Origin of the sequence: Halobacillus sp. B29, assembly GCF_052246755.1 — a bacterium.
Classification (GTDB): domain Bacteria; phylum Bacillota; class Bacilli; order Bacillales; family Halobacillaceae; genus Halobacillus; species Halobacillus halophilus.
The window spans coordinates 57672-115342 of record NZ_JBQQCM010000005.1; the positions used below are offsets into that span (position 1 = coordinate 57672).

A 57671-nucleotide genomic window follows, 5' to 3' on the forward strand; every position below is an offset into this window, starting at 1 on the left:
AAATATTGAATTCTTGGCTGGTTTATATAATTAGTACGTGCTGCTTGCTTTAAGGCTTGAATTTTTCTATGCAGCTGTTCATTTCTTCTGGAAAGTTCATTGATTTTGTCACGATTCACCTGTTCTTGTCTTTTTAACCCGTTTATATAATCATCTAATGTATGTTTCCTACCTGATGCGGGCATCGCCTCGGGTTCTTCTTCTTTTGAAGAAAAGGGTTTAATAGGATTGTTATTGAATTCTGAATTAAAATCTATGCTGCGTTTCTCCACAATTCCACCCCCTTTAGGTTAGTATTCTCACTCTCTACTATATCCATAAACTAGTACCATTTATACGAACCACATCTAAAAAACACTAACAATTTACAATTGCTACACTTCACTAACTTAGACCAGCTTTCCTTAAATATAGGTCCGGTTATATCTCATTATTGATAGTTACTAAAGCTCCCGTTTGTTGAAGACTCGAATTCAAGATAGTTGGGTTATGAGAAAGGACCTCCGGGGGACGATTTCGCTTTCCGTGGGCATGTGGTAAGCTTCCTCAGGCTTTGCCTTCCGGGATCTTACCGATCATGTTCATCCCACAGGAGTCTTCATCGTCCCCCTCCGGACCTTGCCGAATTAGATGATCGATACCACTTAAGACATTCTCTACTTGATGAGAAAAAGCATGTATTAGGAAGCTATTTTCATGCTATAACAATGTGAAATAGCCTGTCATAAAAGTATTTAGGACCGATTAAGAAGGAGAGCATTCGCTCTTATAAAAGCGTCCGTTATTCTCACTCGGCTGGGTTGGTGGGGAAATGGCGAGACTCCCATGGGAGAAGGGACTAGGTGAGATCCCGCAGGGAGTGAAACAAGCGAGGAAGCTCATGGTAAAAGGAGGATCGACTAAAATCGCCACGTCCTGTGGCAACGTCGATCGACCCTACGTCGTGTAGGACCATAGGAAAGTGTTTAAATGTGGAATCACCCCGATAGACACGAACAGCATAAGCCGAGCATCAAAAGGACGGTGTTCTTGCCGTCCGTTGATGAACGGCTTATGTCTCGAGTGTCTGGGTGATGGAACAAGACGAGTTATTTCCCCACCAGCCCTTCTCCACATACCGTAACGGACCCGAATTATCTCGAAACTGAGTCTTCCAATATACGGCCCTATAGCTTAATAAGTATTTTATGAAAAATCAGCCATAACGTTTATTGGAAAGAAATAAAAAACCAACAGTCTCCCTCACATTCAAGGGGCTGTTGGTCGATTCTTATCTATATAATCAGTAGCAGACTTATAATATTGGGGAAAGCAGCCTCGCAATAGCCTCCTTGAAGCGAATCCATTTGGAGCGCGATTGATATAACTCACTCGTAAGCTCGGTAGATTCGGTTAAATCTTCATGAAAACGATCGCTTAAAGCCTTGGCAATATTCGGATGGTAAACAAAAGCATTCGCTTCAAAATTCAAACGGAAACTTCGAACATCAATATTAGCGGTACCGACAGAAGCAATATTGCCATCCACTACAATAGTTTTAGCATGTAAAAAGCCTTTTTGATAGATATAGATTTTTGCGCCTGCATTCAGCATGTCTCCTATATTAGAAAAAGTAGCCCAATAAACAAAAGGATGATCTGGCTTATTTGGGATCATAATTCGAACATCCACACCTGAAAGCACCGCTATTCTAAGGGCATCGAGCAGACTGTCATCTGGTATGAAATAAGGGGTCTGGACGTACACATACTCTTTTGCGGACAAAATCATTTTAATGTATCCGTGTTTAATCTGTTCCCATTCCGAGTCAGGTCCGCTGGAAACGATCTGAACTCCCGTGCTTCCCTTTGGTTCCGCCTGATAATATCGATCTTCGTAAACAATGTCTTTTCTTGAAGCCTGGTTCCAGTCAAGAATAAATCTGGTCTGCATGTTACTGACCGCATTCCCTTCGACCCTCAAATGGGTGTCTCTCCAGTAACCGAACCTTTTGTTAAAACCTAAATATTCATCCCCGATATTAAATCCACCAATATAACCTATTTTTCCGTCTATTATGGCTAATTTACGATGATTACGGTAATTTATTTTCAGGTTCACTTTTGGAATAAAAGAAGGAAAAAAAGATTCTACTTCAACCCCGGCATCCCTTAGTCTTTTTACAAACTTCCTTTTAAGTAATCTAGAGCCCATGTCATCATACAGAAGCTTCACTTCTACATTCTCTTGAGCTTTTCGTATCAGTACGTCGGCCAGGCGGGTACCCAGTTTATCATCCCTCACAATATAATAAAGCAAGTGAATATGGTCTTGAGCACTTTCAATATCCTGAATCAAAGCATGGAACTTTTTTTGTCCATCAGTAAATACTTCTACTTCATTATTATCTGAATAAAGAGCATCATTATTTTTTAAATGTAAGTAAATAAGATCTTCATATGGAACAATATCCGGATGGTTGATTTCTAAACGGTCTTCTTTTATAGCTTGCAGCTGATCCTGTACAGCGGCTAACAACCCCAAACGGCTCTTCTTATCCCATGTGAATATTTCTTTATTGCTTAAGCGTCTTCCGAAAATTAAATAAAATATAAATCCTGCTATAGGTAAAAACAAAAGCACCATCAACCAGGCCCATGTGGCACTTGCATCTCTGCGCTCTAAAAAGATGATGGCTAAAGCCAAGAGGACGTTTAAACCTAATATAGTACTTAAAATATATGGGATAATATTCACCTGGTTCACCACCTTTTTTCGTCAAAAACCATTGCTCATCAACTATATCATATTTGGATTTATTCACTATACAAAAAAGAGATATGCTGATCACACTCTAAGCATACCTCTTTTTCTTGTATATCCACATTAATTTTTCATTAAAATGCCCGCTTGCCATAGAGCCTCTTCAGCTTCATCTAGTGCTTCCCTGCTGTCTGCTGAGATCGTGTGGGTATGAATGCCATCGGTCAATTCCAGCAGAAATGAGGCATTTGTAGATTGGACCTCGTCAATAAATTTCTTAACATCCCGCCGATTTGAAATTCTAAGCTGGGCAGTTAAATCTCCGTAGATGGGATGCTCTACTACGACTTCGTATACATGCACTCCATGATCTACAAGAATATTGAGCTCCTCTTCCGTTTGTTCTGCGTTATGCTGACATACAATGGTCCTTTGATAAGCAAAGCTTTCCTTGTTATCCGTCATATACATGTAGCCCTGACTAGTGGCTACTATAGGTTCATTCCTTGCTTTAAGTAATGAAACGTCTCCTACAATCACTTGCCTTGTAACGTTCATCACTTCCGCAAGAGAACTACCAGTAATTGGCTCTCTTGCTTGCTTCAATAAGGATAAAATATGCTCTCTTCTCTCACTTGCTTTCATTTTCTTAGAGGATGGACTCATATAGACGGCTCCTTCATGCAATCTTCGTTTTCTTATTGTAGCATAAGTTAAACTTTCACTGGTAGAGCTTCAAAATTATGAAAATTTAAAGCCGCTCAACTTCCATTGCTCAATGGAAAAGCTGCTTTCTCCAAGTGAAGTGAAGAGAATATCTTCTTCCTCAGGCTGAGGAAATATCCTTGAAGTGAAAACTTCCTCTCCATTATTCACAAAGATTTCAAGTGAAGACTGATCAATAAATAAATGTAGATTTCTTAGTCCTTGTGGAAGCTCTACTCTGCGGAATTCCGTCTTTTCCCTATTTTCTAGATGCGGTCTGGATAAGGTAAGGATTCCATCTTTATAACTAATAGCAGCATACTGAAATAATTCAACAGCAAATTGATCTTCAATCTGTTCAAATTCGAGATTCAGTTCTGTTGCTCTTCCTCCAATACCTCGCACGGCTTTTTGATCATTTTCAATCGTAATGGAAGCATGGATAAGAGCCGGTCCTCTCATCTCCTTCAGCTCATTAACTGGTTTCTGGATAATTTGCTCCCCATTCCAGATCAGTTCCCTCGGCAGTGTTAAACAATGAACCCACTGCTTCTCTACGGTAGGGTGTGCCTGTTCATACTGGTCAGGGACACCCATCCAGCCAATAAGAATTCGGCGGCCCTGCTCATCCAAAGTTGTCTGGGGAGCATAGAATTCAAAACCACGGTCCAGCTCACGGAAAGAACCATGTTCAAGCTTAGGCTTTTCATAATTAAGTTTCCCAGCGAAGTATCCACTTTGATACGTGTTGGCGTAGTTCATTCCTTCCTCTTCTAAGCCTTGAGGAGAAACCATTAATATATCCTGATCTCCGAGCTCAAAAATGTCGGGGCATTCCCACATAAAACCGAATTCACCAAGGTTGTTTTCCAAACTTCCTGTAACAGGGCCGAGGTGTTTCCAGTCGTATAAATTTTCTGATTGAAATAAGACAGCTTTTCCTTGGAGGTCTTTACTTTGAGCTCCAATTACCATGTACCAGTGCTCGCCATTTTTCCACACTTTAGGATCTCTAAAATGAGCTGTATACCCTTGTGGAAGTTCAGCAATTACTCCCTGCTTTTCAAAGTTTACACCATCTTCTGACACGGCAAGACATTGATAAGCCTCACGATTTCCTTCTTCATCCTTTACATTCCCTGTATAGAATAAATAGAGCCGATCATTGTGGGAAATTGCACTGCCTGAATAGACACCATTTTTGTCATACCAGTCAGAAGGAGTTAAAGCTATATCTTCATGTACCCAGTTAACAAAGTCTTTCGAAGTGTAATGCCCCCAAAATTTCGCTCCATGGCCTGTATCAAAAGGCATCCACTGATAAAATAAATGATACGTCCCCTTCCATTGAACAAACCCGTTTGGATCATTCAGAAGCCCAACCGGCGGCATGTGATGAAAGAGCAGACGGTATGGATCAGACTCTACTTCTTCTTTATACTTATCTATTTCTTCTGCTGCTGCCTGGCGCAGTTCCTGATCTCTTTCAGCCATCAAAAAATCCTCCTAATTCAAATAATCCTCAACTTCTTTTTTTGTAGGTAAAGCGGTCATTGCCCCTTTTGTTGAAGCAGCCAAAGCTCCTGATACGCTTGCAAAACGAGTGATGGCTTCCAATTCTTTTAACGACAGCTGTTCAACCGTGCCATGCTCACTCAGTTGGTACAGCAATCCAGAAACAAAAGCATCTCCAGCTCCTGTCGTATCTACTGCTTCTACTTTCATAGCAGGGACCTGAGTATGACCTTCCGCTGTATAAACGTGACTTCCCAGTGCTCCAAGTGTTACGTAAAGGACAGGAATATCATACTTTTGTAATTTTTCCACACCCATTTCAATATCAGATTCCCCAGTTAAAAACTCCAGTTCTTCTTCTGATATTTTAACGAGGTCTGCTTCACCCATCATGGACAGAATGGTTTCTCTTGCTTTTTCTTCAGAACTCCATAACCCCAGTCGTAGATTGGGATCGTAAGAAACCATCAACCCTTTTTCTCTCGCCTTCTTCACCGCTGTTTTAGTGGCTGTTTTGGAAGGTTCATCTATCATAGAGATCGAACCAAAATGAAGCACATTGTGGTTCTCAAATATTGCTGCATCTACTTCCGACTCTTCCAGGAAACGATCAGCGCTCGGATTGATATAAAAATCAAAGCTGCGTTCTCCTGCCTGGTCCAGTGTAACAAAAACGACGCCCGTACGCGTATCTTGTGTTAAATACATATATTCTGTGCTGACCCCATAATCATTCAGGGTCTTTTTCAGGAACTTCCCCAGTACATCATCTCCTACTTTACCTAGAAATGAAGATCTAGCTCCTAAACGGGCTAGTCCAACGGCTACGTTTGCTGGAGCTCCTCCGGGGCTCTTTTGAAAGTTAATATTTTCATTATCCAGTGGTATGAAGTCGATTAAAGCTTCTCCAAGAGTAATAACACCTTTATTCATTAAAAGCACGCCCTTTCTGTATATAAAAAAGACCAGGTTGTTCCATTCACTCCCCTGATCCAATCTTTTAATTATTATACCTTTAATTCTCCCTTTCTTTCCATTCTCTCATTAATAAATTAAAGTATATTCATAAAAAAACCTAAAGCAAAGGGCTTTAGGTTTTAGTCGATGTTCTTATTTTGTTTGAAGAGTTGCTATTTTTGTTTCTCCTGCACTTGCCGTGTCAGAATAAGAAGGATCAAAGCTCTCCACAGCATCATCAAAGTTCGTAATGATTACTGGAGTAATGGAACTTTTAGCTTTTTCCTCTACAAGTTTAGGGTCGAATGTGATGAGGTGATCTCCAGCATTCACTTTGTCACCAGTTTTCACATGACCTTCGAAGCCTTCACCTTCCATACTGACGGTTTCCAGTCCAATATGAACTAATACTTCCACACCTGATTTCGTTTTAATTCCAACGGCGTGGTTCGTAGGGAAAATTTGTACGATCTCCCCACTGATTGGACTGACCACTTTTCCATCTGTAGGTTGAATGGCAACGCCATCACCCATCATGCGCTGGCTAAATACAGGATCATCCACTTCATCTAAAGAAACAACTTTTCCGTTCAAAGGAGCAACTAATTGTTCTTCTACACTTTTTTTACCAAATAAATTTTTTAACATTATCTTCACCCTTCCTTTACCGAATAAAAATACTTTCTCATTATACAATTGGTAGTCTACTATTGAAAGTGAAGCTAATTGTATTTTTCCCTAGATTACTATCAATAAACTCATCATTGAACTTTCATCAAAAAAAGCTTTGTAAAACTTTAATATAATACGCGACTTATTAAGCTAAAGGGCCGGATTGTGGAAGACTCAGTTTCGAGATATTTTCATGAGAAGAAAGGTCCGGAGGGGGATGATTCGCTTTCCGCGGGCATGTGATGAGCCTCCTCGAGCTAAAGCTCTCCGGGGTCTCACCGATCATGTTCATCCCGCAGAAGTCTTCATCCTCCCCTCCGGACCTGGCCAAATCAGAAGCTCGAAATCACTTTAACTCGTAAGGAATTAGACCAGGTGGTTCTGTACCTATTTTCAGGGTATAACGATGCACAATAGCCTGTTATAAAAGCGTTTAATGCAGATTAAGGAGAAGAGCTTTCATCTTCTGAAAGGGTCCGTTTGCAACATTATAGTGGGGTTGGTGGGGAAATGATGAGACTCCCATGAGAGAAGGGACTAGGTGAGATCCCGCAGAGAGTGAAACGAACGAGGAAGCTCATGGTATAAGGAGGATCGACTAAGGTCGCCGCGTCCTGTGGCAACGTCGATCGACCCTACGTCGTGTAGGGCCATAGGAAAGTGTCCAAATGTGGAATCACCCCGATAGACACGAACGGCTTATGTCTCGAGTGTCTGGGTGATGGAACAAGACGAGTTATTTCCCCACCTGCCCTTGTCCATCTAACGTAAAGGACCCATTTATCTCGAAATCAAGTCTTAAAGAAACGGGAGCTTAGCTGGAAGATTAACTAGGGATTTAACAAAAAAAGAAACGGAGTATTACGTCCGCTTCTTTTTTCCTGCTCCTGCATTCAGGGCTTGTTCTAAATCCTCCCAAATGTCGTCTACTGATTCAAGACCTACAGATAATCGAATGAGATTATCCCCAATCCCCATCTTCTTCCTTTCCTCTTCGGGAACCACAGCGTGTGTCATCGATGCAGGGTGTTGAATAAGGGTTTCTGCATCTCCGAGGCTTACCGCGATCTTAATCAATTTTAACTGATCCATGACGTGGTGTGCTTCCTCTTTTCCGCCTTCAATATCAAAAGCAAGCACCCCTCCTCCATCCGACATTTGCCCCTTCAGATTAGGACTTTCAATATCTGGATAATAAACTTCATTCACTAAAGGATGATGCCTTAAATATTTAGCTATCTTTCCCGCGCTTGAACTATGCCGATCTAAACGAATATGAAGGGTTTTTAAGCCTCTGATCAAAAGCCAGGCATCAAATGGAGAAAGTACCCCTCCTATATCCTTCTGTTCATTCATTGCTAATTCATCCATAAAGTCTTTTTTTCCTACAACAAGCCCGGCGATCACGTCTCCGTGACCACCCAGGTATTTTGTAGCGCTATGAATAACGATATCGCAGCCTAACTCCAGCGGCCGCTGCAGGTAAGGTGTGCAAAAAGTATTATCCACTACTACAGGAATATTATATTCTTCAGCTACTTTAGCAACCATCCGTAAATCAATGACTTTCATCGTTGGATTAATAGGAGTCTCTATAAATATGCAGGCAGTAGAGTCAGTAATTCTATCCCTGACCTCCTCTTCTGTCTCCATTAAGCTGAAATCATGCTGAATATTATATTTTTCTTTGAGTGTCGTCAGTAAACCATATGTGCATCCATATAGACCATTGGAACATAAGATATGGTCATTGGCTTTCGTTAAGGCAATAATAACGGCAGAAACAGCCGCCATACCAGACGCAAAAGCCAATCCCCTTTCTCCTCCCTCTAGCACTGCCATCCTCTCTTCCAAAGCTTTTACAGTAGGATTTCCCAGTCTCGTGTAGATATAACCCTCTTCTTCTCCTGAAAAGCGGCGCTCCCCCTCTGAAGCGGTCTGAAATGAAAAAGTGGATGTTTGAAATATAGGCATGGATAAGCTTCTTAAGAACTCATCGGAATGCTTGCCTCCATGAATCATAGAGGTCTCCATACGTTTCTCTTTTCTATTCACTTTTAATCCCCCTATTTCTTCAACTAATACCCCTTAATATTGTAAGCGTTTTCAATTAATTTTAACAAAAAGGAAGGTGTTTCGCCCTCCTCCTTAATTACTATATTTCTATTTACCCAAAAGGGTGTTCATTTTATAACTTTGTCCGTTTCATTGTCAGAAAAGTGTTCCTGATACAATCGATCTGCCCAGGCGATAGCCTGGCCGTATATTTCAAATATTTCACTAAAGTCAATTCCTAATTCCTCCAGTGAACGATCAAGAATCTCGAATTCAGCCTTTTCCATGGCTATCGCTATATCCAGTATCCTTCTGTATAAATTCCGATATCCGTTCAATGCATCTTTTATTTCTACATCAAGTGGCAGCGATTGAATAGCTTCTGAAGTGGTCTGCTTCGTTCCTACATCCACTAGTGACATAAATCCCGTTAAGAAACATCCATCTGATAGAGTGCCACAACGCAGCTTAATGGCGACCTGCTCACACATCTTAGCTCTAAGTAAGCTCGTTTTAACCAAAAATTGAGAAGCAGTGGAAGCCGCCCTTTCCGTTTGCTCAACAGAAAGCACATACATCCACTTTTTTAATGAGTCGGCCCCTAGAAGCATTACTGCCTGTTTAATGGACTGGATGGGAAAGTGGGAGTATTGATGATTAGAAGAATTGATCAGCCGTAATAATTTATAAGTTAGAGCAAGATCCTGCTCTAAGATATCAACCACTTTTTCTACATCTACTTCTCTGCCTGAGACAGATAGTTCCTCAATGATTTGAAAATATGTCGCTGTAAAAAAAGGAATATCTACTCCTGAAACGACAACCGGCTTGCTATAATAATACCCTTGAAAGAGCTTGAAACCCTCCAGGACACAAACCTGATGTTCTTCTCTCGTCTCTACTTTTTCAGCTAGCAGGGTAAGATCATATGCTTTAGCTAAATGGATGATGTCTGCACGAAGTTTTGCAGGTACCGCTCGTATATCTACCTTAATAATATCTATGTAATGAAGCAGATGCGGATTTGAAAGCTGTTCCAGGGAAATAACATCGTCCAGAGCAATCGTGTATCCTTTTTCTTTTAAATCACGACATTCTCCGATAAGGTCCTCAGAAAAGCAAACATCTTCCAGAATCTCTACAATTAACTGACCAGGGTTAAAATGCTTTGGTATCTGGTCTAAAAGTAATTTTTCCGTAAAATTAATAAAACAAGGTTTATTTTGGGAAAGTCGATCCAGCCCTATCGTTAGGAAGCTGTTCACTAACACTTCTGTCGTTGCTCGACTGGCATCGATCGCAGTGAACTGATTCACGTGACTGTCACGGTATAAAAGTTCATAAGCATACACTTCTTCGCTCAAATTCAAGATTGGCTGCCGCGCCACGAAAACTTCCATCTGCTTTCTTCCCTTCTTCAACACTTGAGAACACTAGGTTAAGTATACTACACCACTTCATCCATTGTCATAGCGGTATGGGAAAAAATACATGAAATACGACAAGAAGGAAACACTGAAATCAAAGACTTCTTCAGGAGGGAAAACATGGATAAACAACAATGGACAAAGCCACAGCCACTGTGGCTGGAAGATACATCACTGCCTTCGTTTGATGAATTAAAAGAAGATACGTCTGCAGATGTCGCTGTTATTGGGGGAGGCATCACTGGAATTACAACCGCTTATCTATTAGCTAAACAAGGGAAGCAAGTTATATTACTCGATTCTGATCACTTGTTAAATGGTACAACAGGTCACACCACAGCTAAAGTAACTGCTCAGCATGGGTTGATTTATTATGAATTAATGAAGCATTTCGGTACTGAGGAAGCCTCTCTCTACTATCAAGCTCAGATGAGCGCGTTTTCCTTAATTGAAGAATTGATTCAAAAATATGACATCTCCTGTGATTGGAAAACGGAAGACGCGCTGTTATATGCCACTACCAATAAAGGAGCGCTTAAGCTTGATCAGGAATATGAAGCTTATAGAAAAATTGGTATTGAAGGATCCCTTAATGAGTCGCTTCCTTTTGATGTTGAAGCCAAAAAAGCACTTGTTATGCATAATCAAGCGCGCTTTCATCCTCTAAAATACTTATCCGCTTTAATAGAAGAGTTTACCAAGCTTGGCGGAGAAATCTACGAAAACACAAAAGCCACTGATCTTAAAGAAGGAGCCAAGCTTGAAATTCATACGGGGTCAGGGGCAACCGTTACCTGTGATAGAGCCGTATCCTGCAGTCACTTCCCATTCTATGACGGGAAAGGATTTTATTTCAGCCGGATGTACGCAGAACGTTCTTACCTCATGGCTATCGAGCCTGAACGTGAAATACCTGATGGCATGTACCTTTCTGTTGATGAACCAAAACGAACCATTCGTACAGCTGAATACAATGGCAAACCAATTTTGCTTGTCGGAGGAGAAAGCCATAAAACAGGAATGGGAGTAAATACATCCTTTCACTATAACGCAATTGAAGAATTTGCTGCTCAGACCTTTGGAATTAAGAAGAAATTATTCCAATGGTCCGCCCAGGATTTGACGACGCTTGATAAGGTTCCTTATATTGGTCCAATCACCCGGCGGAACGATCGTGTGTTTATAGCTACTGGGTTTAGAAAATGGGGCATGACGAATGGAACCCTTGCCGCCCAGCTTATTTCTCAATCTGTTGCAGGAGAGGATTCGCTTTTTCACTCTCTGTTCAAACCATCCCGGTTTAAAACAGATCCTAGTATGAAGCAATTTCTCTCCCAGAATTTTGATGTCGCTGTTCATTTGGTAGAAGGCAAACTTGAGCTTGTTGCAGACCGTCCTCAAAATTTGAAAAAAGGGGAAGGATTAGTCGTTCAATGGAAAGGCGAACGAGCGGGAGCTTTTAAAGATGAAGAAGATCAAATTCACCTTTTGGATACCACCTGCACACATATGGGATGCGAAGTGGAATGGAATGATGCAGAACGCACTTGGGACTGCCCGTGCCACGGTTCAAGGTTCTCGTTTGATGGTACAGTTGTGGAAGGCCCGGCTGACCAGCCGCTTATGAAAATCGCTTTTCCTTACCCTGAACAGCAGCAAATCACATCTGATGAGATAAATGCAGAAGAAGAACAACCGGACCAGCTATAACGTCAAAGCGCTGCCTGAGAAGAGGCAGCGCTTTTATATTTTTTCAGCATAAAGGGTGATATACTATACGAGTTGGAAAAGTTTATCAACTTCGCCTGTAATACTCACAGAGAGGATCAATTCTGTATGATCAGCGAACAAAAGTTAGGAATTATTTATACAGCAGGAGCTTATATTCTATGGGGGTTCCTCCCCATCTACTGGAAACTGATTCAACAGATTCCAGCCTTTGAGATTCTCGCCCACAGGATTGTATGGTCTTTCATTTTCATGGTATTTCTAGTCATCGTCATAAATAAACGGAAGCCCTTTATGAAAGAGCTTCGTGCCATCGTAAATAATAGAATCCGATTGATTGGTATAACGCTCGCTTCCATAACCATCAGCATAAACTGGGTCACCTACATATGGGCAGTAAATACCGATCATGTCGTTGAAGCCAGTCTCGGTTATTATATTAATCCACTCGTCAGCATTCTTCTCGGAATGGTTGTATTAAAAGAGACCTTTTCAAGAGCTCAATGGCTTGCTTTCTTTCTTGCGGGATGCGGTGTATTGTTTATGACCATTAACTTCGGTTCAGTACCTTGGATTGCACTGCTGCTTGCCTTTAGCTTCGGTTCTTATGGGTTACTAAAAAAGTTGGTACCCCTTAATGCCATGTATGGATTAACCATTGAAACGCTTATCGTCTCACCTGTTGCGCTTATCTATCTCTTAAACCAGCAAAGTGGTCAATGGATGCAGACAGACTGGCTTTCTCTTACTACAGTGCTTGTATTCGGAGCTGGAATTGTCACCGCAATCCCTCTATTGCTATTCTCAGCAGGAGCAAAACGGATTCCGCTTTCCATGGTTGGTTTTCTGCAGTATTTTGCCCCGACCATCATGCTGATCATTGGGGTTTTCTTATACAATGAACCATTTACACACATCCACGCCATCTCATTTACTCTTATATGGGCCGGTCTTGCTGTTTATACCGTGACTCGCGTGAAGCGTCTAAGAAAATATGAAGCAAAAGCGAGTTAATTAAAGGCTTTGTTAAATTTTATAGTTAATTTTTCATAAGAGACTTATTACACAATAGAGCCGGTTACTGTAAGACTCGTTTTCGAGATATTTTCTGGGGAAAGGGGCTCCAGGGAACAGCTCGCTTTCCGCGGGCATGTGGTGAGCTTCCTCGGGCTTAACAGCCCTGCGGGGTCTCACCGATCATGTTCATCCCGCAGGAGTCTTCGCCGTTCTCTTCCGCCCCTTTGCGTTTATGGAGAGCTCGAAAATCTTTCCATAATTGCCTTCCCATGAACGAGATCCACACTGGTTTTCACGTGTGTTTACGTGTAGGAACCCTGTTATAGAAGCATTTGAGGCAGATACAGCTTGGCTCCTGTCTTCTATAGCAAGGTCCGTTCACTAGATATCATTGGGGTGGCGGAGGAAACGACGAGACTCCCAGGTTAAAAGCGTAAGCACCTTGGTCAGCGTCGTATGGACTGGACTGAGCTGGCGGAGATAAAGAAAACACGAAGAGCGGAGCGATTCGATGTTGCCTTATCGTACAGAAGTGAGAGAAGTCTCACTAGACGCTAGGTGCTGGAGCTGGATAGCACTCCACGCCGTTTAGGCATTGGTTTATGATACACCTATCCTGAGTGTAAGAACGGGAGAAGGAGCTAGGTGAGATCCCGCAGGGAGTGAAACGAGCGAGGAAGCTCCTGGTAAAAGGAGGATCGACTAAGGTCGCCACGTCCTTTGGCAACGTCGATCGACCCTACGTCGTGTAGGGCCTCAAATGTGGAATCACCCCGAAAGACACGACCAGCATAAGCCGACCATCAAAAGGATTGTGGTTTTTCAATCCGTTGATGAGCGGCTTATGTCTCGAGTGTCTGGGTGATGGAACAAGACGAGTTGTTTCCGTAGCCGCCCCATCCTTTTTTCGGAATGGACCCGAGTTATCTCGAAACTGAGTCTTCCAGTATCGGGAGCTTTTCTTTAAAATCAACACGGAATTTTAACAGATCCAATCATAAAAAAGACGGTACCTCAAATTTGCAGGTGCCGTCTTTTTTATGATTATTCACATGGCTTACCAGCTGAAATAAGCAGCTGCATCTTTCCCGGATAAGTAAGCACTCTCCAAGCGGGTACGCTTGGCTTCATCATTTTCTCTAAGAAATGCATCTCCCGCAGCTACTAATGTGCCTTCACCAGATAGATCTAAAAAGGAAGATTGAACAACATTTTTCGCCTGAGCGTAACGCCAGCGCTTCAACTGTTCGGACTCGAGGTCTTTCCAATTTAAGTAAGAAGCCGCCTTCTCTTTAATTAAAGAAAGTACATAGTCTTCCCCGTAGTATTTCCTGGACCAGTCTGATTTCATATAGATACTGACTGTGGTTTCCTTTGAAATCCCTTTTTTCTCGTGGTCCACCATTCGTTCCATTCCTTCTGGAAGATCAGTATCCACATGACCGTCTTCAGGAAGATTTGTAGGATGATTAAACTTATAAATTCCTACATAAGTTGGTTCAAACACAACTTTCTTCAACTGATTATAAACAGATGAATCCACACGTACTTCACTGTCTTTTAACAGCTCTATTATTTGAGGGACAGGCATAGTCAGCAATACTTTTTCTGACTGCCACTCGTTCCCATTCTCATCGTATAAGCGAAACCCACTTGTATTCTGGACGATTCGGGTCACCGTGGTATGTAGTGACGTTGGAATGCCTTTAGCCAGGTGTTTAGCCAGGCTGTTCATACCGTCTACAGCTGTATAACGAGGGTACTCATCACCAAACCATCGCTTAATTCGTCCTTGATCAAGCCATCCTTCAACCTCTTCTTCAAATTCCTTCGTTCTTACCGTGAAAAATTGAGCTCCATGGTCGGCTTTACCGCCGGCTACTCGTCTTGTTGCGAGACGTCCCCCGACACTCTTGCTTTTATCGACTAACAGGAGATCTTTTCTTCCTTGCTTTAAAAATCGATTGGCAGCTGTGATCCCGGAGAAGCCCGCGCCCACAATCGTAATCTCATAATTATTCATTCTTCCACCTCCATGTCTATTATAATTAATTTTCCACAAATATAGATATAGAACACATCCGAAAATATATTTGGAGATGTTCTTATTCTAACAGAAAATGTTTAAGCTACTTTAACCTTTTTACTTTTGCTGACCCCACCCAGCTGTTTACAAACTATTGGTATAATTAAAGTTTTGCATTCACTAAAATCCCAAATAGAAACCCTTGGGTTCCTCTAGAGACTGAATACTAGATTTTATCCCCATTCCACTGCCTTCAAACAGCTAATGAATCTCTATAGCTGCAACCTTAATAAACCCAACCTGCTTCAGCTCTTCTAAAATGGTATCATTTCTTTCTACCACCATAAATTCCTGCACTTCACCGAATAAGTGTAGATCGGATGAAAAAAATAAATAAAACTATATTTCCAACAATTTTAACACTTTGTGCAGCCATCGCTTTTTCATCCAACTCTTTGCGCACTTCTTCTTTACGCTTCATCCTCTCTTTCTTGACACGGAGACTTTTGAGAAGAAATACGTTAGAATAAAGTCGGGATACAGAAGAGTTTGCAGGCAAATCTAACACCTGTACCGCTGTTCCTTCAATACGACATCCGGACAGCCTATATTTTAGTTATAGTTATGATTAGGTATTAACAATCAGGTTTCGATTATAGACCAGCTATCGTTGACCACTGGTCATTGGTCCTATGAGAAATTCTTTTTAATCGAAGAATTATACGTAGATTTCACTGACTTGTCTAAATCGCCTAAGGTGCAAGTCATCATTTCAAGACGCAACTACTCAAATTCCTATACAGTTAACCCCCATAAACAGCCAAGGAGCAGTGAAAATGGATCAGAAATCAATTCACATCATTGAACACTCAATAAAATTATTTGCAAAAAAAGGATTTAGCTCCACTTCCGTTCAGGAAATTGCTAATGAATGCGGCATTTCAAAAGGTGCTTTTTATTTACACTTCAAATCAAAAGATGCTCTTTTACTGGAAATATTTAATTATTACTTCCAAAATATACAGAAAAAGACGGACGCTATCCAGTCCCTTGATTTAGAACCAAGAGCTAAGTTTATGAAACAAATGACCGTCACATTTCAGGAAATTGCCGAACATAGAGAGTTTATTATTATGCAGATCAGAGAGCAGGCAATCCCTTTTAATGACAACATAGAAGCTTTCCTCACTCAAATGCGCTTCAATTCATACTTGTTTTACAAAAGGCATCTTCTTTCCATTTACGGTAAAGAAATCGATTCAGCTATCTGGGAAGTAAGCCTTCTGCTTCAAGGTATATTTAAAGCATTTTTAGATTTAATTATTATTGAGAATGTCCAAATGGACGTAGAAGAGCTATCTCACGCCATGCTAAGGCGAATGGATTTTATTGTGGACGGGTTTAAACATAGCGGGGATCAGCCGGTCATTACTGAAGAACTTATGAGCAGTCTTATTCCTAAAGAATTTTTTCATCATGAACTAGATGAAATTATCGATACCCTGGTTCAATTAAGAGAGTCATCAGATGGAGACATTGAAGTAACCATTTCCGTTCTACTGGATGAAATACAGAAAATGGAGCCACGACCGGCTATCCTAAAAGGGATGTTAGCTAATTTAGAAGGACTGCAATCCTACCAGGGAATTGCAGGACAAATCCGAACGTTTTTTCAACTATAGCTTCTTCCCGTATAAGAAGACGCCTTCCGAATAGAAGGCGTCTTTATTTAATCATTTTCAAATGCTTCGGCTTCTATCACTTCATCCAGAACAGGATAAACAGACTCTACACCATCTTCCGCAACGGAGCAAGCTACACCGAGCGGAGTTTTCCAAAAGGATTCCGGAATATAAGGATTTTTAAGTCCTGCCGGTTGAAATAGAGCGCGGTAAATTCGCGACAGATGTTGACTGGTTTCTTGAGGTTCCCTTTCTCTTTCACCACGAGCTAATAGAAAAACATAGCGCATGGACTGAAACAAATTGTCGCCAGGCATAAATGTATATTCTTTGAAAAATTTCAACTGTTTCAGAGATTCCTCTTTTAAACCCGACTTAACAGCAAGATCATCCAAGTGTTCATGCAGATGGTTATAAACCTGCTGAAAGATCCGTCGCTTCTCATCCTGCATCACTTTGTCCGTGTAAATCTCCTGCAACTTTTCATAAGCCTTATCTTTTGTCCAGCTCACGGCTGCATCACCTCATATTATTAATTATTCCTCTCTTCTTTCCTTCTCAAATCCAAATTGCACAGCTTCGAGTTCAACAGATTGATGTAAGAGCGGAATATCATCAGTGTCTTCCTTTAAATGGTCAGCGATTTTAGGAACCAGCTTATTCCATACCATTGGATTTGCGGCCATAGCTTGAAACAGAGCCATTTCATTACTCGTCCAGCTTCGTAAGCTTTGAATGTAATTCAGAGTTAACTGGAACCCGGGAAGCAGCTGGCCATCTCTCTTTTCCTGAAAGATTCTCATAACTTCTTCCCAGCTTTCACCTTCTTCATAAAGCTCAATAGACTCTGCTAAAAGAAAAGCCTGCATAAATGCATCGTTAATGCCAAGGCCTGTACTAGGATCTTTACTGTGGCCGGCATCCCCAAGGAGCGCCCACCCCTTACCGTAGGCCTGTCTAAAGAAATTCGGCATGCCGGAGGTGCCTATAATTTTCCCTTGTAAAGAAGCTCCTGCTAAGCGTCTTTCCATTCCATAAAGCTGTTTGTACATGGATTCAAAGTGTGCCTGCGGATCCTTCATCATTGTTTTAAATTCATCTGGATGCACTTCCAGACCAAGACAATCTCTTCCCTGCTCCATTGGAAACAGAAAGCCAATTCTTCCTTCGTGTAGAAATATCTCTGTGGCAGGTTCGGCAAGTGGCTCTACCCCTTCATAATACCCGTAAAGAACAGGCCGCAGCGCTCCTTGATTATGATACTTCTCTGCAGCTGCCCATTTTGCGATATTGGAATACTTACCATCCGCACCTACAACTAAATCTCCATAATAAGATGAACTTCCATGTTTATGATCCACAGAGACTCCGACCACCTTATCACCTTCCCATAGAAGATTGCGAACAGTGGTGGATGGTTGAAAGGAAACACCCTCATATCTTTCCGCTTCTTCTAGAAGAATGTGATCTAAATGATCGCGTTTAGGAATAATCGTGTAAGAGGATCTGGGTCCTTCAACAAAACTTTGCCCAATGTATGTACGCATCCGGTTAATTTGTCGTAAACCTTTCGATTCCACCTTATCCAGTACACCGAGCTTCTTTAAATAATCTACATGCGACATGTGATGAGTGGAAAGCGTATCGCTGGGAAATGAGTTTTTATCCAGTAGTAACACGGTTTTCCCAAGCTTGCCTAGTTGGATGGCCAGGCTTGAACCGGCCACTCTTGCCCCTACAATGATAACATCAAATCGATCGTTCATTATTTCAACTCACCTTTAATTAGTCATTTATTTCATCGTAACGGATACTCACTCAAAAACTCTAGTTTCAGTTTTTGAGAAGATCCTATTCTCTAGTAAAAGTAGACGGTGAGAGGGAAAAATGAAATAAGACAGCACTTATTTCATTAATCTGTACACATCCTATTAAGGCAGCTCATTCCCGGCTGCAATATAGAGTTCATACCATTCTTGTCTGGTTAACTCTATATTAGAGGCCTTTGCTATGTCTCTCATACGCTCTGTGTTCATCGTGCCTACTACTGGCTGAATATTAGCCGGATGGCGAAGAATCCAGGCAATAGCGATGGATGAATCTGTGACTCCATACTTTTCTGCCAGCTCTTTTAGCTTCGCATTGACTTGCGGGAATTCCTTATTTCCAACGAATGGCCCTTCAATCATCCCATGCTGAAACGGTGACCAGGCCTGAATAGATATATCATGTAAACGACAGTACTCTATGATACTTCCATCACGCATAACAGCTGGATCGTTTTGCATATTCACATTGAACCCAGCATCAATCATAGGTGTATGTACCACACTTAACTGCATCTGATTCACAATTAAATCTTCCTTCAAATACTTTTTCAATAGTTCGATCTGCATCGGATTTTGATTACTCACACCAAAATAGCGAACTTTCCCACTTTCTTTTAACACAGCGAAGGCTTCAGCCACTTCCTCTGGCTCAAACAAAGCATCTGGGCGGTGCAGTAATAAACTGTCTACATAATCTGTTTTCAGCCGTTTCAGACTGCCTTCCACAGATTCAAGAATGTGATCTTTAGAAAAATCAAAATATCCATCACGAATGCCGCATTTTGTCTGCAGCTTCATTTTTTCACGAACATCATCATTCATGTCGATCGCTTTTGCAAAAACAGACTCAGATTCTCCTGCTCCGTAAATATCTGCGTGGTCGAATAAATCGACTCCTGTATCCATCGCATTTTCAATCACATATCGGGCATCTTTCTTTTCAAGTTTATTAATCCTCATACAACCTAAAGAAATTTCCCCAACTTCTAATTCGCTATTACCAAGCTTAAGCTTTTTCAAACTCCCACCTCTTCCTCATTGAATGGTTTCATCCTAACATTATATTGAAAATAAAGTAATTGAAAACGCTTGTATATAAGATCCGGAAAACCCCATAATCCAATAAAAACCCCGCTCTAAAAATTTAGAGCGGGGTTTCATCTTCATCGTTTAGCTTTTTTCTTCAATAGGTTCATCAAATAAGTCCGTAAATTTAGCCACATTTTCGTAGCTGAATTCAAACGCCATTCTTACCTCGCCAAAGCCAGGCTGAAAGAAGTAGCCTTGCACTTCATAACTGCTTTTATTCTCTCTGACTTTAGTAAGATGAAAATAGCGCTGGATATATTGAGCCATTTCTTCCAGTTTTTTGTTTCGCACCTTTATCCACTGTTCTTTCAGTTCATCTGTGGGAAAGTCCGATTCCTTTAACATTTGATCACTCCTCTACGGAAATCAAAGCTCTGAAACTGTATATAATCATTATCATATAAGAGCTTACAGATATTTTCAACTGCTATTCAAGAATAAAATTTTGATATACCACGCATTCCTTTCTTATATTTAACACAAATAAGAATGATGGGCAAACTGGATAAGTAGGGAACAGCTAATTAATCCATAGGAAGACTGGGCATAAATTTTATCACCAGTGCTTATATCGGGAGCTGCTTGTTGGTTATACGGAAGTTCCCTGTACTTTAGAAAGAAAAGGACGTTCGTTGTGCCAGCGTACTTCTACGTCCAATCCAAAAAAGGATGAAAGCTGCAGACTCGTAATCATTTTAGTTGTGTCTCCTGCGTTGAAGACTTCTCCTTCTTTAAGCAGTAAAGTTTTGTGGAAAATCGGAAGAATTTCTTCTACATGATGAGTCACATAAATCATAGTGGGAGCACCTGGTTTTTTTGCAATCTCTTCGATGGATTCTAGTAACTTTTCGCGTGCAATAAAATCCAGGCCGTTAGTGGGTTCATCTAGAATTAAGAGAGAAGGATCCGCCATTAATGCTCGTGCAATTAAAACCCGCTGTTTTTCCCCGCTTGAAAGAGTTTCATAGTTTCGATTAGCATAGTCCATACATCCAAGGTCTTCAAGCAATGATATAGCTTTCTGTCTCATAGCGTCCGTAGGGGTTTCGTAAAGTCCAATGGAAGCAAACGCTCCGCTCAGCACCACTTCAAAAGCGTTATCTTCCTGATGAATCTTCTGCTGAATCGCTGAAGATACAAACCCAATCTGTTTACGCAGTCGTTCTGCAAGATAAGTCTTCCCAAATTGCATACCTAATACATTAACCTCTCCCTTTGTTGCAAAGGTGTACGCATTTAGTAAATTAAGGATAAACGTTTTCCCAGAACCGTTCAGCCCCAACAGGACCCAGTGCTGTCCTTCTTCAATATGCCAATTAATATTTTTTAGAATCCATCTGTCTCCGCGTCTTAAAGATACGTTGTCCATCTCCAGCACCATAGATGTGACTCCCTTCTATCCGACTACAATTTATAAGAATTTATGTACGCATAATACCCTGGCAGGACTTAAAATTCTTTCCTTTCTAACATCGTTACTTCCTTTTACATAGAGTGACGATTTTCCCAATGGGAATTATGTAATCATAATTATTTCAAAATTCTTTAAAATTAACAAGTCGCCCCAATACACCCGAATCTCCGATAAGACTCGCCCTCTTCACACATCCTTAACTGATCTAATAAATTAAGTTCACAATTTATAATAAAAAGCTTATTAAGCAATAGGGCCGGATTATTGAAGACTCGAATTCGAGATAATTCGGGTCCGTTGCTCATTTAGAGAGGGTGTTGGCTGCGGAAACAACTCGCTTTCCTGCGGGGGAACTGGCAAGCCTCCTCAGTCGTTATCACTCCCTGTGGGGTCTCGCCTAGCTCCTTCTCCCGCGGGAGTCTCGTCGTTTCCTCCGCCATCCTATGATTGAGGAGTGAACGGACCCTTCTATAAGAGAGGTAATCGCTCTGGATCAGCCTTAACCTCTTATATATCAGGGATTGCATACTTAAATAAGTTAGATACTCTTTCGCTCTCCAGTTAATTTTAGTAGGCATTTTTGGTGCATTTTCGAGCTTCTGATTCGGCAAGGTCCGGAGGGGGGTGATGTAGACTCCTGTGGGATGAACATGATCGGTAAGATCCCGGAAGGCGAAGCCTGAGGAAGCTTACCACATGCCCACGGAAAGCGAAATCGTCCCCCGGAGGACCTTCCGCTCCTCCAATATCTCGAAACTGAGTCTTCAACAAACGGGAGCTTTTCTTTAATAATATTGTACGATAATATAAAAGTGCTACTTATAAAAAAAGACCCCCATTTTGGGAGTCTTCTTAATTAATAACTTCTTTCTTCTTCAACTTCGTGGTTCTGATCTAAAATATAGAGTCTGCTTGGTTTGTTATCTTGAGCCATTTCTTCAGCTTTTGCTACTGCCGTATCACGCTCATCATACAAATCCGTAGGGGCAACATCTTCTATTTTGATCAACCAGCCTGTTACGTCTTTATTAGGTGCTACTGTGTATTCCTTCATGTCTATTCACTCCTTTTGCTATACTTGCTAAACCATTCCCACCCCACTGACATTTCAAACGTATTTGGTTTTTGCACAAATAGTTTGACAATTAAGCATAAAACAATTTATAATTCCATACAAGTTAATAAATAGCTGAATATTAAAAACTCTTATCGAGAGTGGCAGAGGGACTAGGCCCTGTGACGCCCGGCAACCTTCAAGGAGATACTTGAAAAGGTGCTAATTCCTACAGATCTATGGATCTGGAAGATAAGTGGAGGAACTGATTGCTACGCCCTCTTCTTACTTAAGAAGAGGGCTTTTTAATTTTAGAATTAATGAATGATAAATTTAGGGAGGATTATTAATGACATTACCTTTTCACAAATTTGGACCTGAAACTTTATTACTGCATGGAGGTCAGCAGCCCGACCCGACTACTGGATCACGTGCTGTTCCGATTTATCAGACCACTTCTTACGTTTTTAATGACACTGACCATGCCCAGAACTTATTTTCATTAGCAGAGCCTGGCAACATTTACACGCGTATTATGAATCCAACTGTCGATGTATTAGAGCAGCGCATTGCTTTACTTGAAGATGGTGCCGCGGCTGTAGCCACCGCTTCAGGCATGTCTGCCATAACGATGGCCATTTTGAATATTGCCAGCGCTGGAGATGAAATTGTAGCCTCTTCCCATTTATATGGGGGGACCTATAACTTGTTCGTACACACCCTTCCTAAATATGGAATTACTGTTCATTTTATTGAAGGAACCAGCCCAGAAGATTTCCAAAAAGCGGTTACCCCTAATACTAAAGCTATTTTTGCTGAAACAATCGGTAACCCGAGCTTAAATGTGCTGGATATTGAAGCGGTTGCTGATGTAGCTCATGAACATCATATTCCTCTTATCATCGATAACACGTTCGCTACTCCTTACATTTGCAAACCGATCAGCTGGGGAGCGGATATTGTCATTCACTCGGCTACAAAATGGATTGGCGGTCACGGAACGACAATCGGCGGGCTCGTGGTAGACAGTGGGCGCTTCGACTGGAATCATGAAAAATTTCCAGGATTCACGGAACCTGATGAAAGTTACCACGGCGTCCGCTTTGGTCTGGATGTAGGTCCAGCCGGATTCGCTGTTAAGTTGAGAGTGCAGCTGCTCCGTGACACGGGCGCCTGCTTAAGTCCACATAACGCATTCTTGCTGCTTCAAGGTCTTGAGACCCTTCATTTAAGAATCACTAAACACTCTGATCAGGCTCTTGAAATTGCTGAATACTTGCAGTCTCATGAAGGCGTTGAATGGGTGAATTTCCCCGGACTCTCTGAGCACCCAACGCATCCGCTTACTAAGAAATACTTCAGTTATGGATATGGATCGATCGTCGTATTCGGCATTAAAGGTGGGCGTGAGGCAGGGAAAAAATTGATTGATCAAGCGAACCTCTGGTCTCACGTAGCCAATGTTGGGGATGCGAAATCACTAATTATTCATCCTGCTTCTACCACACACCAGCAGTTAAGTGATGAGAATCTCGAAAAATCCGGGGTAACGGAAGAATTAGTACGTTTGTCTGTAGGGCTTGAATCAATAGAAGATCTAATAGCTGAGCTGGATGCGGGCCTTAAAGAAGCCACCGGTTTTTCAAAACCTTATCATCACGCCGAAACCCTTGTAGAAGAGACACTGACGTCCTCGTTGGATCGTTCGAATAATGAACTGCGTCAGAGAGTTATCGCTATTACGGGAACTGCTTCCAACGATGAACTTTCAATCGAAGCGAAGAAGCTTTCACGTTTAGGTTTTCAGGTTGTGGAAACGGAAAACCTTGAAGACCTTAAGGCTTCCTCCCTGCCTGTGGTTGATGTTCTTTATGCAAAAGAGCTCGATCAAGAATTGATCCATTCAGCTCAAGAGATTAATCCTGGCTTGTTATGGTCAAGAGAATCGGTACCAGAAGATCAGGATAATCTCGTTAAAGGACTCAGTCTTTACGAATCTATAATAGCGTTACGTTCCGGGCAGTCTTACACGGAAACACCACTCTCTGTCTAAACTGGAAAGGAGGCATGAACATGTCTGTAAAAAATCCCACCAGCTATCAGTCTCAGAATAAAACCATCTCAATTGGTTCTTTTACATTTGAATCCGGCGATCAATTGCCAAATGTGGAACTGGCTTATGAACGATTCGGCCCACCTGGTGCTCCAACTATCTTAATTTGCCATGCGTTAACAGGAAACCAGTATGCGGTTGGTTCTGAGGAACAGCCTGGCTGGTGGGCCGGATTGATTGGCAGAGGACTACCCATTGATACCTCCCAGTTTCAGGTTATAACATTTAATGTATTAGGTGGATGCCACGGGTCTACTGGTCCAGCCAGTTTAGACCCGGAAACTGGTGAACCGTACCGATTAAGTTTTCCGCCGGTAACCGTTCGTGACATCGTTCATTCACAGCGGATGGCTTTACGTGAACTTGGGATCAATCGCCTCCATGCTGTCGCTGGCGGATCTCTCGGGGGCATGCAAGCCTATGAATGGGGACTGCTTTATCCGACTTATATGAAACAGCTCTTTATTCTTGCTGCGACACCTTATTTAAGTGACTATGGAATAGCTTTTAATCACATCGGAGCGCGTGCCATTAAGGATGACCCCTCATTTAACCATGGAAACTACCCTTCGAACCAACACCTCAAAGGATTCGAAATTGCAAGAATGGCAGGGATGATCACTTACCGGAGCCAAACCCTTTTCCAGAAGCGGTTTGATCGGAATCAAAAAGAAGATGCATCCTACGATATTCAGTCCTATCTAGACTATCAAGGCGATAAAATTAAAGATCGCTTTGATGCTAACAGTTATCTATATTTACTGGAAGCCATGAATCACCATGATATTGGACGGGGGCGAGGCGGCTGGAAGCAGGCGTCTCAGCATTATGAAGCGGAAGTATACACACTAAGTTTCGAACACGACCTGCTTTACCCATTTGATTTTATTAAAAGCTTCAGCGACCATGTCCCAGGGAGTGAACACTTTCACTCCGATACCGACTACGGTCATGATGGATTTTTAGTGGAGTTCAACGACTGGGCTTCCTGGATTGGAAATAAGATTAACTGAGCTTGATTTAACATACAAAATAAAGCAGCCTGGCGATATGCCCGGGCTGCTTTATTTTTACTTAATTTAATTCACTAACCGTTACAAATGTATAGCCTTCCTGCTTTAATGACTTCACAATTAATTCTACAGCTTCCTCCATAGACGGTTGAAGATCATGAAGTAAAATAATAGAACCATCCTCCACTTGAGATAAAACATTCTCTGCTACTTGAGAAGGCTCAAGTTTTTGCCATCCTTTTACTTCTACAGTCCAAGGCACAGTGCCGATCTCTTTTTTGTAGGTAACAGGAGGACGATCTCCAAATGGCAGACGGATAATATCAGGCTTTTGTCCAGTTACCTGTTTAATAATCTGTTGAGTTGAATCAATTTGCTGCGTCACTTCTTTTTGCGGTAAGCGGGATAAACGAGGGTGATCCCACGTATGATTTCCAATTTCATGACCCTCTTTAGCTACTTGCTTGGCAACTTCAGGATAGTAGCTAATCCGTTTTCCTATCATAAAAAAAGTAGCGCGAGCTTCGTACTCGCTTAATGTTTCAAGGATATTGGCTGTCACCTCAGGATGAGGACCATCGTCAAATGTGAGAGCAACCTCTTTGCTTCCCGAACGTCCATGTTGTGAACGATAATCTTCAGCAGAGAAAGTTGAGTCTTCTTCTTTATATATTGGCTCTTCCTTTTTGATGTTTCCAGTCAATTCTAATGCATTTGCATATTCAGGACGCAACAATTCATTTACAGCTTTCTCCCCAAGAACAACCTTTTCAGGAAAATCTGCTACACCATTGATATAAACAGCAATTCCTTCTCCGGTCAAAGCAATATGAAGATTGTTATTAAAGATCGTTTTTAACGCACTATCCATATCTTCCGAATAGTCCCCATCTTTCTTCAGGGTACCAGCCGTAAATTCCACGAGTCGATCAATATAAGGAAGATCTTCCTTAAACAAGTCTTTCAATTCGATGCGTTTTCCGTTCTTTTTATCGAAATTTATAGTGGTTTTTTTAATGACCGGCTCCCCTGGTACTACATCCATTGTTTCTTCAAACTGCACTACGAAAAAACGATGATCCTGGTGCAGTACTTCATAATCGATGTGCAATTCATGGGAAGATTTAACTTCATTTTCCTGTAAGGCCTTATAGCTCTCTTTTTTAAAAGCTGCCTTTTTCTGGTTTACATAGTCTATTATGGTTTGATTAATTTGATTATTCGGCGTGTCCGGGTAATGGACTGTGATATGATATTCTTCAAATTCTACAATTTCCGTTTGTATATTTACGTCATAGATGGGCTCTGCCTGACTGGTTTTGGAATCCTCATTAGCATTTGCAATGAAAGAACAGCCTGCCATTAACAGTAAGCTAAAAAGAGCCATGTATATAATAATAGGTTTCATTAGTCGTACCTCTTTGCTAGTTTTTTGGCACCACCTATTGTAACACAAATGTAATGTTGTATTAATGTATTTGTTATTTTCAGATTAATCCGTCAGCTATAGACTTGTACGAACATCCCATAATTCAGGAAAGAATCTGTGATCCAGCACTTTTTTCAAATACCCGACTCCTGAGGATCCCCCTGTACCAGTTTTATGGCCAATGATTCTCTCAACCGTTTTCATATGACGAAAACGCCATTGCTGTAGGCGATCCTCAATATCAACCAGCTTCTCAGCTAACTGATATAAATCCCAGTATTGATTGACATCTTTATATACTATCATCCACGCTTTTTCTACAGTAGGATCTTTTTCATATAACTTTGTATAATCGCGATGAAGTACATCTGAACTAATATCCAGACCCGCTTCTGCTAATTTTTGTATAGCGGCATCATAAATTCCTGGAGATTCGTAAGCTCTTGTAAGTTCTTCATGGAGATCAGGCGATTTCTGATAAATTTTCAATACATGAGGGGTTTTATAGCCTAGGGCAAATTCAACCATTCTATATTGATAGGACTGAAATCCAGAAGCCTGTCCCAGCTTGTCCCGAAATTCTATATATTCAGCAGGAGTCAGAGTGGAAAGAACATCCCATGCATGAATAATCTGCACTTGAATATTAGAAACCCTGGCAAGCATCTTAAACGCAGAAGCCAATTCACCTTTCTGAATGGCATGGATCGATTCTGTTAGCTCATGAAGGATCAGCTTCATCCATAATTCACTTACCTGATGAATAATGATGAACAGCATTTCATCATGATGAGAGGACAAACGCTTTTGAGCAGACAGCAATTCGTCTAAATGCAGGTATTCTCCATAGGTCATGCGTTCTTTAAAATCCGTATGAACCTTTTCATTCTCTTTAGAGTCCTTATCACTCACAGGCCTTGCTCCTTTCCATTTATTCCAGGATTCCACGCTCCGGGATGTTCTTATAAGTCATCGGCAGAAACTCAGTATGGACCATACCTTCATACATTAACAGCGTTCCTAACATGCCGTATTCAACATGGACATGCACCCGGTAAGCTTCATGATCTTCATCATAATGTTCGTACACAGAGGTTGTCGGTCCTGGCACTTGAAACTTATTTTGATAAGATGTTTGTACGGATTCCATGTACAATCCCCCTTCTGCCGTTACATGAAGATCAAGCTCCGTTTGAAGAAGTGCAGACTTCCCTAAATCATCTATAATTTTCTGCTTTTCTTCATCAAAGCGCATCGCTGCATCAAATCCCCGGATGGAATAAGGAAAGAAAAAACGCCGTATCCAACTCATAGTTTCTCTGCCTTGATCATCTCGATAGGCATAGTTTTCAAGAGTAAAAGGAACCTGCTTCCCTCTTTCAGCAAACACCAGGTGATCAAAATTTCCTAAAAGAAAAAATGGCCGGAGGATAGGATGGGCTCCGCGAATTTCTGTCATTCTTCCCTGTCCAAGCATCATTAAATTATCCTCGCTTGTGATGCCGTATTTTTTCTGCATCGCAGGATGTAATTGATAAAACTGCTCTCCTAGAGCTTTTTGGTAAATGGATTTCATTGTTTATGACCTCCTTCAAACATTATGTATACCTTGGTGTGTTGTTAACATACTTTTCATCATTATTGAATACAATTTTATTTAGAGAAGCCCTCATGGCTGCGGTCAATTGTCGGGCTATATTAGCATTATAGCACAAGGAAGCGGATACACGATGGATGCAAATAAGACCTGCCAAGGCAGGTCTTTATCATGAATTCAGTGCACTAAAAAAGCTTTTCTATATTAATATCGGCCAAGAACGCTCTTTACATAACCTCTTCAGCAAAATCACTGACTGAATATCCTTTTCGCTGTTTCATAATCCAGCCTTGTTTTTGAAGCTGATTAAACAATTTCTGAATATGTTTCTCTGGCCACTCGGAAAGTAAGCCAAACCATCTGGTTTCATGCAAGTTCAGGGTCCTGAGTTTGTTTGTAGCCTTTCCGGCCAGCACATGAACGAGGATATGAGCGGGATAATCCGTACCATAGTAATAGATTAAGTCCAGAATTTGCTGGGTGTAAGCATAGGTTACCGGTCTTCCTTTAATTGTAATAATGATATCGTCTTCTCCATAACGAACCTCTTCCAATTTTCCTTTAAGCTCTTCCAGTACATGACTGGTCATGGGGTAAACGTTCTCGGGCACCAACTGCAACCATTCCGGAAGTTCTTTCAGCATCCGTACATCATCAAGTTCGACTCTTGACAGCCAGCACAGTTCTGAAGAAGATGTGCGTTCTGGAATATTTGTGCGGCTCAGCTTATCATACATATATAAGAGTGGGTAGGCCGAAAGATTAGCTTCCTCCGGTTGATAAAGTTCGATCTGATGCACCAGCTGCATACTTTCTTCAAGTTTTTTACGGGCAGCTCCCAATTGCTTTTTTAAGGATCTTAATTGGAGGAGCTGTTCAAGCAGCGCTTCATTCTGCTTAGCTATATTATTGAATTGATCCTCAATCGTAACCATGCGCTTCCGGGCACGTTCTTCATCAAATTCCTCTTCAAAATAAACCCGGTCCTCATCTACTTGATAATAAAGACAGAAATCACATGTTTCACAATAACAGCAGATGGTGCGGTTAGCTGAATCGAATTGCAACTGTTTTTCGTGTGGACAGCTACTGTCTGAATTCTGAAGCCACTTTTCTGGCAGTGATCGGAAAGGACGCATCACAATCCCTACTCGGTGACGCCAATAAGCTATATCTTCAGGGTATTTGATTACAGATAGAAGCGCTGATTGATTCATAACTTCAACAGCGTCCATGACTTCCCTCTTTTCATGGATAAGCTTAACGATCGGGTGGCTGTGAAAAGCTATTGTGATCTTTGTGAGCCAGTAATCGCGTGGATATTCGCTTATATCTGCCAAGAATCTGTAGTCTTCCAACACCTCTGCAATATGATCATTCAACTTTTCAGAAGACAATTGGGTGAAATCCGTTTTATAAATATAGGAATCTTTTAAAGGCAGTCCATGTTCTTCAGACAATGGGCTCCATAAGAAAAGCTCTGGGCGCAATAAATGTGGATATACCGTTTCGTCTTTTTGCAGTGATACAGGCAGAACCGCTTCACCTGAAATACCCAAATAACGACGAATTGGGGCAGCATCTATATTCATGTGCTCCATTTGATCGAGAATTGTATCATTCAATCTTGATAATAACCCCCGTTCAAATTTATGACCGACCGATCTTATAAACTTGTTTTTCTTTCCAATCGGTGTAAGCACAATGAATGGATAACGTTCATCCTGATAAACAATCGTCTCTGGCAGTCCCATAATGATTCCCCTTTTGAATGAAGGATTTACTACTATTATAGAAAAAGTATTACGGAGTACCAACAATTATTAGTAAAATGGGCTCAAACTGTTAATATTTCCACGGGATACCCAATAAATAAGCCTGTCTCTATAACTCCAGGAATAGAACGGAGTCGATTTTCAAGATCATTATCCACCGTCTCCTCTAATGTCATATCCAAAATCAAATTTCCCGATTCAGTAATAACAGGGCCATCTTTCCCTTTAGCCATTCTCAATTTAAGTTTTGTCTTCATCATATCTTTAAGTTTCGTTTCCACCAGGTGAAGCGCTCTTGGATCCACCTCAATCGGTAAAGCAAATTTTTCACCCAGTCTAGAAACGAATTTACTTCCATCTACTAAAATGTACGTTTTTGGAGAGCTCGCCATCACTAGTTTTTCTGCAAACATAGCTCCGCCTCTTCCTTTAATTAACCTGTTATCAGCATCAACCTCATCCGCTCCATCAAAACCCCAGTCTGGACGACTATTTATTAGATCAGTCGTCTTAATTCCTAATGTAGCACAGTTTAATGAAGCTTCATGAGAGGTTGGGATTGCTAATATATCAAGTCCTTCCTTCTGCACTCTGGCAGCAATTGCTTTTAGGGCCAGATAAGAAGTGGAGCCGGAGCCTACTCCGATCACATCTCCATTCTTCACCATCTCACTCACTTGGCGAGCTGCTTTTTCTTTCTGTTCTTTATTTGATATTTCTCCAGACCAGCTCTCTTGAACTGCGGATTGATTCTTCCATTTCACAGATATCACCTCTTCCACTTGGTATTCCCGAAAATATGGATAAACAAGCATTAGACTCTGGTCAAAGTGTAACAAATATGCAGCCTTCTAAAGCATAATTAAAGAGAATAATTACAAAATCATGTAATCTTTTACTTTAAATTTACATACGTTTTTTAAAAACTCCAGTTTTTTCAGTAGCAAAGGATAATGAAATTGAAAAGAGTGTACGTGAAGCTGATTATTTTTCACTTTTACTACTGTTTCTTTTATTTTGAATAAACCGTAGCCTACGGTTTAGAGAACAAATTTAATTAACGAGGTCATGCTTAAAAGCATAGATCACCGCCTGGGTTCTGTCGTGAACTTCAAGCTTCCCGAGAATATTACTCACGTGAACCTTCACTGTTTTCAGGGCTATAAACAGCTGATCAGAAATTTCCTGATTCGTTTTCCCCTCAGTCATAAGCAGTAGAATTTCCATTTCTCGTGCCGTGAGCTGCTCATAGAGGTGATTGGATTGAGGAGTTCTCATCTTATTCATAATTTTCCCCGTCACTTCAGGCTCAAGAATTGACTGTCCTTTATAGGTAGCCCGGATTGCTTTAGCAATTTCCTCAGCCTTTGAAGTTTTCAGCATATAACTGACCGCTCCAGCTTCCAGTGCCGGATATACTTTTTCATCGTCTAAGAAACTGGTGACAATAATGATTTTGGCCTCAGGCCACTGCTCAACAATCAGCCTGGTCGCTTCAATTCCATCCATTTCTTTCATAACTAGATCCATGAGGATAATGTCCGGACGATGTTGTAAAGCTAATTCGACTGCCTCCCTTCCATCACTCGCTTCCGCGATCACCTCAATATCTGCCTGTGCTGTTAAGTAGGCTGACACTCCAATTCTGACCATTTCATGATCATCCGCAAACAAAACCGTTATCATAGCGTCTCCCCTCCTTCTTTACGATACGGGATTTTAACTTCAAGCCTTGTTCCTTCCTCTTTTAAACTGACGATCTTTAAAGTTCCACCCACCTCGAACGCACGCTCCTGCATGGTTTGAAGTCCGTAGGAACTTGTTTTTGCTTCTTCTACTACAAAGCCTACCCCATCATCTACGACTCTTAAAATGATATTCCCATCCCGTTCAATCAACATGACGTGTAGAGTACTTGCCTTTGCATGCCTTAGCGTATTTGATACAGACTCCTGGAGAATTCGGAACAACTGATCTTCCACGCCTTTATCTACTTCAATCGATTCCACTGTCCACTCAATATCCATAGGAACTTTTTGAGTCAGCTCATACAGAAGTTCTTCTGCCCCTTCTGATAATGTTTTATTATTTAATGCGGCAGGTCTCAAATGAAGCAGCAGAGCTCTCATTTCCAGCTGAGATTGATGAATCATTTTTTCTACCATTTGCATCTGTTTTCGCACAGTCCCATCCTCAGGTGGATTTACATCGTTGATGGCAGACATCATCATGGAAGCGGCAAACAATTGCTGGCTTACAGAATCATGCAGTTCTCTAGCCAAACGATTCCGCTCCTGAACCACCACCTCCTGAAGACTTTTTTCTCTCTCTTCAGCCCGTTCTGTCGATAACCTTTGAGCTAGCTTAGCTTGTTTTGCAAACTTACCTTCGATTTGTGCGATTTTATTTTCAATTTCCTTCATTTCATATATATCTGATTCTTCATTGGTGACAGGATTTCCTCTTACAAGCTCATCTAATTGATGATCAACAGCATGGAAACGCCTTCGCCACGTCCAGCCCTGTACAATACCAACCAGCAAACCTGAAATGGTGGATACGGTGATGATCAACAAACCATAAGGTAGATCCATGACTCGGCGGTTCCATAGATCAGCCCACTTGTCTAATGGGAAAGCAACAAAGGTAAACCCTGATAAAACAATCGCGAATAGGAAAAATGTAAGGAAGCTGCTTAGAATTTGACGCTGCCATATCGTCATATGCGCTTCACCTCAAGATCTCCGGAAAATATTGACGTAATGATTTTCACCCTCGGTTTTGCCGCCACGTAATCAGAGGTGCGAAAGGATACATACTGGTTCAGAACCTTCGTTTTCTTATGTTGAAAAATAGCTGCACGACCAATGACCGCGCTGTGCTGGATACTTACTTCTACTTCATAAGGCACATAAATAAAAATGTTACCTGCCAGGTGACGTATGGATATCACAGCTTCATCATGAGGCAGTACAGTTTGACTTAAATCTATAATGCGATCCCCAAACCCTCCATGAATATTTACGTCCTGCCATTTATACGATTGATGTGGAGTGGATTGATCTGCAAAGAATTTCTGCGCCAATAATGGCTCATTGTAAGGAATTTCCTCATTGGTATCTATAATTTCCAGCTGCAGTTGTTCAGGTTCTTTTTTGGATTTGTAATAGTTATGAATAAACAATAGGAGGGCTGCTAAGATAAGGAATCTGACCGCAATCATACTCAAAACGGTTAACACTAGGCTTACGACACCAATCCAAAAGAAGATTTTTCTCCAGAAAACATGATACTTTTTCCAGCCTATATAGATGAGAAGACTGGAAAATAAAACAGAAAACACGAGTCCCCCATTGAAAAAAACTACTTCAATAACAAGGAGGATCACCCCTATGATTAATAAAGTATTGATTGCATCCGTTGATAAACGTTTAAACATAAAGGTCATCCTCCTTTTATCCCCCGAGATTATGAAAAAGACGCAGTGATCTGCGCCTTTTATCATATCACGATTCTTATTTGGCCGTAACTTCCTCTGTATCCTTCATATCTTTTTCAATCTGCGAGATTTTACTATCAAACGTATTGCGGTAATGAGAACTATTTACTTTGTACTCCAGGTCTTCCATATAGCGTTCCATTTCTGAGAATTTAGAGTATGGCTTGTCCGCCGTATCTTCCATAACTTGATTCATCCGGTGGTGAGCTCTTGCAATATTTTCACGGCCCATAAGCTCCATTCGTTTCAAGTGCATGTCCTTTAATTTATGTTTCATCTGTTCATATTTTCGTTCAAGCGACTCGAGTTGCTCGATGGCCTCCTGGCGTGCGGATTCTAACCGTTGTGCTCGATTTTCATACTCTTCCTGCTCTTTCATTGCAAACTCATACATCTCTGTTTCCTGAGCTTTCCCAGCAATTTCAGCCTGGCCCCTGCGTTTTTCTGCCATCTCTTGAGCTTTTTGATATTCCCTTGCAAACTCGTCTTTCAAACGATATTGACGTTCTACAAGCTTACGTACTTTTTCAGTCTCTTTCTCACTTTCGCGCAAATAGTGGTTAAGCATCGAAATTGGATTCTTTTGTTCTTTTTGATCAAGTACCTCATGCAAATCTGCCGTTATGGAATCTTTCATGCGAGTAAATAAATTTCCCATTTTATAACCTCTCCTTATAGTTTACTTTTTTAATTCGGCCCATTGCCTTTCAAAATTTGTGAATGGATCATTAGATGTAAAGACCTCTGTCTCACTGTCTCCCTTGTTATTCCAATGTTTGTAAACTAAGTAAAGGACATAGGCGGCTGCTAGTCCAATCACGGCGTACACATTGGAGACGGCTACACTTGTAATAATCAACCCGAGAACGACCCATCCAATTTTCCCTGCTGTCGTCTCACTTTTCATAAACTTCTTAAACACCACATATAGAAGCCAGACACTAATACCAAGTAGAATCATCGGCCCCAAGTTGGCCAGCAGAATCCCAAGAGCAACCAGCGCTGCTACGAACAACAAAAACTTTTTCATTTATTTTCCCTCCTTGTTGTTTTGTTATTTCTATCATATCCAGAATTAAGCACTGTCGTAATGAGCCTGAGATATATTCTGTTCTAAGACCAGAGGCTTATATTAAATAAAAAAAGATCAGACTTCGTAAGTCTGATCTTTAGCATTATGTTGCCTGCTGTTCTAATTTTATTGAATAACCTGCAAATCTCTCGAAGTTTTGGTTAATGTTTCGTATCCATCTTTTGTAACGAGTACATCATCTTCAAGTCGAACCCCGCCAAGCTCCGGATCATAAATACCGGGTTCGATGGTATAGGTCATTCCTTCCCGTAACACTCCATCATTCAGGTGACTCATAGAAGGAAACTCATGTACATTAATTCCTAATCCATGACCAATTCGATGAGGAAATAACTTTCCATAGCCTGCCTTCGTAATAATATCTCTTGCGGTCTGGTCAAGATCACCAATTCGCGTGCCTGGCTTGCTAATTGAAAGGGAAGCTTCCAATGCTTCTTGTACCTTTTTATATATTTTTTCCTGTTCCTCGGAAACGGATTGATAAGCAAACGTTCTTGTAATATCAGATGTATAGCCTTTCCAAACAACTCCGAGGTCGAAAAGCACAAAGTCCCCTGCTTTTAACTTGCGGTCGCCAGGGTTTCCATGAGGTTGTCCAGACTTCTCCCCAAACAATACCATAGTTGAAAAAGACATCTCAGCGACCCCTTTTTTCTTCAACTCATATTCAATAGCTGCGAGAACTTCCATTTCGGTAATACCTTCCTGTAAAGTCTCAACCCCAACCTTTACTCCATAATCCGCCAATTCAGCGGCTTCACGCATAATAGCGATTTCTTCAGCATCTTTCACCACGCGCATTTCATTTAATTGAGGCTCAATGTCCATAACTTCCAGCTCATTAAATAATCCAAAAAAAGACTCACTCCGGCCGTAAGATAACACCTGTTTCTCAATTCCTGCCGTTTGTATATGGCCAATCCCTTTTTTCTTCATGGACCGATTAATTAAATCCCATGGATCTTCGTGGTCCGCATATCCAATTACTTCATATGTCCATCCCGCTTCACGTATTTGCCCCTCTTCCATGCCCGGGAGCACCGCGATCGGTTCAGCATCAGGAAATACCACAAGTCCTAGAAGTCTTTCATGAGGATCGGTTTGAAACCCTGTTAAGTAAAAAAAGTTTTCTGTAGAGTTAATAAAAGCAGCATCTATTTGTTTATTCCTTAAATAATTTGCAAACTTGTCTAATCTACCTTCCATACATCCCACTCCTCTTTCTATTTCATTTAACATGCCTATGATATATCAATCATGTTCATAATCCAAATCGTGTCTCATTGTTTGAAGGTTTTGCGACATTAGACTGATTATTATTTTAATTTGGCAAGGGTTTCGATATAATAGCGAAAGGTTGATAGATTTATCATTGGAGGTCATTATATTGGATCGAACACGCTTTTTCGTCCGTGTATCAGCAATCTATGCTCTAATTGGAGCTTTCATGGGGTCCCATATGGCTGGAGGCGGTGGCTTGGATCTAAGTGCCATTCACGCCCACATTCTGGTGGTCGGCTGGTTATCCCTTTTCGCTTTTGCTATATATTATAAAGTCTTTTCTATCCCGAAGGATTCCAAGCTCTCGCTTATTCATGTATGGAGTTCATTTGTCGGTGTGCTGGGTCTTACTCTTGGCATGTTTCTCTATTACACCCAGCCGATTGAAGGCATGCGCACCTTTAACACCGTATTCTTTATTGTTGGAGGTACTATCCTCCTGATTGCTTTTGCAGTTTTTGCTATTATGGCGTTTGTTCATGGAAAAGCAATATCTGAAGATTGAAAGAACCTCCGCTTACTTGTTAACAAAGACTGAAACAAAACATAAGGGGTTGCCAGCCAGTCCTCCCAACAGTTAAAGCAGGCACCAGGCCTGCTTTTTTCTATGGAGAATATCTCACCAGCTGGTCATCTTCAGCATCAGGACTCCCTCTTCCATCCGTATTATTGGTAATAAAATAAAGTCTATCCTCCACGACTTCCACATCTCTTATCCTGCCGTATTGTTCGGTAAGTGCTTCAGGATCCCCTTCTGAAGGAGGCAACTCCATAACTGCTTCCCCCCGTAAAGAGGCAATAATTAGTTCATCTCGATAAAATACAACTCCGGATGGCGCCCAAGTATTTCTTCCTGTTTCAAAGAGTGGAGTAACCATCCCATCCCTCTCTTCGTCTCCAACAATCTCCGGCCACCCATAGTTTTTTCCAGGCTGGATCAGATTAACTTCATCATGATTATCAGGACCATGCTCCGTAGCATAGAGCTCCCCTTCTTCATTCCAAGTTAATCCTTGCGGGTTCCGATGGCCATAGCTATAGACATATGAGGAGTCAAAGGGATTATCTTCAGCTGCAGCCCCATCAGTGCTCAACCTTAAAATTTTTCCTGCCAGACTTTCCGGGTCTTGAGCCAGAGATTCATTCAGAGAATCCCCTGTAGTCACGTAAATCTGATCGTCAGGACCAATTTCTATCCTGCCGCCATTATGGAATTGTGCTCCTGGAATATCGTCCAGCAGGACAGAGGTCTCTTCCCATTGCTCGGACTTCCTTTCGATTTCAATGATCCTGTTCATAATTGAGCCTTCCTCTTCATAAGTATGGTAGGCCACAGCACGGTGATGGTCCTTGAAACCAGGGAGCAATTTGAAGCCAAGCAGGCCTCCTTCCCCCTGTTGTATTATTTCTTTTTGGGTTTGAACAGGAGTTCTTACAGGCTCTTCTCCCTCTGTCCATGAAGTGATCGTTCCTTCTCTCTCTGAAATATAAAATGTCTCCTGATCGTATTCAATGTCCCACGGAGACTTTAAATCAGCGACTACCGTCTGGAAAGACTCATCTTTAGAAGCAGGAGATCCATCATCTTGCTGTACTTGATTCGATGAGCATGCAGCAAGCCAAAACAAAATAATAACTATTCCTGCACTCTTCATATAAGACCACCACTCTTTTCTATAAGATTACTACTAATGTAGCAGAGCGAATCGATTACACACAAAAAAAGCTGCTCCCGGACCAGGGAGCAGCTTAAAGTCAGGCTGCCTGACGAAGCATCGTGCGATGAAGCACCGTTCTTTCTAAACGATGAGCAAATAGAGCAGCTAATATGCATATGGCAACATCTTTGATTAAGAAAGGACCCATACTCGTCCACGCAAGTGCGTAACTAATCGGATCGCCCGGAGCCCAAAAGTTTAACGCAGCATAAAACCAAGTAACTCCGATGATGTAGTTAACGGCTACTCCTATAAATGCTGCAGTTATGTACATGGGAATTTTTCTTGACGACTCTACTAACTTACCAGCAATAAAAGCTAAAACAACATAGGAAAGTATAAATCCAAATGACGTTTTAAATAAGACGGCGGGCCCCCCTGAAAATCCAGCAAATATAGGAGCTCCAATCAATCCTAACACCATATATACAAGTATGGAGAAAAAACCTAGACGGCTGCCGAGAATAAGTCCTGATAAAACAGCAAAAAATGTTTGAAGAGTTAGAGGCACTCCTAAAATCATTAAAAATGGCACGAATGAAGTAATATTAGCCCCAATTGCCATAAGAGCGACAAATAAAGCTCCTATTGTTATTTCATAAGCTGACCAGCGTGAACGTTTCATCTGAAATCCTCCCGTATCTTATCGTTATCTTAAAGATAATGGAAGAACACGCAAAACGTCAACCTTATATTTTTTAGGTTAACATTGTGGATTGAAAGTTACTCTACTCTACACTTTCCAATTATACAGTAAGGTTAATTCCATTTTCAGAGGACTTATTATCTATAATTTCTCATAAGATATCAATACTATTTAACTATTAATTGGTGACTTTTCCCTTTTCGTATAGTAAAGTATAGTCAAAAAGATTGGAGTGATTTTATGTTATCTCCGAAAAGAACGATGGGGCAATACAGTACCCCGCAAGAAACCGTCACCTATATGACTAAAAACCTTTTAAAGTATTTACCTTCCGATGTTCAGGAGTCACAGATTCTTGACCCCTGCACCGGTGACGGCATATTCATAAAGTCCCTTCTTCAATCTGGGGTTTCTGCTGATCATTTATTCGCTTTTGATATCGATCCCCTTACCCCGCCACCTGATGAAAAGATACAGTTTATTAACACAGACTTTCTAAAAGAATCTAACACAGAAAAATTTGATGCCATTATTGGTAACCCGCCTTATAAATCCAAAAGACAAAGCTCCTATCTTTTAGAAAACAAAAAATATTTATCAGAGGAATTTCAAGAAGTAGGCATACATAATTTATATACTTTGTTCATCTATAAAGGAATTCAAAAGTTAAAGGATGGAGGAATTCTGACTATGATTGTTCAAGATTCCTTTCTCTCCAATGTCTATTATAAGAATTTCCGAAAATATGTGCTGGACCACACAGAAATTAAGGAAATTATCCTTGCACCACGCCGCCTATTCCACAAAGGAAAGGCAGATGTAAGAACGTGTATTCTTACTCTAAAAAAGAGACCTTCCTTACTCATTGATAGGAAACATACTCATACTATGAGATTAATCGACAGACTAGCAGATCAGGAATACACGAATCCTCCCGATGAAAGCGTACAATACCTGAACCAAAGCCACTTTGAAAATAATCCAAATTACAACTATTCGATCAACGTACCGATTGAGATTCTTAGTTTATTCCATACTCCCTATGTACCTTTAGGTGATGTTGTAAAAATCGTTACAGGCATTTCTACCGGAAACGATAAATATTTCCTTCGTGAGCAAAGTGAAGTCATTAATTATGAAGACTGGCTGCCTTTTTACAAAAATGGAGGTTCAAAAGATGCCTGGTACTATGAACCCAAATATTACATTCATAAGAATTGGCCCCAATACAAAAATGTCCATTCTAACTTCATGGTTCGAAACCCCTCCTATTATTATAAAGAAGGAATCACTTGTTCTTCTATGGGAGTGGAGTTTTCAGCCGCTTATCTCCCGCCGGGAAGTTTATTTGGCGTGAACGCAAACTTGTTTCCCAAAAACCAGGAAGACCTTTTTTATTTCCTTGGTTTACTCAATAGCCTGCTTGTGAAATACATGTTGCGGAAGTTTTTAAACCGGACAAATATGATTACGGCGGGTTATCTAAAAAAACTTCCTTACGTCGAGCCTTCTGAATCGCTTAAAGAAGTGGTTGTCGAGAGCACTATCTCCCTTATTGAAGGAAAGAAAAAAGACCCTTCTTTCAATACTCAAAAACTGCAGCGTAAAGTTGATCAGGCCATTTTTGAAAGCTATGGCATACCAGAAGCTACTCAATCGCATGTGAAACGATTCTGCAAAGATTTACTAGAAAATATTTAGGGGAACAGCACTAGTGCTGTTCCCCTGCCATTTACTTGTACTTATTGTCGAAAACATCTAAACATAATTCTCCAAAACTATTTCCCGGGAAATCATATTATTTCTTTATTCGATAATTTCCCCAATCTTCTGGAAACAAGTTTTGGTATTTAGGGGAAAGGAAGCGGTCATCGATTAGTTGAATCGATCCATAGTCTGTTTCTGAACGTATCAATCTACCACCGGCTTGAAGGACTTTATTCATACCTGGATAAACGTAAGCATAATCATATCCATTTCTTCCGCGATTAGAAAAATACTCTTTAATTAATTCTTTTTCAAAGCTCCTTGGGGCCAGTCCAATTCCTACTACAGCCACACCATTTAAGCGATCTCCTCTTAGATCAACGCCTTCCGAAAAGACACCTCCAAGAACCGCAAATCCTGCCAAATTACCTCCAGAGACAAATTGAGCAAGGAACTCATCTCTTCTAATCTCGTCCATCCCTTGTTCCTGTACGATTGTAGTAATGTCTTCATAGTTTCGGAAGTGATTGTACACTAGTTCCAAATAGTGATAAGAAGGAAAGAAAAACAAGTGATTCCCCGGATTTTCAGTGACTTGCTGGTAAAGAGAGCGTGCAAGATTTTCTGCCGTTTCTTCCCTGTTTTTATAACGAGTAGAGAGCGGTGTCACCATCACATCTATCTGGGAAGAATCGTACGGTGATGGAAGCTTTAAGATATAATCGTCCTTTTTTCCGCCAAGCATGTCTTTATAGTAGCCGAACGGGGATAAGGTTGCCGAGAAAAACACACTTGACCGAAATGACTTGGCTGTTTTCTCAAGGACATGGGAAGGATCCATACAGAAAAGCTTAAGAGTGAACTCTCTTCCGTTTTTGGAGGCTGTAAATCGATAATGGTCATCTGCAAGAGGAATAATTTTCAGGAAATTCTGCACAGAAAAATATAGTTCCAGTAATTCTTCGCTCTGGTCCTTCTCTGTGGATTCTTGAAGTTCAACCTCTGCTGTTTCAATAAACCTTTCCATACTCTCTTCTAATTCGCCGGGTATCTCTTCTAAAACAAAATCTTTCTCTCCCTGTTCACTCAGGTTCTTTAAATCTTTATAAATCGCACTTGCAGCTTTATTTAAGGGGTGATCTGCTCCATGCCAAATATCCGCTATTACAGCAAAATCATTCATTCGAATAGAAGCGGAAAACATCTCCCTGGCACGTTCTACCAGGTTATGAGCCTCATCAATCAGCAAAGCGGTTCTTTTCTTATATTCGGGCAGGAGCCTCTTCAAAGAAACACGGGGGTCAAAAATATAATTATAATCCCCTATGACAACATCAGCCACGTTTGTTAAATCTAAAGAAAACTCAAACGGACATACTTTATGCTTTCTTGCATACGCTTCAATAACCGAGCGAGTTAAACGTGTTTCGTTCCACAAGATATCGGTAAGAGCTCCATTGATCTTATCGTAATATCCATCGGCAAATTCACAATAATCGGGCTGACAAATCGTTTCGTCCTTGAAACAGATTTTGTCTTTTGCGGTCAGTGTGACTGATCGCAAAGCCAGCCCCTTTTCTTCCATGAGACCTAAAGCTTCTTCAGCAGTAGCTCTTGTAACTGTTTTAGCTGTTAAATAATAAATACGATCTACTTGATCAACAGCCATTGCTTTTATAGCAGGAAAGAGCGTTGATATGGTTTTCCCTATGCCAGTTGGCGCTTGAGCAAATAAATTACGCTTTTCTTCAATAGTTCGGTAGACACTTCCTGCAAGTTTTCTCTGTCCTTTACGATAATCTGAAAACGGAAAGGATAGATCTGGTACCGACTTTTGTTTTTGCTCTCGAATATGTAGAAGCACTCTGGCATAGGAGGAATACTCCTTCATCGTATTCTTCAGAAAAAGCTCGAGATCCTGGAAAGAGATTTTTTGCCTTAAACGTTTCTTTTCTTTTGACTTCTTCTGCACATAGGTCAATTGAATTTGAATTTCTTCAAGACCTTCTTGTTCAGCATACATGAAAGCATAGCCTTTAGCCTGAGCCCAATATACTGGGTGAGTCGTTTCGGTGATCTCATCCAGCTCTCTTGCTGTGGACTTGATTTCATCAATTACAGGTCCATCCTTCGTCTCCAATATGCCATCACACCGGCCTTGAATCTTGATATCCATGCCGTCTTCCTTATACAAATATTCTAAAAAGGTTTCTTTCTTATCATTTTCTTTATACGTGCTCTGCACTTCCTGATGAATAGCTGTACCTTCTGTTAATGCCGTACTTGAACGAAACCGGTTGTCAATGCTTCCGCCCCTGTAAACGTAGGCCACCAATTCACGCACTGAAATTGTGACTTGTTCCGCCATCTTCCGCACCCTTTCATTAGATCCCTTTGCTTACCCTCAAATTAACGTAAGCACTTACGTATGTCTATTGTAAATCTTTTCGTGATATAATTGTGGGAAAAACTTTTCAATTTCCCATTAGATGGATACAACATATAATAGGAGATAGAAACACAAAAAATCGGGGTGATCTTAATTGAAAATTTGGAGATGGGTAGCATCCGTTTTGCTAACCTTTACGATCGCCTTTTTCATCATAGCAGCATTTATATATACGCCAGATAATCAAGAGAGCGAGCAGTCCCCTCCCCCGCAAACCGAACCAGAGGGGATAGAAAAGGAACATCAATCAAATGATGAAGAAGAAAGTGATATAAATGAATCGGATAGCGAAAACGGGGTGGATGAAGCTGAAGAAACTCTAAGCGGTGAACTTCGTGAGGTATTTACCAGTGTCATTGAAAGTGCCCGCGGACTATTTGTCCGGCAGGACCTTGATATTGTAGCCATAGGTGATTCACTGACTCAAGGGGTTGGTGATTCTACTGATAATGATGGTTATGTGGGAATAATAGAAGACACAATTAATAGTAACCAGCCAATAGAAACACTTGATATAGCTAATTACGGGGTCCGCGGCAACCGTACCGATCAGCTTTTAGAACGGATGGAAACTGAAGAAATCTCCCAATCATTGCGTGAGGCGGATGTAGTGATCATTACAATCGGAGCCAACGATGTTATGAAAGTGGTGAAAAATAATTTTTCCAGTTTGAATTACGAGCAATTCCAGGAAGCTCAAAAAGGTTATAAGGAACGCTTAAACGAGATATTTCAAAGAGTGGAGGACCTTAACCCGGATGTCCCCATTTACCTGGTGGGCCTCTATAATCCTTTTGAATATTATTTTAATAATATTCCGGAACTGGGACAGATTATGAGTGACTGGAACCGTGTAAGTAAAGAAGTGATTTCAAACTATGAACAAGCCGAATTCATCCCTATTAAAGATATCTTTCTGGGAGCTGAAGAGGAGCTTCTGTGGAAAGAAGACTACTTCCATCCAAATGAAAAAGGTTATAAAAGAATTGCAGAGCGCGTGTTAGAATATATAAGACCGGATATCGAACAATAAACAGGTGGAATGTTCATATGAAACGATTTTTCCTAAATAATAAGTGGCGCACTTCTTTTTGGCTATTAGCACTTTTAAATATTATAGTCTTATTAGTGGTGCTCTCCCTTGTTTTTTTACCGAGCACCTATACGCTCGTTAACGTAGATAAAGAAAAGCAAAGTACAGATGCAGAATTTACAATCGTATCGACCAAGGAAAACATGGAACAGCTGGCTAATGAATATTTAAAAGAATTATCAACACAGACCGTATTTGATTATTCGATTACTCTGGATAGAAATGTAACGCTCACAGGTAACATTAAAGCATTTGAGCAGGTCATCCCCATTAAAGTGGAATTAAATCCGATAGTCCAGGAAAACGGAGACCTTGTTCTTGAGCAGGAGCGGATATCACTGGGGCAGCTTCCGTTGCCGAATAAAAAAGTCTTAGGTTTCGTGAAGGATAACTATAAACTTCCCGAATGGGTAATGGTAAATCCTAATGAAGAAAATATTTATGTAGCTGTCACTCAAATGGACACAGCCAGTAACTTTAATATCCGGGTTGATCGGTTTAACTTAAACTCAAATCAGTTAGCCTTTAAAATATCCGTCCCGCAGGATTCGTTCCAGTTTGCTCAGAAGATGGTACAGAAAAACTTTTAATAACCGCTCGCATATCACTAGAGGGGTTATTTCTACTTTTCTCGGGAGTCCTCAAGAGATGAAGGTTATAGAAGAACATGATAAAATGAAGTACAAACCCTTGTATAAAAAGGAAGTGACCGTATGCGTGTGGTAAATAATATTGCTGATTTGATTGGAGATACTCCTCTTGTTAAATTAAATCGGTTAGCTCCAAAAGACGGAGCGGACATTTATATGAAACTTGAAAAGTACAACCCGAGCGGAAGCGTTAAAGACCGTGCTGCCTACAACATGATGGCTCAGGCTGAACAGGACGGCCTGCTAAAAGAAGGTTCTACACTTGTCGAGCCTACTAGCGGAAACACGGGAATTGGTATTGCCATGAATGCTGCTGCTAAAGGTTACCGTGCTATTCTTGTCATGCCTGATACGATGACTCAAGAACGGATCAACCTTCTGAAAGCCTATGGAGCAGAGATCGTTTTAACCCCGGGTGATGAAAAAATGCCTGGAGCTATAAAAAAAGCGAAAGAACTTGTAGAAGAAATAGATAATAGTTTTATGCCCATGCAATTTGAAAATATGGCTAATCCGGATGCCCACCGTCACACAACAGCTTCTGAAATTATTGAGGCAATGGATGAGTTAGGAAAGCCGCTAAGCGCGTTCGTTTCAACTGCCGGCACGGGAGGAACGATTACAGGTACAGGCGAAGAACTTAAGAAGCGATTTGAAGATATGACGATACATGTTGCCGAGCCATCCGGCTCTCCGGTTCTCTCCGGTGGAAAGCCAGGAAAACACAAGCTGGTTGGTACTAGCCCCGGCTTCATTCCAAGCATTTTGAACCAGGAAATCTATGATGAAATTTTCCAAGTAACAGATGAAGATGCGTACGATATTACGAGAAGGTTAGCACGAGAAGAAGGTCTTCTATTAGGCACATCCTGCGGTGCTGCCTGTTGGGCCGCCATGCAGGTAGCTTCAAAAAAACAGCCCGGAGAAATCGTGGTCTGTATTGCTCCTGACACTGGGGAGAGGTACCTGTCCGGCGACCTATTCCGATACTAATGAAAAAGAGTTCGTCCTTGTAGAGGTCGAACTCTTTTTTAAAGTCTATATAAATCTCTAAATCTTAGATGCCAGCCTAAATGGTAGGACAAAACACGGCAGGTAATCACTAAGAAGAACAAAAAGTATGTTTGAGAAGCGCTTTGTACATCTATTATACCCACGCCTATAAGTAAACCTGCCATTAGAGCCCAAACAGCATAGATTTCCTGGTGAAGAACCATCGGCCTCCGCTGAGCGAGAACATCTCTTGTAACTCCCCCTCCCACCCCAGTCAATATAGCAGCAAAGATAACTCCTCCCAGTGGAAAGTTATGTGCGGTAGCAAATGAGGCTCCTTGTAAAGCAAATGCGGATAAACCAATCGCGTCCGGATAAATGTTCCACCGATCCCAGGAAAGCACCCATGTCTTAGGAAAGAAATAGACCACCGCAATGGTTCCAAACGCCACATAAAGTAGATAACCCTGCTCCCACACATGAACTACAGGAACGTCCAGTGCTATATTGCGGATTATTCCACCCGCGAAAGGCGTAGCAATACCTAATATGAATGTACCAAATATATCATAGCGCTCATTGAGTGCCACAATGGCTCCACTGAAAGCAAAAGCACTGACCGCCAAAATATTTAATATTTCCCAACTCATGAAAGACCCCCTCTCTCATCCACCAGTTTCTAATCTTTAAATAAACAACCTGAATGATTATAACAGAAACATCTGTAAAAAAAATAATAATATTCAAAAAAACTAAAACACAACCAAAATCATCCATTTCATAGATTCCCGTTGCTACTTATGCATCAAATCAAGTAAACTTGTTGCAAACTGCCACAAGGAATATTAAAAGATAATGCGAATTATTTTATATTAGAATAGAAAGTAGGATGTGGAAAAAATGAGAAGATGGCTGACTCAGCTCCGAAAGGAACAACAATTGACTCAACAGCAAATTGCTGAAGGTGCTCATATTGATCGCGCCTATTATGCTCAAATTGAGAATGGGACTAGAAACCCCAGTATGGCCGTGGCATCTCAAATAGCTTCATTCCTCCATATTAACCCTTCTTTATTTTTTACAGAGCACCTGAGCGAACCTTTTCAGACTGCTTTAGCTAATTCCCCTATCACACTAGCTCATTGTGACCTTTCACTTCGATACACCTGGATGTTTAATCCCCACCCTGACTTTAAGATGAGTCATATACTGGGAAAGCGCGACGATGAACTTGATTATAATGAAGGAACCCTTGCTTTAATGGACCTAAAAAAAAGAGTGATTGAAACAAAGGAAACTCAACGAGAACGAATTTATTTCCCTTTGTCAGATGGACTACTTTATTATGATGTATTTGCGCAGCCCCTCTATAACCAGAAAGGCGAAATCATAGGAGCAGCTACAGCATCAACAGAGCTCCCCTCCTAACGAAAGAGGACATATTATATGAGCGTTAAAAAATTATCACACCGTCTGCTTATACGTTCACTTCATACAGCGGTGGAGATGAAATTAGATCACTCTTTTATTCACCTGCTTGAAGATGAGCTTCAGAAGAGGAAACAAGAAAAAACATATTCTGCTCGTAAGGCAGAGTGAACGTCTGAACTTAGGGAAACCTATCAGGGTGAATGTTTACTTCAGAAGAGGGAATAACATAAGAAAAAAGAGGTGAATGTCCACGTGTCAACTTCACCCTGGATCATACGGCAGTCGTGGGAAGACCTTATTTTTATGCATTGGCCTGTCCCGGAAACGGATTTGCGTCCCTTTGTACCCAGTGAATTAGAATTAGATTTGTATAATGGTATGGCCTGGATTGCAATCGTTCCCTTTCATATGAAAGATATCCAATTTAGAGGTCTTCCTCGCATCCCTTTCGGTAATCAATTATTAGAACTAAATGTGAGAACTTACGTCACATTTAAAGGAGAACCAGGTGTTTATTTTATATCCCTTGACGCTAACCACAGTCTTGGGGTTTTTTTAGCGCGAACAATATTTGGCTTACGCTACTTAAACGCTCAAATAAGGTTAGATAAGCAGGGAAATGACCTTCACTTTTCAAGTCGGCGAACACATTACGGAATGTCTCCCTCTCACTTTCATGCTCGCTTTAAAATATCCAATTCTATCCACACCTATAACCCAGGATCTCTGATGAACTGGTTAACGGAGCGATATATGTTATGGACTGTGCGCGGACCTTCTGTTTATAAAGGTCCTATTGAGCACAAACACTGGGAACTTCAGCCTGCAGAAAGTAATGTAGTTATTAATGAAATTGTGGATTTCCTGCCAGACTTAATCTTTCTGCAACAGCCAATCACCTGCTATTCAAGATCTTTAGAAGTTTACCTTTACCCTTTTCGTAAGGTATAAACCTGTAAATTGACATGAGGAACAAATAACGATAACATTTATCTTGAATTCGAGATTGTAGTTCGTAATGTCCTACTATTAGAGGAGGCCGCTTCAATGAACATAAAAGGAATCCATCACGTTTCAGCAATCACAGCGAACGCAAGTGCAAATTATGACTTTTATACAAAGGTACTGGGGATGCGCCTAGTCAAAAAAACCGTCAATCAGGATGACCCTTCCATGTACCACTTGTTCTACGCGGATGGAGCTGGATCACCGGGTACGGATTTAACCTTTTTTGAAATTAAACGTGCAGGTCATACGTATCCTGGTTCTCAGAGCATTTCTACCACCTCTCTTCGAGTGCCAACTGATGAATCATTAAACTATTGGCAAGAGAGACTCGATCAATATGAGGTCGACCGCGGTTCTATCGAAGAACAAGCAGGCAGAAAAGAGCTCACCTTCCGAGATCCTGAAGGCCAGCGTTTAAAGCTGGTTTCAGACGAATTCAACCAAGGGATCTCTGGTGGAATTCCCTGGTCCAAAGGCCCTGTCCCTATACAGCACGGAATACTCGGTCTTGGTCCAGTACATCTGACCGTTACCGATGCGGCCCTTACCAAAGCAGTATTAATGGACACTTTGGGTTTTCGTGAACTGCAGCACCCAGTGCCAGATTGGCACGCTCTTGAAACTGGAGAAGGTGGGAACGGTGCTCGTGTTTACGTAGAGGAGCAACCTGAATGGAAACGTGAAAAACCCGGACGTGGCAGTGTTCACCATGTGGCTTTTAGAGTAGAAGATGAACAAGAGTTGGAGAAATGGAAAGCAAAAATCCAGGTTGCGGGCTTCCCTAATTCAGGTATCGTAGATCGTTACTATTTTAAATCCCTTTATTTTAGAGATCCAAATCATATATTATTTGAGCTGGCTACAGATGGTCCAGGTTTTGACACGGATGAAGAAAAAGAACATTTAGGAGAAACTCTGGCTCTGCCACCGTTCCTTGAGGAAAAGCGCAGGGAAATAGAAGACCGCTTAACACCGCTCCACACTTCTAATCCTAAATAAAAGTAAAAGACGGCCATCCTTTTAGGATGGCCGTCTTTTTTTACTTATTATTTTTCTAAGCGGTTTTTAACCCAGTTAATCAAACCGCCCATTTGCATGATTTCGATTTGACGTTCAGATAGCGCATGTTCTAATTTTAAAGTCTTGTCCTTGCCTTTCACTTCTACTTCTACCTGGTTGGATTGTTTAATGCCATCTCTCAATCCTTTAAATAACAGGACATCGCCTTGTTCCAAATCATCTAAGTCCTCTTCATTCACAAATGTTAATGGGAGAACTCCAAAGTTGGCCAGGTTTTGCCAGTGGATGCGGGCAAAGTCTTTCACAATGGCTACTTTAAGACCTAAATATTTTGGTGCAAGCGCGGCATGTTCACGGCTCGAACCTTGACCATAGTTCATGCCAGCAACTACTGCATGACCACCTTGATCTCGGATTTCCATAGCACGGTCATGATAAGTTTCATCTACGATTTCGAACGTGAACTTACTGATCTCAGGCAGATTACTGCGGTATGGCAATACTCTGGCACCGCCTGCTAAAATTTCATCTGTAGAAATGTCATTGCCCATTTTCAGTAAGATTGGAAGCTCCATGTCATTCGGAAGCTCATCCATCTCAGGAATAGACGCAATGTTTGGCCCTTTTACAAGTTCTACTTTTTTCGCTTCTTCATAAGGCAGTGGCTTATCTAGTAGCCGCGTGTCAATAGTAGGATTTTCCAGCTCTTTAATAATTGGATAATCAAAGTCTGACTTTCTAGGGTCTGTAATTTTTCCTGTCAACGCTGACACGGCCGCTACTTCAGGACTGCATAAGAACACACTATCTTCTTTTGTACCTGAACGGCCCGGGAAGTTCCTTGGTGTAGTACGCAAGCTGTTACGTCCTGTTGCGGGTGCCTGCCCCATTCCAATACAACCATTACAACCTGCCTGGTGCAAGCGGCCTCCAGATTGCAGGAAGTTAGCTATATGACCTTCTTGAGAAAGGTCAACCAGCATTTGTCTTGAAGTTGGGTTCAAGTCAAAAGACACACCGTCTGCAATTCGACGTCCCTCTACTATCTTGGAAGCAACGGCGAAATCACGGTAGCCTGGATTAGCTGATGAACCAATGTAGGACTGATAAATAGATTCGCCTTCTACTTCTTCAATAGGTACTACGTTTCCTGGGCTGGACGGTTTAGCAATCATTGGCCCCAGCTCAGATAAGTTCAGTTCATCATGAACATCATAAGAGGCACCATCATCCGCTTTCAACTCAATCCAGTCATCCTCACGTCCTTGCAGTTTCATGAATCGCTTCGTTTCTTCGTCGGATGGGAAGACCGTACCTGTTGCTCCAAGTTCTGCACCCATGTTTGCAATCACGTGACGATCCATGGCAGTTAGATTTTTGAGACCTGGACCGTAGTATTCAAATACATGGTTAGTAGCGCCTTTCACACCATGCCTTCTCAACATTTCAAGAATAGCATCTTTAGCACTTACCCAATCAGGGAATTCTCCTGTTACTTTAACCCCCCACACTTTAGGCATTTTCACGTAGAAAGGTTCTCCTGCAATAGCCATCGCAACATCGATTCCGCCTGCTCCCATGGCAAGCATGCCCATACATCCATTTGCACAAGTGTGACTGTCAGAACCAAGTAATGTTTTACCTGGGGTAGCCAGGCGCTGCATGTGTACGGGGTGGCTCACTCCGTTACCAGGACGGCTGAAGTGAAGACCGAATCGTTTAGCTGCACTTTCTAAGAATAAGTGGTCATCAGGGTTCTTACTGTCTTCCTGAATTAAGTTATGGTCTACGTATTGAGCAGAAGCCTCTGTCTGGGCACGTTCAATCCCCATAGCTTCCAGTTCAAGCATGACCATTGTACCTGTAGCATCTTGTGTTAAAGTCTGATCGATTTTCAATCCAATTTCAGTTCCCGGGGTCATCTCCCCTTTGACTAAATGATCTTTAATCAGCTTTTGTGTGACATTATAACTCACACTTAATTCCTCCTTCTCACCAAATTAATAGGTAGTTTCTTGAGGTATCTAAGTAATCCTATACTTTTTATACCCTAAATCCTGGTCCTTTACTCGTAGAATTGGTCGTCTACTGGTTAAAAATAGAATATTCTCTACTATTTATCATCATATGACTGGGCTTTTTAATCGAGGTCGCGTTAAATGTCCCTGGTTAATTTTAGTAAGAGTTTGCTGCTATGGCAGAGTCGTGATCTGAAAAACTCGCTGGATAGTGTGAAGAAAAGCACCCGGGGGAAACGACTATAATTACTATCGTTACTAATTAAAAAAAAGAAAGGAGCTTATTCAACTCCTTCCTTTCTGCTATTGGTTTAATTTACTCCCACATTGCTCCAGGCATTCGAAACAGCGTTAGCTGCCTGAGACCCATAAAGGTTTTGAGCTGACTGAATGAGAGCCTGACGCGCGTTTGAGAAATTACTGCTTGGCGTCAAATAAACGGTTAAAGCCCGGTAATAAATATCTTCCGCTTTGGATATTCCTATGTTGTTAATCGTATAATAAGCTGCTTTATTTGGGATCCCACTATTAATATGAACTCCGCCCCAGTCTCCGGATTCTGTATTAGGAAGGTTACGGTATTCATCCATATGGTCCGGCTGATTGTACGCATTTGGATTGGAAAGAGAACGCAGGGCATCCCCTGAGGTTCCTGGAGTGTACACATCCTCTCCCATTAACCAATCTTCTGAATCTACAAAGAAACCGAACACATCGGAGAATGATTCATTTAGTGCACCGGACTGATTTTCATATACCAGTTCAGCTGTTGTATCGGTTACAGCATGAGTTAATTCGTGAGCTACAATATCATCAGCGCCAGACAAATAGGTAAACGTCGAACCATCACCATCGCCGTAAATCATTTGATTTCCAGTCCAGGCCGCATTATTGTAATTTGATCCATAATGAACGGTGGATCGAATATCAGCTCCTTGATTGTCGTAGCTGACCCTTCCAAATGTATCATAGTAGTAATCAAAAACTTCTCCTGCATAATAATGAGCATCTACCGCTGCTTTTTGCCTTTCACTGTAAAATGTATTACCAGAATCCGTAACATAATAACCAGGCAGACTGCTATATTGCCCACCGTAATTATCAAACGTTTCAATAACCCCATTCATAGGTTTTGTTGTATCAAATAAGTAGTAAGTGTTATTGTAAGCATAAGTGTTCAGCGTTTTAGAATCACCTAGCACTCCCGTACCTGTACCAGAAGCTTCATGAACAACATTCGCCGCTTTTAACACTTCTCCATTTTCTGCATTAATATAAATCTGCCAGTTCGCAGGGTATGGCTGAGAAAATTGGAGTTCCACGTGATAAGCTAACGTGTACTCCCCATCTTGGTGGTGCACGACAAGATTAGAGTTTTCCGTTAATGTTTCAAAATCCTTACCAAGTTTGCTTTTTTGAACTTTATCAGCTTCTTCCCTCGTAACATCAATATGGTTCCATGCTAGATTAATAGATTCTTTATGAGTCAATTCCTTCAACTGCTTCACTTTTTCTGGAGCATCCTCATGAAATTCGCCATTGACTGCCGTAACGGCCCCGTTCGAATTTGTATGTACCATAATTTTTGCATTAGCTATCGGGACATTTCCAACAGTTCTTTGATAAGTATAGTGAGTCATGCCGACGTCATCTTTTTCCTTTTTAACTAATTGTAAATCTTTATTTGGGTTAAAATTGAACTCCTGACGCTTCTGTTTAAAAAATTCTTTTACAGCTTTATCGCTCTTAACCTTAGATCCTTTCAGGTGCTCTGTTATAAATTCCGAAGAAGCCCCTTTGTTTTTAATACCTGAACTATCCTCGGCATTAGCTAATGTCCCGCCAGACACTAAGCTTGTCCCTAGTACAATTGCAGCTGTTACTGATTTCCAATCCATCGAATCCCTCCCATATTTGTAATACACCTCCAATGTATCACAATATTCAGACGAATATCCTGTGAAAGTCAGGGGTCAAAATCCCCCTTAAAGCCTCTTTTTTTTTACGACTTGGGAAACCCGTGATTATTGTTGAAAATTCCTAATCGAACATGTATTCTAAATATAGATTTGAAAGAGACACACTCTTCCAAATCAACAGTTGATCAACTAGGTGTGTGGCCAATGGAATATGGTAAAGTACTTCGATTTCATCGAGTCAAGCAGGGGTTAACTCAAAACCAGCTGGCAGATGGAATTATCTCACCGGCGTATCTTTCCAAAATTGAGAATGATCAAACCGTTCCCGCGTTTGAAGTATTAGAATTGCTTTACGAGCGGCTCGGTCTTGATTTCCTTGAGACTTCATCAAATCATCCATCAAAGGAAAAGTTGAAGGAATGGTATGAAGCTATAGCTTTTAAACGTCAAGAAGACGCTAAAAAACTAAAAGAGGATATTCTCAATCAGAAAGAAACCCAGGAAAACCATCATTTGTATATTTTCTTTGAATTGTTTCGGATACGGCATCTTCTTTTAGAAAATGAAGTAGACGAAGCCTATAAAGTCTGGGAAAATATCCGCCAATATAAGGATACTTTTGATGAAGAGATGGAGTTCTATTATCACCTGGGTTCAGGACTTCTTAAGTACTATCAAGGAGATTTCGATAATTCATTCCAGGAATTAATGGAAGCTAAAAATTATAGTTCCTCTATTAAACTGGAAGACTGGGAATTCAGTGACCTTTATTATCTTCTTGCTTTAAGTACAAGTCAGGCCAACCACATATCTGCATCCGTATTTTATGTAGACCAGGCGCTGGAAATTTATCAAGCGAATTATGATTTAGCAAAGAGTGCAGATTGTCACATTTTGCAAGGCATCAACTATAGTCGCTTAAAAAACTATGCAAAAGCACTCGAAAATTTTCATTTGGCGAGAAAAATTGCCACACAAACGAATGACACTCAACAACTCAAGCTTGTTTTTATTAATATTGCTGTCTTAGAATCCAGGGTGGAGAACCATGAAGCATCAATTCTTAATTATAAGAAAAGTCTAGAATATACAGATGAGCTAGGTTCTTCATTTGATATATTCGAGCTTCTTAATATTATTCATGGATTAATCCTTGAACATTATAGACTTGGTGACAGCAAAGGCTGCTTGGAATGGATTGAGCAAGGGAAAAGGAAACTTGAGACCTTCCCTTCTGAAGCTCACGAGTATCATTTCGAAGTTTATTACAAATTCTTAAGAAACAGCAATAATACTATAGAGTATCTTGAACAGAGTGTTATTCCTTATTTTAAGGAAAAGAAAGAACATGTATATATTATTCGTTACGCTAAATTTCTAGCTGATTTGTTAGAACAACAGCGAATGTACAAAAGATCTTCAGAATATCTTAGGTTAGCAATCCAATTGTTAAATAAACATTCTCACTTAGGAGGTATTATGTTATGAAAAAGCTCATCGCATTTGTTGCTGTCCTTGGGTTTGTTGCTTCTATTGCAGCCCCATTAACACAGGATAGTGCAGTAGAAACCTACCCAAGGCCACTAGTAGCTGAAGTTGAAGAAGTTTAAGTTTTTTGTTTTTTATTATTAATGTGTAATTAGCACCTCCCCTAATCCTATACCTATACAATTTTTCGCCTCTGCCCTTTGTGGCAGAGGTATTTTTTTAATATCTACGGAAAAGAGGTTCTAAAGTGAAAATCATCGGGATCGACCTGGCTGGACCCTCCAACCATAAAGATACAGCTGCTGTGGTTTGCCGTGAAGAACATCATCAATTATTCATAGAGGACCTTCAAACGGAATTATCGGATCAAGCCATCATCTCAATTATTACTGAGCAAGCAAAAGAGAATGATAAAATTTATATCGGAATAGATGCCCCATTATCCTACCAGGATGGCGGAGGTGATAGAGAAACTGACCGTGAGTTAAGAAGTTACGCGAAGCACCTCGGAGTTAAACCAGGCTCTATTATGCCCCCAACCCTCACGAGAATGATTTACTTAACTGCAAGAGGTATTCACCTTGCCAATATGATCAAAAATTCATTACCTGATAAGGTTAAAATCGTCGAGGTCCATCCCGGTATAGCTCTTGCTTCCAGATTACCTATTGAAGACAGACCCCAGGCATTTCTTTATAAAAAAGATGAACAAAGCAGAAAATTTGTTCATAAGTGGTTATCAGAAGAGTATTTTCAATTGGTTGACCAAGTTGAGGATTCCTCTACTCACCAATTGGATGCATGCCTGGCTGCTCTCGCCTGCTGGCATTGGTCCAGTGAAACAAAATCACCAGCTTGGCACATGTCGGAGCAGCCTCCCCATCATCCCTTCCCATTTTCCTGTTAAAAAAAGCAGCACATAATGTGCTGCTTTTTTACTCTTCGAAATATCTTTGGAATGTGTCAAGCGGGGTTTGACCTTCAAGAGCATTAAATATCATACGATTATTCTTTTGATTAATCGTCACCGCATCAATATCTTTGTACTCTTTATTTATAGTTTGTTGTTCGATACTCGACTTTATTTCATTCATTAATCCTAACGTCTGACGACTGCTCGTTTTTGTATAAACGATTTCCTGTGATGCTTCTAACATCTGTTCAGCTATTGATTCCTCAATACCAAGTGTTTGAAACAGCTGATTCATAGATCCTTTTATTACATTATCAATATTTTCGAACTGAGGGCTTTCCAATCCAAACAACGTGAGATTTAACGCTGTGCTATTATTCATTAAGATTAAGCATTTACGCCCATTCACCTTGATAATATTAGCTTGCCATTGGTAGATCTGAGGTATCTGTTCATACTCTTCTGTGCTTTCAATTGTCTTATCTATTTGACTTTGTAACTTTTTCGTAGCTCCGATAACAAACAAACCGATTCTCCTCATCTCATTAATATACGTTAATTATAACAGTTTCTGCTGCTATTCCCTACTGGGATCATTTATGTCTTTGATAACTATTTCTTCCATAGTTTTTGTTTTTCTATATTGCCTCAGCCATATATCTCCTTAAAATCTTTTTGAATCCTCGTCTTTATTATAATAGACAAAAAAAGAAGAACCGCTAAACGGCTCTTCCATTTTAAGATTTCGATCTTCTGGCAAAATCAACAAATTGAAATTTATCAGGTCTATGCCTGGATTCAGTAAATTGAAATAAAGTAGCATCAGCAAGATACACGTGGCTTCGGATTACCACTACCTGTTCATGCCCCTTTAGATCTAAATAGTTACGATCTTCCTCAGTTACTGGTTCTACAACAATTTCTTTCTTTGCAAAACTTATGGTAAGCCCCAGTTCATTTTCAATGTACTCATAGATAGAGTCCTCAGCAATCTCACTGGTCAAGCCTGGCACTATATCTTCTCGAATATAGTCCTTATCAAGAATGATTTTTTCACCATTGATCTCTCTTGCCCGAATAATCTTCCAAAGTTTATTATTCTGCGAACAGTTTAACTGCTCTCCAATTAAACCATCCGCCTGCCTTAAGGTGAGATTATGGACAAATGTTCGAAAATCCTTACCCAGTTGATTAGATAACTCTTTAAAACTAGTAAGACCTGAGACAGGGAACTCAAACTTACCATGATCCAGTACGACGGACCCCTTCCCTCTTACCTTTTGAATATAACCATTTTGGGCAAGAAGATTTAAAGCTTTACGGATGGTTTCTCTTGAAGTGCTAAAACGGCTAGATAGTTCGTGTTCAGAAGGAAGCGTATCTCCTGGATGAATGCTGCCTCTTTGGATCTCTTCTACAAGGTTATTGTAAATGACTAAAAATTTGTTTTTCATTTTCATCACCATTCGTATTCTATCATACTTGGGTAATGTGATAGACCACGGATTCGTAAGGGCGAAGCTTAACATCGTTTAGGTCTTTACTGACATCATCATAGTTGCTGATCATAATCTCTGTTTTTCCTTCTAGTTGTAAATTTTCAGGTAAGCTGAAGGAAGTTTCAGTACCATAAAAATTATTGATTACTAATAGACTTTCTCCATTCCATTGACGAAGATAAGCAAATAGTTGTTCATCTTCCGGAGTCAACAGCTCATAGTCTCCGAATGTGAGGATATCATTTTCTTTTCGAAGCTGGATTAGTTTCTGATAGTAATGGAAAATAGAGTTCTCTTTACTTCTCGCTTTTTCTGCGTTGATGGTTTTAAAATTATCCGCAACAGAAATCCAAGGATTACCTGAGGTGAAACCAGCATTTGGTTCATCATTCCATTGAACAGGTGTACGAGAATTATCCCTTGATTTTTGTTTTAGAATCTCCAAGATTTTTTCTTCACTGACACCTTTTTCACGGAATTCTTTATACATATTGATGGATTCAACGTCGCGGTACTTTTCAATTGATTCAAAACCAGGATTCGTCATCCCGAATTCTTCTCCCTGGTAAATATAAGGGGTTCCCTGCATCATATGAATAGTGGTGGCAAGCATTTTAGCCGATTCTTCCGGATAATTGACTTCATCTCCAAAACGAGACAATACCCTTGGCTGATCATGGTTGCACCAGAATAACGCATTCCATCCGTTTCCTTTATTCATCTCACGCTGCCACTTAGATAGAATCTGTTTCAGCTCATGGAAATCGAAATCAGCAACGCTCCATTTTTCACCATTTGGATAATCTACTTTTAAATGGTGGAAATTAAATGTCATACTCAGTTCGTTACGATCGGGGGCTGTGTACTGAATGCAGTGTTCAACTGTTGTAGAGGACATTTCACCTACCGTCATTAAATCATAAGGAGCAAAAACTTCCCTGTTCATTTCCTGCATGTACTCGTGGACACGCGGACCATCTGTATAATATTTACGACCATCGCCTGGTGCCACACTTCCGTCGTCATTTGGGAATTTCTGATCTTTGGAAATGAGATTAATGACATCAAGTCGGAATCCATCAATCCCTTTCTCAGCCCAAAAACGCATCATTTGATACAATTCATCTCTTACTTGTTCATTCTCCCAATTTAAATCTGCTTGGGTGACATCAAATAAATGTAAATAATATTGTCCAGTCTTTTCATCATATTTCCAAGCATTCCCGCCGAACTTCGATTGCCAGTTCGTAGGCGCTCCCCCATCTACTGGATCACGCCAAATGTAATAGTCACGGTAAGGGTTATCGACTGATTTTTGAGATTCCTGAAACCACTGGTGGAAAGTGGATGTGTGGTTGACCACAAGATCCATAATAAGTTTCATTCCACGCTTGTGCGTCTCTTCA

At 40.9% G+C, this 57671-nt stretch carries 52 protein-coding genes and 1 riboswitch (2 of these 53 cut by a window edge); of the genes, 17 read left to right on the forward strand and 35 right to left on the reverse strand.

Annotated elements, in window-relative coordinates:
- The 8 genes from ACTWP7_RS08165 to ACTWP7_RS08200 form a co-directional block, all read right to left on the reverse strand.
- Positions 1–272 carry the 5' end (the start) of a hypothetical protein gene (locus ACTWP7_RS08165; protein ID WP_443122762.1) on the reverse strand. Its footprint begins 427 nt before the window's first position, so the window shows 272 of its 699 coding nt (coding positions 1–272); the start codon lies at positions 270–272; the stop codon falls past the left edge of the window.
- A gap of 1022 nt (positions 273–1294) precedes the next feature.
- Entirely contained in the window at positions 1295–2737 is a 1443-nt protein-coding gene (gene cls, locus ACTWP7_RS08170) for a cardiolipin synthase (RefSeq protein ID WP_443122763.1), read from the reverse strand.
- Between the two features lie 129 nt (positions 2738–2866).
- A complete protein-coding gene (locus ACTWP7_RS08175; protein ID WP_443122764.1) occupies positions 2867–3409 on the reverse strand; it encodes a transcription repressor NadR in 543 nt (180 codons plus the stop codon).
- Positions 3410–3484: 75 nt separating this feature from the next.
- Positions 3485–4942 (reverse strand): glycoside hydrolase family 32 protein, encoded by a 1458-nt coding sequence (locus ACTWP7_RS08180; protein ID WP_443122765.1) that lies wholly within the window; start codon positions 4940–4942, stop codon positions 3485–3487.
- A 12-nt stretch (positions 4943–4954) separates the two neighbouring features.
- Positions 4955–5896, reverse strand: coding sequence for an aminoimidazole riboside kinase (locus ACTWP7_RS08185; protein ID WP_443122766.1), 942 nt, complete (start codon positions 5894–5896; stop codon positions 4955–4957).
- A 177-nt stretch (positions 5897–6073) separates the two neighbouring features.
- Positions 6074–6568 carry a PTS sugar transporter subunit IIA gene (locus ACTWP7_RS08190; RefSeq protein WP_443122767.1) on the reverse strand — a complete coding sequence of 165 codons (495 nt, stop codon included), beginning with the start codon at positions 6566–6568 and terminating at the stop codon, positions 6074–6076.
- An 885-nt stretch (positions 6569–7453) separates the two neighbouring features.
- Positions 7454–8647 (reverse strand): methionine gamma-lyase, encoded by a 1194-nt coding sequence (gene megL, locus ACTWP7_RS08195; RefSeq protein WP_443122768.1) that lies wholly within the window; start codon positions 8645–8647, stop codon positions 7454–7456.
- 128 nt (positions 8648–8775) lie between these two features.
- On the reverse strand, positions 8776–10047 hold the full coding sequence (locus tag ACTWP7_RS08200) for an EAL and HDOD domain-containing protein (protein ID WP_443122769.1): 1272 nt from the start codon (positions 10045–10047) through the stop codon (positions 8776–8778).
- Positions 10048–10194: 147 nt separating this feature from the next.
- On the opposite strand from ACTWP7_RS08200, the gene ACTWP7_RS08205 reads away from it, so the two are divergent.
- The gene (locus tag ACTWP7_RS08205; RefSeq protein ID WP_443122770.1) at positions 10195–11784 is read left to right on the forward strand and encodes an FAD-dependent oxidoreductase; all 1590 of its coding nucleotides are present in this window, start codon (positions 10195–10197) and stop codon (positions 11782–11784) included.
- 126 nt (positions 11785–11910) lie between these two features.
- Positions 11911–12816 (forward strand): EamA family transporter RarD, encoded by a 906-nt coding sequence (rarD, locus tag ACTWP7_RS08210; RefSeq protein WP_443122771.1) that lies wholly within the window; start codon positions 11911–11913, stop codon positions 12814–12816.
- 1060 nt (positions 12817–13876) lie between these two features.
- Here rarD and ACTWP7_RS08215 read toward each other — a convergent pair.
- Complete coding sequence (locus ACTWP7_RS08215) at positions 13877–14842, reverse strand: NAD(P)/FAD-dependent oxidoreductase (RefSeq protein ID WP_443122772.1); 966 nt, start codon at positions 14840–14842, stop codon at positions 13877–13879.
- Positions 14843–15681: 839 nt separating this feature from the next.
- Here ACTWP7_RS08215 and ACTWP7_RS08220 point away from each other — a divergent pair.
- Positions 15682–16527, forward strand: coding sequence for a TetR/AcrR family transcriptional regulator (locus tag ACTWP7_RS08220; RefSeq protein WP_443122773.1), 846 nt, complete (start codon positions 15682–15684; stop codon positions 16525–16527).
- Positions 16528–16574: 47 nt separating this feature from the next.
- Here ACTWP7_RS08220 and ACTWP7_RS08225 read toward each other — a convergent pair whose 3' ends face one another.
- The 6 genes from ACTWP7_RS08225 to ACTWP7_RS08250 all read right to left on the reverse strand — a co-directional run bounded on the left by ACTWP7_RS08225 (position 16575) and on the right by ACTWP7_RS08250 (position 21913).
- On the reverse strand, positions 16575–17039 hold the full coding sequence (locus ACTWP7_RS08225; protein WP_443122774.1) for a hypothetical protein: 465 nt from the start codon (positions 17037–17039) through the stop codon (positions 16575–16577).
- 24 nt (positions 17040–17063) lie between these two features.
- Positions 17064–18293, reverse strand: coding sequence for an NAD(P)/FAD-dependent oxidoreductase (locus ACTWP7_RS08230; RefSeq protein ID WP_443122775.1), 1230 nt, complete (start codon positions 18291–18293; stop codon positions 17064–17066).
- A 165-nt stretch (positions 18294–18458) separates the two neighbouring features.
- Positions 18459–19376 carry an aldo/keto reductase gene (locus ACTWP7_RS08235; RefSeq protein WP_443122776.1) on the reverse strand — a complete coding sequence of 306 codons (918 nt, stop codon included), beginning with the start codon at positions 19374–19376 and terminating at the stop codon, positions 18459–18461.
- Positions 19377–19526: 150 nt separating this feature from the next.
- Positions 19527–19790, reverse strand: a complete 264-nt coding sequence (locus ACTWP7_RS08240) for a hypothetical protein (RefSeq protein WP_014645019.1) — start codon at positions 19788–19790, stop codon at positions 19527–19529.
- 244 nt (positions 19791–20034) lie between these two features.
- Positions 20035–20826, reverse strand: coding sequence for an ABC transporter ATP-binding protein (locus tag ACTWP7_RS08245; protein WP_443122777.1), 792 nt, complete (start codon positions 20824–20826; stop codon positions 20035–20037).
- Between the two features lie 889 nt (positions 20827–21715).
- Positions 21716–21913, reverse strand: coding sequence for a DUF2188 domain-containing protein (locus ACTWP7_RS08250; protein ID WP_014645022.1), 198 nt, complete (start codon positions 21911–21913; stop codon positions 21716–21718).
- Between the two features lie 149 nt (positions 21914–22062).
- A riboswitch (SAM riboswitch) is annotated at positions 22063–22172 on the forward strand.
- 90 nt (positions 22173–22262) lie between these two features.
- Here ACTWP7_RS08250 and ACTWP7_RS08255 point away from each other — a divergent pair.
- Positions 22263–23966: an O-acetylhomoserine aminocarboxypropyltransferase/cysteine synthase family protein gene (locus ACTWP7_RS08255; protein WP_443122778.1), complete on the forward strand. Its 1704-nt coding sequence runs from the start codon at positions 22263–22265 to the stop codon at positions 23964–23966.
- 20 nt (positions 23967–23986) lie between these two features.
- A complete protein-coding gene (gene metX, locus ACTWP7_RS08260) occupies positions 23987–25039 on the forward strand; it encodes a homoserine O-acetyltransferase MetX (protein ID WP_443122779.1) in 1053 nt (350 codons plus the stop codon).
- Between the two features lie 61 nt (positions 25040–25100).
- Here metX and ACTWP7_RS08265 read toward each other — a convergent pair whose 3' ends face one another.
- The 11 genes from ACTWP7_RS08265 to ACTWP7_RS08315 all read right to left on the reverse strand — a co-directional run bounded on the left by ACTWP7_RS08265 (position 25101) and on the right by ACTWP7_RS08315 (position 35638).
- Entirely contained in the window at positions 25101–26447 is a 1347-nt protein-coding gene (locus ACTWP7_RS08265) for a polysaccharide deacetylase family protein (RefSeq protein WP_443122780.1), read from the reverse strand.
- A 96-nt stretch (positions 26448–26543) separates the two neighbouring features.
- A complete protein-coding gene (gene kynA, locus ACTWP7_RS08270) occupies positions 26544–27380 on the reverse strand; it encodes a tryptophan 2,3-dioxygenase (RefSeq protein ID WP_443122781.1) in 837 nt (278 codons plus the stop codon).
- Positions 27381–27399: 19 nt separating this feature from the next.
- The gene (locus tag ACTWP7_RS08275) at positions 27400–28044 is read right to left on the reverse strand and encodes a DUF4166 domain-containing protein (protein ID WP_014645027.1); all 645 of its coding nucleotides are present in this window, start codon (positions 28042–28044) and stop codon (positions 27400–27402) included.
- A 248-nt stretch (positions 28045–28292) separates the two neighbouring features.
- Positions 28293–29819: an RQC-minor-2 family DNA-binding protein gene (locus tag ACTWP7_RS08280; protein WP_443122782.1), complete on the reverse strand. Its 1527-nt coding sequence runs from the start codon at positions 29817–29819 to the stop codon at positions 28293–28295.
- An 83-nt stretch (positions 29820–29902) separates the two neighbouring features.
- Positions 29903–30604, reverse strand: coding sequence for a ribose 5-phosphate isomerase A (rpiA, locus tag ACTWP7_RS08285; protein WP_443122783.1), 702 nt, complete (start codon positions 30602–30604; stop codon positions 29903–29905).
- Between the two features lie 289 nt (positions 30605–30893).
- Positions 30894–31526: a response regulator gene (locus ACTWP7_RS08290; protein ID WP_443122784.1), complete on the reverse strand. Its 633-nt coding sequence runs from the start codon at positions 31524–31526 to the stop codon at positions 30894–30896.
- Positions 31523–32563: a sensor histidine kinase gene (locus tag ACTWP7_RS08295; protein WP_443122785.1), complete on the reverse strand. Its 1041-nt coding sequence runs from the start codon at positions 32561–32563 to the stop codon at positions 31523–31525. Before ACTWP7_RS08295 ends, ACTWP7_RS08290 begins: the two co-directional genes overlap by 4 nt.
- Entirely contained in the window at positions 32560–33279 is a 720-nt protein-coding gene (liaF, locus tag ACTWP7_RS08300; protein WP_443122786.1) for a cell wall-active antibiotics response protein LiaF, read from the reverse strand. The genes ACTWP7_RS08295 and liaF overlap by 4 nt, the downstream gene beginning before the upstream one ends.
- A 76-nt stretch (positions 33280–33355) precedes the next feature.
- A complete protein-coding gene (locus tag ACTWP7_RS08305; RefSeq protein WP_443122787.1) occupies positions 33356–33997 on the reverse strand; it encodes a PspA/IM30 family protein in 642 nt (213 codons plus the stop codon).
- 21 nt (positions 33998–34018) lie between these two features.
- Entirely contained in the window at positions 34019–34369 is a 351-nt protein-coding gene (locus tag ACTWP7_RS08310) for a lmo0954 family membrane protein (protein WP_014645035.1), read from the reverse strand.
- 168 nt (positions 34370–34537) lie between these two features.
- The gene (locus tag ACTWP7_RS08315; protein ID WP_014645036.1) at positions 34538–35638 is read right to left on the reverse strand and encodes a M24 family metallopeptidase; all 1101 of its coding nucleotides are present in this window, start codon (positions 35636–35638) and stop codon (positions 34538–34540) included.
- Positions 35639–35819: 181 nt separating this feature from the next.
- Here ACTWP7_RS08315 and ACTWP7_RS08320 point away from each other — a divergent pair, with 181 nt between their 5' ends.
- A complete protein-coding gene (locus ACTWP7_RS08320) occupies positions 35820–36218 on the forward strand; it encodes a hypothetical protein (RefSeq protein ID WP_443122788.1) in 399 nt (132 codons plus the stop codon).
- Positions 36219–36318: 100 nt separating this feature from the next.
- Here ACTWP7_RS08320 and ACTWP7_RS08325 read toward each other — a convergent pair whose 3' ends face one another.
- On the reverse strand, positions 36319–37368 hold the full coding sequence (locus tag ACTWP7_RS08325) for a PQQ-dependent sugar dehydrogenase (RefSeq protein ID WP_443122789.1): 1050 nt from the start codon (positions 37366–37368) through the stop codon (positions 36319–36321).
- Positions 37369–37468: 100 nt separating this feature from the next.
- Positions 37469–38056: a biotin transporter BioY gene (locus ACTWP7_RS08330; protein WP_443122790.1), complete on the reverse strand. Its 588-nt coding sequence runs from the start codon at positions 38054–38056 to the stop codon at positions 37469–37471.
- A gap of 282 nt (positions 38057–38338) precedes the next feature.
- Here ACTWP7_RS08330 and ACTWP7_RS08335 point away from each other — a divergent pair, with 282 nt between their 5' ends.
- Entirely contained in the window at positions 38339–39778 is a 1440-nt protein-coding gene (locus tag ACTWP7_RS08335; RefSeq protein WP_443122791.1) for an HsdM family class I SAM-dependent methyltransferase, read from the forward strand.
- 97 nt (positions 39779–39875) lie between these two features.
- On the opposite strand, the gene ACTWP7_RS08340 is transcribed toward ACTWP7_RS08335, so the two are convergent.
- Positions 39876–42152, reverse strand: coding sequence for an ATP-dependent DNA helicase (locus ACTWP7_RS08340; RefSeq protein ID WP_443122792.1), 2277 nt, complete (start codon positions 42150–42152; stop codon positions 39876–39878).
- 175 nt (positions 42153–42327) lie between these two features.
- On the opposite strand from ACTWP7_RS08340, the gene ACTWP7_RS08345 reads away from it, so the two are divergent.
- The 3 genes from ACTWP7_RS08345 (at position 42328) to cysK (ending at position 44969) form a co-directional block, all read left to right on the forward strand.
- Complete coding sequence (locus ACTWP7_RS08345; RefSeq protein WP_443122793.1) at positions 42328–43266, forward strand: SGNH/GDSL hydrolase family protein; 939 nt, start codon at positions 42328–42330, stop codon at positions 43264–43266.
- Between the two features lie 17 nt (positions 43267–43283).
- Positions 43284–43916 carry a YpmS family protein gene (locus ACTWP7_RS08350; RefSeq protein WP_443122794.1) on the forward strand — a complete coding sequence of 211 codons (633 nt, stop codon included), beginning with the start codon at positions 43284–43286 and terminating at the stop codon, positions 43914–43916.
- 123 nt (positions 43917–44039) lie between these two features.
- Positions 44040–44969: a cysteine synthase A gene (gene cysK / locus ACTWP7_RS08355; RefSeq protein WP_014645044.1), complete on the forward strand. Its 930-nt coding sequence runs from the start codon at positions 44040–44042 to the stop codon at positions 44967–44969.
- Positions 44970–45007: 38 nt separating this feature from the next.
- Here the strand turns inward: cysK and ACTWP7_RS08360 are convergent, their stop codons facing one another.
- The gene (locus ACTWP7_RS08360; RefSeq protein WP_014645045.1) at positions 45008–45619 is read right to left on the reverse strand and encodes a trimeric intracellular cation channel family protein; all 612 of its coding nucleotides are present in this window, start codon (positions 45617–45619) and stop codon (positions 45008–45010) included.
- 250 nt (positions 45620–45869) lie between these two features.
- Here ACTWP7_RS08360 and ACTWP7_RS08365 point away from each other — a divergent pair, with 250 nt between their 5' ends.
- From ACTWP7_RS08365 to ACTWP7_RS08380, 4 genes are all read left to right on the forward strand, one after another.
- Positions 45870–46397, forward strand: a complete 528-nt coding sequence (locus tag ACTWP7_RS08365) for a helix-turn-helix domain-containing protein (protein ID WP_443122795.1) — start codon at positions 45870–45872, stop codon at positions 46395–46397.
- 18 nt (positions 46398–46415) lie between these two features.
- Entirely contained in the window at positions 46416–46568 is a 153-nt protein-coding gene (locus tag ACTWP7_RS08370) for a sporulation histidine kinase inhibitor Sda (protein ID WP_443122796.1), read from the forward strand.
- A gap of 84 nt (positions 46569–46652) precedes the next feature.
- On the forward strand, positions 46653–47351 hold the full coding sequence (locus tag ACTWP7_RS08375) for a YqjF family protein (protein ID WP_443122797.1): 699 nt from the start codon (positions 46653–46655) through the stop codon (positions 47349–47351).
- 96 nt (positions 47352–47447) lie between these two features.
- Entirely contained in the window at positions 47448–48407 is a 960-nt protein-coding gene (locus tag ACTWP7_RS08380) for a ring-cleaving dioxygenase (RefSeq protein WP_443122798.1), read from the forward strand.
- Between the two features lie 47 nt (positions 48408–48454).
- Here ACTWP7_RS08380 and ACTWP7_RS08385 read toward each other — a convergent pair whose 3' ends face one another.
- Positions 48455–50404: an aconitate hydratase gene (locus ACTWP7_RS08385; protein WP_443122799.1), complete on the reverse strand. Its 1950-nt coding sequence runs from the start codon at positions 50402–50404 to the stop codon at positions 48455–48457.
- A gap of 353 nt (positions 50405–50757) precedes the next feature.
- Complete coding sequence (locus tag ACTWP7_RS08390; protein ID WP_443122800.1) at positions 50758–52344, reverse strand: M4 family metallopeptidase; 1587 nt, start codon at positions 52342–52344, stop codon at positions 50758–50760.
- Between the two features lie 225 nt (positions 52345–52569).
- Between ACTWP7_RS08390 and ACTWP7_RS08395 the strand changes: the two genes are divergently transcribed.
- From ACTWP7_RS08395 to ACTWP7_RS08405, 3 genes are all read left to right on the forward strand, one after another.
- Positions 52570–53853, forward strand: coding sequence for a helix-turn-helix domain-containing protein (locus tag ACTWP7_RS08395; protein ID WP_443122801.1), 1284 nt, complete (start codon positions 52570–52572; stop codon positions 53851–53853).
- Positions 53850–53975 (forward strand): hypothetical protein, encoded by a 126-nt coding sequence (locus ACTWP7_RS08400; RefSeq protein WP_263622732.1) that lies wholly within the window; start codon positions 53850–53852, stop codon positions 53973–53975. Before ACTWP7_RS08395 ends, ACTWP7_RS08400 begins: the two co-directional genes overlap by 4 nt.
- 125 nt (positions 53976–54100) lie before the next feature.
- A complete protein-coding gene (locus tag ACTWP7_RS08405; RefSeq protein ID WP_443122802.1) occupies positions 54101–54760 on the forward strand; it encodes a DUF429 domain-containing protein in 660 nt (219 codons plus the stop codon).
- Positions 54761–54788: 28 nt separating this feature from the next.
- Here the strand turns inward: ACTWP7_RS08405 and ACTWP7_RS08410 are convergent, their stop codons facing one another.
- From ACTWP7_RS08410 to treC, 3 genes are all read right to left on the reverse strand, one after another.
- A complete protein-coding gene (locus ACTWP7_RS08410) occupies positions 54789–55307 on the reverse strand; it encodes a DUF6933 domain-containing protein (protein ID WP_443122803.1) in 519 nt (172 codons plus the stop codon).
- Between the two features lie 196 nt (positions 55308–55503).
- Positions 55504–56220, reverse strand: a complete 717-nt coding sequence (treR, locus tag ACTWP7_RS08415; protein WP_443122804.1) for a trehalose operon repressor — start codon at positions 56218–56220, stop codon at positions 55504–55506.
- Between the two features lie 22 nt (positions 56221–56242).
- A protein-coding gene (gene treC, locus ACTWP7_RS08420; RefSeq protein WP_443122912.1) for an alpha,alpha-phosphotrehalase crosses the window boundary here: on the reverse strand, positions 56243–57671 show its 3' portion. 254 nt of this gene lie beyond the right edge of the window; 1429 of the gene's 1683 nt are visible here — the last part of the coding sequence; its start codon lies off the right edge, out of view; the stop codon is at positions 56243–56245.

Excerpts from the sequence above, each read along its gene's own strand:
- ACTWP7_RS08310 (WP_014645035.1), bottom strand. The coding sequence starts at position 34,369 with ATGAAAAAGTTTTTGTTGTTCGTAGCAGCGCTGGTTGCTCTTGGGATT.
- ACTWP7_RS08215 (WP_443122772.1), bottom strand. The coding sequence starts at position 14,842 with ATGAATAATTATGAGATTACGATTGTGGGCGCGGGCTTCTCCGGGATC.
- ACTWP7_RS08190 (WP_443122767.1), bottom strand. The coding sequence starts at position 6,568 with ATGTTAAAAAATTTATTTGGTAAAAAAAGTGTAGAAGAACAATTAGTT.
- ACTWP7_RS08370 (WP_443122796.1), top strand. The coding sequence starts at position 46,416 with ATGAGCGTTAAAAAATTATCACACCGTCTGCTTATACGTTCACTTCAT.
- ACTWP7_RS08330 (WP_443122790.1), bottom strand. The coding sequence starts at position 38,056 with ATGAAACGTTCACGCTGGTCAGCTTATGAAATAACAATAGGAGCTTTA.
- ACTWP7_RS08245 (WP_443122777.1), bottom strand. The coding sequence starts at position 20,826 with ATGGTGCTGGAGATGGACAACGTATCTTTAAGACGCGGAGACAGATGG.
- ACTWP7_RS08365 (WP_443122795.1), top strand. The coding sequence starts at position 45,870 with ATGAGAAGATGGCTGACTCAGCTCCGAAAGGAACAACAATTGACTCAA.
- ACTWP7_RS08200 (WP_443122769.1), bottom strand. The coding sequence starts at position 10,047 with ATGGAAGTTTTCGTGGCGCGGCAGCCAATCTTGAATTTGAGCGAAGAA.
- ACTWP7_RS08325 (WP_443122789.1), bottom strand. The coding sequence starts at position 37,368 with ATGAAGAGTGCAGGAATAGTTATTATTTTGTTTTGGCTTGCTGCATGC.
- rarD (WP_443122771.1), top strand. The coding sequence starts at position 11,911 with ATGATCAGCGAACAAAAGTTAGGAATTATTTATACAGCAGGAGCTTAT.
- ACTWP7_RS08180 (WP_443122765.1), bottom strand. The coding sequence starts at position 4,942 with ATGGCTGAAAGAGATCAGGAACTGCGCCAGGCAGCAGCAGAAGAAATA.
- ACTWP7_RS08390 (WP_443122800.1), bottom strand. The coding sequence starts at position 52,344 with ATGGATTGGAAATCAGTAACAGCTGCAATTGTACTAGGGACAAGCTTA.
- cysK (WP_014645044.1), top strand. The coding sequence starts at position 44,040 with ATGCGTGTGGTAAATAATATTGCTGATTTGATTGGAGATACTCCTCTT.
- ACTWP7_RS08410 (WP_443122803.1), bottom strand. The coding sequence starts at position 55,307 with ATGAGGAGAATCGGTTTGTTTGTTATCGGAGCTACGAAAAAGTTACAA.
- ACTWP7_RS08185 (WP_443122766.1), bottom strand. The coding sequence starts at position 5,896 with ATGAATAAAGGTGTTATTACTCTTGGAGAAGCTTTAATCGACTTCATA.
- ACTWP7_RS08265 (WP_443122780.1), bottom strand. The coding sequence starts at position 26,447 with ATGAAACCTATTATTATATACATGGCTCTTTTTAGCTTACTGTTAATG.
- ACTWP7_RS08205 (WP_443122770.1), top strand. The coding sequence starts at position 10,195 with ATGGATAAACAACAATGGACAAAGCCACAGCCACTGTGGCTGGAAGAT.
- ACTWP7_RS08240 (WP_014645019.1), bottom strand. The coding sequence starts at position 19,790 with ATGTTAAAGGAATCGGACTTTCCCACAGATGAACTGAAAGAACAGTGG.
- ACTWP7_RS08175 (WP_443122764.1), bottom strand. The coding sequence starts at position 3,409 with ATGAGTCCATCCTCTAAGAAAATGAAAGCAAGTGAGAGAAGAGAGCAT.
- ACTWP7_RS08295 (WP_443122785.1), bottom strand. The coding sequence starts at position 32,563 with ATGACGATATGGCAGCGTCAAATTCTAAGCAGCTTCCTTACATTTTTC.
- ACTWP7_RS08340 (WP_443122792.1), bottom strand. The coding sequence starts at position 42,152 with ATGGCGGAACAAGTCACAATTTCAGTGCGTGAATTGGTGGCCTACGTT.
- ACTWP7_RS08280 (WP_443122782.1), bottom strand. The coding sequence starts at position 29,819 with ATGGGACTGCCAGAGACGATTGTTTATCAGGATGAACGTTATCCATTC.
- ACTWP7_RS08360 (WP_014645045.1), bottom strand. The coding sequence starts at position 45,619 with ATGAGTTGGGAAATATTAAATATTTTGGCGGTCAGTGCTTTTGCTTTC.
- metX (WP_443122779.1), top strand. The coding sequence starts at position 23,987 with ATGTCTGTAAAAAATCCCACCAGCTATCAGTCTCAGAATAAAACCATC.
- ACTWP7_RS08290 (WP_443122784.1), bottom strand. The coding sequence starts at position 31,526 with ATGATAACGGTTTTGTTTGCGGATGATCATGAAATGGTCAGAATTGGA.
- ACTWP7_RS08380 (WP_443122798.1), top strand. The coding sequence starts at position 47,448 with ATGAACATAAAAGGAATCCATCACGTTTCAGCAATCACAGCGAACGCA.
- ACTWP7_RS08220 (WP_443122773.1), top strand. The coding sequence starts at position 15,682 with ATGGATCAGAAATCAATTCACATCATTGAACACTCAATAAAATTATTT.
- ACTWP7_RS08350 (WP_443122794.1), top strand. The coding sequence starts at position 43,284 with ATGAAACGATTTTTCCTAAATAATAAGTGGCGCACTTCTTTTTGGCTA.
- ACTWP7_RS08250 (WP_014645022.1), bottom strand. The coding sequence starts at position 21,913 with ATGAAGGAATACACAGTAGCACCTAATAAAGACGTAACAGGCTGGTTG.
- ACTWP7_RS08255 (WP_443122778.1), top strand. The coding sequence starts at position 22,263 with ATGACATTACCTTTTCACAAATTTGGACCTGAAACTTTATTACTGCAT.
- treR (WP_443122804.1), bottom strand. The coding sequence starts at position 56,220 with ATGAAAAACAAATTTTTAGTCATTTACAATAACCTTGTAGAAGAGATC.
- ACTWP7_RS08315 (WP_014645036.1), bottom strand. The coding sequence starts at position 35,638 with ATGGAAGGTAGATTAGACAAGTTTGCAAATTATTTAAGGAATAAACAA.
- ACTWP7_RS08335 (WP_443122791.1), top strand. The coding sequence starts at position 38,339 with ATGGGGCAATACAGTACCCCGCAAGAAACCGTCACCTATATGACTAAA.
- ACTWP7_RS08400 (WP_263622732.1), top strand. The coding sequence starts at position 53,850 with ATGAAAAAGCTCATCGCATTTGTTGCTGTCCTTGGGTTTGTTGCTTCT.
- ACTWP7_RS08395 (WP_443122801.1), top strand. The coding sequence starts at position 52,570 with ATGGAATATGGTAAAGTACTTCGATTTCATCGAGTCAAGCAGGGGTTA.
- ACTWP7_RS08275 (WP_014645027.1), bottom strand. The coding sequence starts at position 28,044 with ATGAAATCCATTTACCAAAAAGCTCTAGGAGAGCAGTTTTATCAATTA.
- ACTWP7_RS08230 (WP_443122775.1), bottom strand. The coding sequence starts at position 18,293 with ATGAACGATCGATTTGATGTTATCATTGTAGGGGCAAGAGTGGCCGGT.
- ACTWP7_RS08305 (WP_443122787.1), bottom strand. The coding sequence starts at position 33,997 with ATGGGAAATTTATTTACTCGCATGAAAGATTCCATAACGGCAGATTTG.
- liaF (WP_443122786.1), bottom strand. The coding sequence starts at position 33,279 with ATGTTTAAACGTTTATCAACGGATGCAATCAATACTTTATTAATCATA.